Raw genomic sequence first — 57162 nt, 5'->3', positions numbered from 1 at the left:
CGTCCGCACCTGCTCCACCGGCGTCTTCAAGCGCGCCGCCCAGGTCGGCCGCCCCTGCCTGCTCGGCTACATCGGCAAGTGCGCCGCGCCCTGCGTGGGCCGGATCACTCCGGAGGACCACCGCGCGCTGGCCGAGGACTTCTGCGACTTCATGGCCGGGCGCACCGGCAACTACCTGCGCCGGCTGGAGGCCGAGATGCGGGAGGCCGCCGCCGACCTGGAGTACGAGAAGGCCGGCCGGCTGCGCGACGACATCGGCGCCCTCAAGCGGGCCATGGAGAAGAACGCCATCGTCCTCGCCGACGCCACCGACGCCGACCTGCTGGCCGTCGCCGAGGACGAACTCGAGGCGGCCGTCCAGATCTTCCACGTCCGCGGCGGCCGGGTCCGGGGCCAGCGCGGCTGGGTCACCGACAAGGTCGAGGACGTCGACACCGCCGGCCTGGTCGAGCACGCCCTCCAGCAGCTCTACGGCGGCGCCGGTGCCGACGACCGGGGCGAGGGCGTCCCGCGCGAGGTGCTCGTCCCCGCACTGCCCGACCCGGCCGAGCCGGTACGGGAGTGGCTGTGCGGACTGCGCGGAGCCCAGGTGGACCTGCGCATCCCGCAACGCGGCGACAAGAAGGACCTCATGGCCACCGTGCAGCGCAACGCCCAGCAGGCGCTGGCGCTGCACAAGACCAAGCGGGCCTCCGACCTCACCACCCGCAGCCGCGCCCTCCAGGAGATCACCGACGCGCTGGAGCTGGACAGCGTCCCGCTGCGGATCGAGTGCTTCGACATCTCCCACCTCCAGGGCGAGGACGTGGTCGCCTCCATGGTGGTCTTCGAGGACGGCCTGGCCCGCAAGAGCGAGTACCGCCGCTTCGAGATCAAGGGCTTCGAGGGCCAGGACGACGTCCGCTCGATGCACGAGGTGGTCAGCCGCAGGTTCCGCCGCTACCTCCAGGAGCGCGAGCGCACCGGCGAGTGGGCCGTCCCCGAGGAGGGCCCGGAGGACGCCGCCGACGCCGCCGCGGACGGCAGCGGCACCGGCGTGGACGGCACCGGCACCCGCGCCGAGGACGGCCGCCCCCGGCGCTTCGCCTACCCCCCACAGCTGCTGGTCGTCGACGGCGGGCAGCCGCAGGTCGCCGCCGCCCAGCGGGCCCTGGACGAGCTCGGCATCGACGACATCGCGCTGTGCGGCCTGGCCAAGCGCCTGGAGGAGGTCTGGCTGCCCGGCGAGGACGACCCGGTGGTGCTCCCGCGCAGCAGCGAGGGCCTCTACCTGCTCCAGCGGGTCCGCGACGAAGCCCACCGCTTCGCCATCGGCTACCAGCGCGGCAAGCGTTCCAAGCGACTCACCGCCGGAGAACTGGACTCCGTCCCCGGCCTCGGCGAGACTCGCCGTCAGGCGCTGCTCAAGCACTTCGGCTCGCTCAAGAAGCTCCGGGTGGCCACCGTCGACGAACTCTGCGCCGTCCCCGGCATCGGCCGGCGGACAGCGGAGACCGTTGCGGCGGCGTTGTCGTCCCGTACACCTCCCGCACCAGCCGTGAACACCGCCACGGGCGAGATCATCGAGGACGGCGCCGACGAGCCGGCGCCCGCGGCGCCCGAGACCGCACCGATCCAGGAGACGCCATGACGGCCGACGCCGCCCGTCAGCCGGCGTGCCCCGCGCCCACTCGTCCGAGTGGCGCCGGGAAGCATGCCCGTGCGACGCGCGTTCTCCACAGCAGAACCACCGAGAGCGGGGAACCGAAGTGACCGTGTCCGATTACGGGGGCACCGCCCGGCCGGAGGCCGGCGGCGAGAACACCCCGGAGCTGGTGATCATCTCCGGCATGTCCGGGGCGGGCCGCTCCACCGCCGCGAAGTGCCTGGAGGACCTGGGCTGGTTCGTGGTGGACAACCTGCCGCCGGCCCTCATCCCGACCATGGTCGACCTGGGGGCCCGCTCCCAGGGCAACGTCGCCCGGATCGGCGCCGTGGTGGACGTCCGCGGCCGGCAGTTCTTCGACGACCTGCTGACCTCGCTGGACGAGCTGGAGAAGCGCGGCGTGCGACTGCGCGTCGTCTTCCTCGACTCCTCCGACGACGCCCTGGTCCGCCGCTTCGAGAGCGTGCGCCGCCCGCACCCGCTCCAGGGCGACGGCCGGATCGTCGACGGCATTGCCCAGGAGCGCGAGCTGCTGCGCGAGCTCCGCGGCGAGGCCGACCTGGTGATCGACACCTCCAACCTCAACGTCCACCAGCTGCGGGCCAAGCTGGACGCCCAGTTCGCCGACCACGACGAGCCCGAGCTGCGCGCCACCGTGATGTCCTTCGGCTTCAAGTACGGCCTGCCGGTCGACGCCGACCTCGTGGTGGACTGTCGCTTCCTGCCGAACCCGCACTGGGTGCCCGAGCTGCGGGCCAGGACCGGCACCGACGCGGACGTCGCCGACTACGTGTTCCAGCAGCCCGGGGCCAACGAGTTCCTCAACGGCTACGCCGAGCTGCTGCGCATTGTCACCGAGGGCTATCGCCGCGAGGGGAAGCGTTACATGACCCTTGCCGTAGGCTGCACCGGTGGCAAGCACCGCAGCGTCGCGATGTCCGAGCGGCTGACGAAGCGTCTGATCTCGGACGGCGTGGAAACGGTGCTCGTCCACCGTGACATGGGACGGGAGTAGCCGCCGCACCCCCTGCCGGGCCGCCGGCGGAGGTCGGCGGCCCGGCAAGAGGAACGCGAGGTAGGTGTGACGGGATACGTGCCCGGCCGGCAGCTGCAGAACAAGACCGCCGACCGGAGCGTGAGCACGGCCAGGTCCATCGTGACCGGCCGGGCCCGCAACGGGGCGGCCCGCACCGGCCCGGCCCGTCCCCACCAGACGCCCAGGAGCAGTCAGGCCCCGCGGATCGCCGCCCTCGGCGGCGGCCAGGGCCTGTCGGCCTCGCTCTCCGCGCTGCGCCGGCTCACCACGGACCTCACCGCGGTGGTGACCGTCGCCGACGACGGCGGCTCCAGCGGCCGGCTCCGCGAGGAGCTCGGGGTCCTGCCCCCCGGCGACCTCCGCAAGGCGCTCGCCGCGCTCTGCGGCGACGACGACTGGGGCCGCACCTGGTCCGAGGTGATCCAGCAGCGTTTCACCGGCACCGGCGAACTGGGCGGCCACGCGGTCGGCAATCTGCTGATCGTCGCGCTCTGGGAGAAGCTCGGGGACCCGGTGGCGGCCCTGGACTGGGTCGGCCGGCTGCTCAACGTCCAGGGCCGGGTGCTGCCGATGTCGGCGGTGCCGCTGGACATCGAGGCGATAGTCAGGGGGCACGACCCGGCCTTCCCCACCGAGCTGGGCGCCGTCCGCGGCCAGGCCAGCGTGGCGGTCACTCCCGGCACCGTGCAGTCCGTCCGGCTCGTTCCGGACGAGCCGCCCGCCGTGCCGGAGGCGGTCACCGCGGTCCGGGAGGCGGACTGGGTCGTGCTGGGCCCCGGCTCGTGGTTCACCAGCGTGCTGCCGCACCTGCTGGTCCCCGAGCTGGTGAAGGCCCTGATCGAGACCCGCGCCCGCCGCCTGCTCACACTGAACCTCGCCCCGCAGCCGGGCGAGACCGAGGGCTTCACCCCGCAGCGTCATCTGGAGGTCATCGCCGACCACGCCCCCGCGCTCGCCGTGGATGCGATCCTGGTGGACGAGCGCGCCGTCACCGGCGGCGCCTTCGGCCAGGCCGACCTGGCCGGACTGGAGAAGGCCGCCGAGCGGATGGGCGCCGCCCTGGTGCTCGGCCGGGTCGCCCGTACCGACGGCACGCCGCGACACGACCCGGAGCTCTTGGCGGCAGCGTACGACCGGATTTTCCGGACACATGGAAGGATCGGGCCATGGCGATGACTCCAGCGGTGAAGGACGAGATCAGCCGGCTCCCGGTCACCCGGGCCTGCTGCCGCAAAGCGGAGGTGTCGGCGATCCTGCGTTTCGCGGGCGGGCTGCACATCGTGAGCGGCCGCATCGTGATCGAGGCGGAGCTCGACACCGGAGCCGCCGCCCGACGCCTGCGCAAGGACCTGCTGGAGATCTTCGGACACTCCTCGGACCTGGTCGTGATGGCCCCCGGCGGCCTGCGGCGCGGCAGCCGCTACGTGGTCCGGGTGGTCAAGGACGGCGAACTGCTCGCCCGCCAGACCGGGCTGGTGGACGGCCGCGGTCGCCCGATCCGCGGTCTGCCCCCGGCCGTCGTCTCCGGCGCCACCTGCGACGCCGAGGCGGCCTGGCGCGGCGCCTTCCTGGCCCACGGCTCGCTCACCGAGCCCGGCCGCTCGTCCTCGCTGGAGATCACCTGCCCCGGTTCGGAGGCCGCCCTCGCCCTGGTCGGCGCCGCCCGCCGGCTCGGCATCCCCGCCAAGGCCCGCGAGGTGCGCGGTGTGGACCGGGTGGTGATCCGCGACGGCGACGCGATCGGCGCGCTGCTCACCCGGCTCGGCGCGCACGAGTCGGTGCTGGCCTGGGAGGAGCGCCGGATGCGGCGCGAGGTGCGGGCCACCGCCAACCGGCTGGCCAACTTCGACGACGCCAACCTGCGCCGCTCGGCCCGGGCCGCGGTCGCGGCCGGCGCCCGGGTGGCCCGCGCGCTGGAGATCCTCGGCGAGGAGGTGCCCGAGCACCTGGCCGCCGCCGGCCAGCTGCGGATGCAGCACAAGCAGGCCTCGCTGGAGGAGCTGGGCGCGCTCGCCGACCCGCCGCTGACCAAGGACGCGGTGGCCGGCCGGATCCGCCGACTGCTGGCGATGGCCGACAAGCGCGCCTCCGAGCTGGGCCTGCCGAGCACCGAGGCCAACCTGACGGACGAGATGGCGCTCAACTGACTCCTGACGATCGCGTTCGGTGATGATCTCCCCGCCGGTGCCCGCTGTTTCGGGTACCGGCGGTGCCGTGTCCGGGGACCGGGACGGAGGGCCCCTGCCGGAGGGCTCGCGGCCCTAGGACCAACTGCCCGGGACGGCAAGGACGGAAGACCCGAGGACGGCTGAACAACGCGCCACGCCAGGGGTTGCCAAGCGGGCTGATGTGCTCTACCCGCTTCTGGAGGGGTAGGGTCATAGGCGGTCGGGGACATCCCAAATTCCACCCCGTCGGCATAGCGTCCGGCGTACCTAACGAGGAGATCGGTTCGTGACGATCCGGGTAGGCATCAACGGATTCGGCCGCATCGGCCGCAACTTCTTCCGTGCGGTTCGGGCGCAGGGCGCGGAGATCGAGATCGTCGGCGTCAATGACCTGACCGACACCAAGACCCTGGCGCACCTGCTCAAGTACGACTCGATCCTGGGCACCTTCCCGGGCGAGGTGTCCCACACCGCGGACAGCATCACCGTCGACGGCAAGACCTTCAAGGTCATCGCGGAGCGCGACCCGGCCAACCTCCCCTGGGGCGAGCTGGGCGTCGACATCGTCATCGAGTCGACCGGCATCTTCACCAAGGCCGAGGCGGCGAAGAAGCACGTCGCGGCCGGCGCGAAGAAGGTCATCATCTCGGCGCCCGCCACTGACGAGGACATCACCATCGTCATGGGCGTCAACGACGAGAAGTACGACGCCGCCAAGCACACCGTCATCTCCAACGCCTCCTGCACCACCAACTGCGTGGCGCCGCTGGCCAAGGTGCTGAACGAGAACTTCGGCATCGTCAAGGGTCTGATGACCACGGTGCACGCGTACACCAACGACCAGGTCACCCTGGACTTCCCGCACAAGGACCTGCGTCGCGCCCGCGCCGCGGCCCTCAACATCATCCCGACCTCGACGGGTGCCGCCAAGGCCACCGCCCTGGTCCTGCCCGAGCTCAAGGGCAAGCTGGACGGCACCTCGCTGCGCGTCCCGGTCCCGACCGGTTCGATCACTGACCTGGTCGTCACCCTGGAGCGCGACGTCACCGTCGCCGAGGTCAACGAGGCCTTCAAGAAGGCCTCGGAGACCACCCTCAAGGGCATCCTGCAGTACACCGAGGACCCGATCGTCTCCTCCGACATCGTGAACTCGCCGTTCTCCACGATCTTCGACTCGCTGATGACCATGGCCCAGGGCAACCAGGTCAAGATCTTCGGCTGGTACGACAACGAGTGGGGCTACTCGAACCGCCTCGTCAACCTGACCACCCTCGTGGGTGACCGGCTCTGACGCTGCGGGAGCTGACGTGAAGTAGGGGGGAGGGCCCGGAAGGCGTGTGCGTAGCCGCCGGGCCCTCCGTCTGCGCACCCTCAACTCCCCTTTGACGGCCCGCCGTTGTGCCGTCGCCTGCTCCACCATCTCGCCAGGAGACCGAAGACCGTGAAGACCATCGAAGACCTGGACGTCGCCGGCCGGCGCGTGTTCGTCCGCGCGGACCTGAACGTCCCGCTGTCCGGCGGCACGATCACCGACGACGGCCGGATCCGCGCCGTCGCCCCGACCATCGCCAAGCTCGTCGAGCGCGGTGCGAAGGTCGTCGTCGCCTCCCACCTCGGCCGCCCCAAGGGCGAGCCGGACCCGCAGTTCTCCCTCGCGCCGGTGGCCGTCCGCCTCGGCGAGATCCTCGGCCGGCCGGTCGCGTTCGCGACCGACACCGTGGGCGAGAGCGCGAAGGCCACCGTCGCCGCCCTGGCCGACGGCGAGGTCACGCTGCTCGAGAACCTGCGCTTCAACGCCGGTGAGACCAGCAAGGACGACGCCGAGCGCGGCGCCTTCGCCGACCGGCTGGCCGGCCTCGCCGACCTCTACGTCGGCGACGGCTTCGGTGCCGTGCACCGCAAGCACGCCTCGGTGTTCGACCTGCCGGCCCGCCTGCCGCACGCGGTCGGCGACCTGATCGCCACCGAGGTGGGCGTCCTCAAGCGCCTCACCGAGGAGGTCGAGCGCCCGTACGTGGTGGTGCTCGGCGGCTCCAAGGTGTCCGACAAGGTCGGCGTGATCGACAACCTGCTCGGCAAGGCCGACCGCATCCTGATCGGCGGCGGCATGGCGTACACCTTCCTCAAGGCCAAGGGCTACGAGGTCGGCAGCTCGCTGCTGCAGGAGGACCAGATCCCGACGGTGCTGGACTACCTCAAGCGCGGTGAGGAGAACGGCGTCGAGTTCGTGCTGCCGGTGGACGTCGCGATCTCCGGGACGTTCCCGGACCTCAGGACGCAGGCACCGGTCGGCGACTTCGCGGTGGTCGGCGCCGACGGCATCCCGGCGGGCACGCTGGGTCTGGACATCGGCCCCCGCTCCTGCGAGCTGTTCGCGGAGAAGCTGGCCGACGCGAAGACGGTGTTCTGGAACGGCCCGATGGGCGTCTTCGAGCACCCGGCCTTCGCCGACGGCACCCGGGCCGTCACCCAGGCCCTGATCGACAGCGACGGGTTCACCGTGGTCGGCGGCGGCGACTCCGCCGCGGCCGTCCGCACCCTGGGCTTCGACGAGACGAAGTTCGGGCACATCTCGACCGGCGGTGGCGCGAGCCTCGAGTACCTGGAGGGCAAGACCCTGCCCGGTCTCGCCGCACTGGAAGGCTGAAACACGTATGACTGAGCGTCTCCCGCTGATGGCGGGCAACTGGAAGATGAACCTCAACCACCTCGAGGCCATCCAGCACACCCAGAAGCTGGCGTTCGCGCTGGCCGACAAGGACTACGCGGCGGTCGAGGTGGCCGTCCTCGTGCCGTTCACCGACCTGCGTTCGGTGCAGACCCTGGTCGACGGCGACAAGCTGAAGATCAGGTTCGGCTCGCAGGACATCTCGCAGCACGACGGCGGTGCCTACACCGGCGAGATCTCCGGCCCGATGCTGGCCAAGCTGAAGTGCACCTACGCGGTGATCGGCCACTCCGAGCGCCGCGAGTACCACGACGAGACCGACGAGCTGGTCAACGCCAAGGTCAAGGCCGCCTACCGGAACGGGATCACCCCGATCCTGTGCATCGGCGAGCCGCTGGAGATCCGCAAGGCCGGCACCCACGTCGCGTACACCCTGGCCCAGCTCGACGGCGGCCTCAAGGACGTCCCGGCCGACCAGGCCGAGTCCGTCGTCGTCGCCTACGAGCCGGTCTGGGCGATCGGCACCGGCGAGGTGGCGACCCCCGAGGACGCCCAGGAGGTCTGCGCCGCCATCCGCGCCCGGATCGCCGAGCTGTACTCCGCCGAGCTCGCGGACAAGGTCCGGGTGCTGTACGGCGGTTCGGTCAAGTCGTCGAGCGCGGCCGGCCTGATGGCCAAGCCGGACATCGACGGCGGCCTGGTCGGCGGTGCCTCGCTGGACGCCGAGGAGTTCGTCAAGATCGTGCGGTACCGTGAGCAGGCAGTAGGCTAACGCCGCCGCAGCAACGTAGGCTTTGGGGCCGGACCACCTGGCGTGGTCCGGCCCCTTCGCCGAAGATACGAGAGAGTTGGTCCCGCCGTGGTTCTCGGGTTCTCGATTGCCCTGATCGTCTTCAGCCTGCTGATGATCCTCCTGGTGCTGCTGCACAAGGGAAAGGGCGGCGGCCTGTCGGACATGTTCGGTGGCGGCGCGATGTCCACCGGCGGTGGCTCCGCGGTCGCCGAGCGCAACCTGGACCGCATCACGATCGTGGTCGGCCTGGGCTGGTTCGCCTCGCTGTTCGTACTCAGCATGGTCCTGAAGTACAAGAGCTGACATACCTCTGACGCCCCGTCGCCCCGCGGCCTATCCTGGGAGGGTCCGGGGCGGAGCCGGTGGTGGCGCATCCTTAACTCCTGCTTACACTAGGACGACTTTCGCCACCGACGCGCATCGCGGCGCGTCGGCGCACCAGCACCAGGGAGTCAGACCGTGGCAAGTGGCAACGCCATCCGTGGCAGCAGGGTCGGAGCCGGCCCGATGGGTGAGGCGGAGCGCGGCGAATCCGCCCCCCGCAACCGGATCTCCTTCTGGTGTGCCAACAAGCACGAGACGCGGCCGAGCTTCGCGGCCGAGGCGGTCATCCCGGACACCTGGGACTGCCCGCGCTGCGGCTTCCCGGCCGGGCAGGACGAGCACAACCCGCCCGCGCCGTCCCGCAACGAGCCGTACAAGACCCACCTGGCCTACGTGCGCGAGCGGCGTACCGACGCCGACGGCGAGGCGATCCTCGCCGAGGCGCTGGCCAAGCTCCGCGGCGAGATCTGAGCAGGCGAACACCGAAGGGCGCCACCCGTCACGGGTGGCGCCCTTCGGTGTTCCCGAGCCTCAGGCCGAGGCCGGGGGGTACAGCTGGGGCGGCAGCCGGTCCGCGGCGGCACGGTCCAGCAGCCACAGGGTGCGACTGGTGCCGTGCGCGCCGGAGGCGGGCGCCTGGAGCTCACCGGGGCCGGACAGGGCCAGCGCGACCGCGTCCGCCTTGTCCTCGCCGGCCGCCAGCAGCCAGACCTCGCGGGCGGCCCGGATCGCCGGCAGGGTGAGCGAGATCCGGGTCGGCGGAGGCTTCGGCGCGCCGCGCACGCCGACCACCGTCAGCTCGGTCTCCCGCACCCCGGGGTGCTCCGGGAACAGCGAGGCGACATGGGTGTCCGGGCCGACGCCGAGCAGCAGCACGTCGAAGGCGGGCACCCGGAGCCGGTCGGCGGGCCCGGCGGCCTCGGCGAGCTCCGCCGCGTAGCGGGCCGCCGCGGCGTCCACGTCCGAGCCGTCGACACCGTCCGAGGCGGGCATCTCGTGCACCCGCGCCGGGTCGAGCGGGACGGCGTCCAGCAGCTCGGCGCGGGCCTGGACGGCGTTGCGCTCCGGGTCGCCGGAGGGCAGGAACCGCTCGTCGCCCCACCAGAGGTCCAGCCGCGCCCAGTCGATCGCGTCGCGCGCCGGGGAGGCGGCGATCGCGGCCAGCAGGGCGTTGCCGTTGCGTCCGCCGGTGAGCACCACCGAGGCGGCGCCGCGGGCGGCCTGGGCGTCCACGATCCGGGTGATCAGCCGGGCCGCGGCCGCCTGGGCCATCAGCTCCTTGTCCCGGTGGACGACCAGCTGCGGGGTGGCCGCGGTCATGCGCCCGCCTTCTTGGCGGCGCGCTTGGCGGCGCCCTTGCGGGCCCCGCCGTCCGGGGCGGTGGCGGCGGCCGTCTCCTCGGCCACGGCCTCCTCGACGGCCTCCTCGACGGTCGCGCCGGCGGTCGCGGCCGGCCCGGTGGTATCCGGCTCCTTGAGCCGCTCCACCGGGGTGCGCACGGCCGTCGCGTAGATGTCGTCCGGGTCGAGCCGGCGCAGTTCCTCGGCGATCAGCTCCGAGGTCTCGCGCCGCTTGAGCGCCACCTGGCGGTCCGGCGAGCCGGGCATGCAGAGCGTGCCCAGCAGGCCGTCCGGGCGGTCCAGGGTGATGTCCCCGTCCGTGGTGCGCAGGTGCACCGCGGTGATGCCCGGGCCGTTGGTGACGACCCGCTCGACCGGCACGTGCAGCCGGTTGTGCAGCCACAGGCCGAGCAGTTCCACGCTGGGGTTGTACGACTCGCCCTCGACCGCCGCGGAGGTGATCGCGGACGGCCGCTGGTCCAGCGCGGCGGCCAGCATCGAACGCCAGCCGGTGATCCGGGTCCAGGCCAGGTCGGTGTCGCCCGGGGTGTAGCTCTGGGCCCGCTGGGCGAGCTGGCCGACCGGGGACTCGGCGGTGACCGCGTCGGTGATCCGGCGCTGGGCGAGCGCGCCGAGCGGGTCCTGCGCCGGGTGCAGCGGCGCGTTCTCGGGCCACCAGACCACGACCGGGGCGTCCGGCAGCAGCAGCGGCAGGACGACCGACTGGGCGTGCGCGGCGAGTTCGCCGTGCATGCGCAGGACGACCGTCTCGCCGGAGCCGGCGTCGGAGCCGACCAGGATCTCGGCGTCCAGGCGGGTCTCGGCGCGGGCCCGGGGCGAGCGCCCGGCGCGCTTGATGACCGCCAGGGTGCGCGAGGGGTGCTCGCGGGAGGCGTCGTTGGCGGCCCTGAGGGCGTCGTACGCGCTGCCCTCGTCAGTCACGATCACCAGGGTGAGCACCATGCCGGCGGCCGTCGAGCCGCTGGCCCGGCGCGCCTCCATGAGCGCTGCGTTGATCTTGCTGGACGTGGTGTCCGTGAGGTCGGTCTTCATGGCCGGCGCCAGCTCCTGCCGTCTCGTGCGAGCATCTCGTCCGCCTCGGCCGGGCCCCAGGTGCCGGCCGCGTACTCGGCGGGCTTGCCGTGGGCGTCCCAGTACCTCTCGATCGGGTCGAGGATCTGCCAGGAGAGCTCGACCTCCTGGTGGCGCGGGAAGAGGTTGGCGTCGCCGAGCAGCACATCGAGGATGAGCCGCTCGTACGCCTCCGGGGAGGACTCGGTGAAGGACTCGCCGTAGGCGAAGTCCATCGTGACGTCCCGGACCTCGAAGGAGGTGCCCGGCACCTTGGAGCCGAACCGCACGGTGACGCCCTCGTCCGGCTGCACCCGGATGACCAGGGCGTTCTGCCCCAGCTCCTCGGTCGCGTAGGAGTCGAACGGCAGGTACGGGGCGCGCTGGAAGACCACCGCGATCTCGGTGACCCGGCGGCCCAGCCGCTTGCCGGTGCGCAGGTAGAACGGCACCCCGGCCCAGCGGCGGTTGTTGATCTCCAGCTTGATGGCCGCGTAGGTGTCGGTCTTGGAGTCCGGGTTGATGCCGTCCTCGTCGAGGTAGCCGCCGACCTCCTCGCCGCCCTGCCAGCCGGCCGTGTACTGGGCGCGCACGGTGTGCTCGCCCAGGTCGGCCGGGAGCTTGACGGCGCTGAGCACCTTGAGCTTCTCGGCCACCAGCGCCTTCGGGTGGAAGGACGCCGGCTCCTCGATGGCGGTGAGCGCCATCAGCTGGAGCAGGTGGTTCTGGATGACGTCACGGGCGGAGCCGATGCCGTCGTAGTAGCCGGCCCGGCCGCCGATGCCGATGTCCTCGGCCATCGTGATCTGCACGTGGTCGACGTACGACCGGTTCCAGATCGGCTCGAACATCTGGTTGGCGAACCGGAGGGCCAGGATGTTCTGGACGGTCTCCTTGCCCAGGTAGTGGTCGATCCGGAAGACCTCGTCCCGGGGGAAGACCTCGTGGACGATCCGGTTCAGCTCCTGGGCGGACTCCAGGTCGTGGCCGAAGGGCTTCTCGATGACGGCGCGGCGCCAGGAGCCCTTGGGGGGGTCGGCCAGCCCGTGCTTCTTGAGCTGCTGGACGACGGTCGGGAAGAACTTCGGCGGCACGGACAGGTAGAAGGCGAAGTTGCCGCCGGTGCCCTGCGCCTGGTCCAGCTCCTCGATGGTCTCGCGGAGCTTGTCGAAGGCATCGTCGTCGTCGAAGGTTCCGTGGACGAAGCGCATGCCCTTGGCGAGCTGCTGCCAGACCTCCTCGCGGAAGGGGGTGCGGGCGTGCTCCTTGACCGCGTCGTGGACCTCCTGGGCGAAGTCCTCGTCCTTCCACTCGCGGCGGGCGAAGCCGACGAGGGAGAAGCCCGGCGGCAGCAGGCCGCGGTTGGCCAGGTCGTAGATGGCCGGCATGAGCTTCTTGCGGGAGAGGTCGCCGGTGACCCCGAAGATGACCAGGCCGGACGGCCCCGCGATGCGCGGGAGCCGCCGGTCCGAGGGGTCGCGAAGCGGGTTGACGGGTGCCGGCGGGAGGTTGTCCGCGTCCTGCTCCGAAGTCAACTCAGGGAAATCAGTGCTCACTTGATGGGCTCCGCTTTCGTGCGCCGTTCGCAGGGGGTCACTTCTCGTCGGCGAAGGAGGCGAGCGAGGCGGTGACGGTGTCGAGCAGCTCGTTCCAGGACTGCTCGAACTTCTCGACGCCCTCGTCCTCGAGCACCTGGACGACGTCGTCGTAGTCGACGCCCGCGGCGGCGATGGCGTCCATCACGGCCTTGGCGTCGGCGTAGTTGGGGACGATGGTGCCGCCGGTGACCACGCCGTGGTCGTCGGTGGCGTCCAGGGTGGCCTCGGGCATGGTGTTGACGGTGCCGGGGGCGACCAGCTCGGTGACGTAGAGGGTGTCCGGCAGCGCCGGGTCCTTGACACCGGTGGAGGCCCAGAGCGGACGCTGCGGCTTGGCGCCCGCGGCCTCCAGGGCGACCCAGCGGGCGCTGCCGGCGTTCTTGCCGTCGACGCTGCCGAAGACCTCCTCGTACGCCTGGTAGGCGAGGCGGGCGTTGGCCAGCGCGGCCTTGGAGCGGAGGTCCTTGGCGTCGCCGCCGATCTTCTCCAGGCGCTTGTCGATCTCGGTGTCCACGCGGGACACGAAGAAGGAGGCGACCGACTCGATCTGGGAGAGGTCCAGGCCCTTGGCCTTGGCGGCCTCCAGGCCGGTCAGGTAGGCGTCCATGACGGCCTTGTAGCGCTCCAGCGAGAAGATCAGCGTGACGTTGACGCTGATGCCCTTGCCGATGACCTCGGCGATCGCGGGCAGGCCGGCCCTGGTGGCGGGGATCTTGATGAAGACGTTCGGGCGGTCGACCAGCCACCACAGCTGCTTGGCCTCGGCCACCGTGGCGGCGGTCCCGTGGGCCAGTCGCGGGTCGACCTCGATCGACACCCGGCCGTCGCGGCCGTTGGAGGCGTCGTAGACCGGGCGCAGCACGTCGGCCGCGTCGCGGACGTCCGAGGTGGTGATCATACGGACGGCCTCGTCCGTGGTGACCTTGCGGACGGCGAGGTCCTTCAGCTGGCCGTCGTAGGAGCTGTCGCCGCCGCCGATGGCCTTCTGGAAGATGGTCGGGTTGGTGGTCACGCCCACCACGTGCTTGTGCTGCACCAGCTCGGCGAGGTTGCCGCTGTTCAGCCGCTTGCGGCTGAGGTCGTCCAGCCAGATCGCCACGCCTTCGTCGCTGAGGCGCTTCAGTGCGTCGGTCATGGTGCTTCAGTCCTTCTTCTGCTGTGGGGTTTGTGGGGCGGGCCGGGGCGCCGGTGTGCGGCGGCGCCCCGGCCCGGGTGCCGCTAGCGGCTGACGGCCTCGAGCGAACGGAGGGCGTTGTGGGCCTCGGCGACGACGCGCTCGGCGGTGATGCCGAACTCCTCGAACAGCACCTGGTAGTCGGCGGAGGCGCCGAAGTGCTCCAGCGAGACGATCCGGCCGTGGTCGCCGACCAGCTCGCGCCAGCCCTGGGCGATGCCGGCCTCGACCGAGACGCGGGCCTTGACCGACGGCGGCAGCACGCTGTCGCGGTAGGCCTGGTCCTGCTCCTGGAACCACTCGAAGGACGGGACCGAGACGACGCGGGTGGCGACGCCCTCGGCCTCCAGGACCTCGCGGGCCTTGACGGCCAGCTGGACCTCGGAGCCGGTGCCGAGCAGGATCACCTGCGGGGTGCCGCTGGAGGCCTCGGCCAGGATGTAGCCGCCCTTCGCGGTGCCCTCGGCGGAGCCGTGCACCGTGCGGTCGAAGGTCGGGACGTTCTGGCGGGTGAGGGCCAGGCCGACCGGGCCGGGGTGGGTGGTCTGGCGCTCCAGCACGGTGCGCCAGGCGACGGCGGTCTCGTTGGCGTCGGCCGGGCGGACCATGGCCAGGCCCGGGATGGCGCGCAGCGAGGCCAGCTGCTCGACCGGCTGGTGGGTCGGGCCGTCCTCGCCGAGGCCGATGGAGTCGTGCGTCCACACGTAGGTGACCGGCAGCTTCATCAGGGCGGCCAGCCGGACGGCGGGGCGCATGTAGTCGGCGAAGACCAGGAAGGTGCCGCCGAAGACGCGGGTCTTCCCGTGCAGCGCGATGCCGTTCATGGTGGAGCCCATGGCGTGCTCGCGGATGCCGAAGTGGATGGTCCGGCCGTAGGGGCCGGCCGACTTCAGCGGGTTGCCCTCGGGGAGGAACGAGCTGTCCTCGTCGATGGTGGTGAGGTTGGACTCGGCGAGGTCGGCCGAGCCGCCCCACAGCTCCGGGATCACCGCGCCGAGGGCCTTGAGCGTCTCGCCGCTGGCCTTGCGGGTGGCGACGGCCTTGCCGGCCTCGAAGACCGGGACGGCCTTCTTCCAGCCCTCGGGCAGCTCGCCGGCCGTGATCCGGTCGAACTCGGCGGCACGGTGCGGGTTGGCGGCGCGCCAGGCGTCGAAGGACTTCTCCCACTCGCCGCGCAGGGCCTTGCCGCGCTTGACGACCAGTCGGGCGTGCTCGAGGACCTGGTCGCTGACCTCGAAGGCCTTCTCCGGGTCGAAGCCCAGGACCTTCTTGGTGGCGGCGATCTCGGCGGCGCCGAGTGCGGAGCCGTGGGCCTTGGCGGTGTTCTGGGCGTCCGGGGCCGGCCAGGCGATGATCGTGCGCATAGCGATCATCGACGGGCGGGAGGTCTCGGCCTTGGCGGCGGTCAGGGCCTCGGCGAGCGCCGCGACGTCGATGTCGCCGTTCGACTTCGGCGAGACGCGCTGGACGTGCCAGCCGTACGCCTCGTAGCGCTTGAGGACGTCCTCGGAGAAGGCGGTCTCGGTGTCGCCCTCGATCGAGATGTGGTTGTCGTCGTAGAGCGCGACCAGGTTGCCGAGCTTCTGGTGGCCGGCGAGCGAGGAGGCCTCGGCGGAGACGCCCTCCTCCAGGTCGCCGTCGGAGACGATGGCCCAGACGGTGTGGTCGAACGGCGACTCGCCGGCCGCGGCGTCCGGGTCGAACAGGCCGCGCTCGAAGCGGGCCGCCATCGCCATGCCCACGGCGTTGGCGATGCCCTGGCCGAGCGGGCCGGTGGTGGTCTCGACGCCGGCGGTGTGGCCGTGCTCGGGGTGACCCGGGGTGCGGCTGCCGGCGACCCGGAACGCCTTGAGGTCGTCGAGCTCCAGGCCGTAGCCGGAGAAGTAGAGCTGGGTGTAGAGGGTCAGACTGGTGTGCCCGGGGGAGAGGACGAACCGGTCACGGCCGGCCCAGGCCGGGTCGGTCGGGTCGTGGCGCAGGAAGCGCTGGAAGATCAGGTAGGCGGCGGGGGCCAGCGACATGGCCGTCCCCGGGTGTCCGTTGCCGACCTTCTGAACCGCGTCCATCGCCAGGACGCGGGCCGTGTCGACGGTCCGGTCGTCGAGGTCCGACCACTCGAATGTATTCGGCGTCGTGCTCACCCTGTCTCAGGGCTCCTTCCATTGTGAAGAGTGACCCCGTGAGGGACCGGGTCGGCCACGTCGCTGGGGCCGGACGCTGGGTGGTGCCGGTCACGGAGGGTAGATCCCGCTTCTGTGGGCGAGCCTACCGTCCGGCCCGGGGCTCACCCTCCGTGGTGGGACAACCCAGGCATGTCGGCAGTCATTCCCCGGACATTTCGTGGACGACCGTGCGGCCGGAGGCCCCGTCCATTTGTCCACCCTCGCCCGGATCCGTCCGGTTCGCCTCTCCGGGGCGCGGGACGGGGGACGGGTGCTCCCGGCGGGCCCGGGAGCGGCCTCGCGGACAACGTTCCTGGTCGGGACGGCGGGGTTCACCCGGGGGTGTGCGTTCCGCCCCGCCCGGGGCACCCCGGGGCCGGTGGGGAGATATGGAGCGTCTAAGGTGGCGTGGTACGCGCAGAGCGGACGATTCGGGAACAACGTTCCGGTGGCCGCCTGTGAGGATTCATCTTCAGTTGGGGTGTTAGTGACCGCCGTCGAATCCCGTCCCGCCGGGGTCACCGGGGCGACGCCTGCGCACCGGCCGTTCGGGGCCCGTGTCGGCGCCTTCGTCGCACTGACCAAACCGCGGATCATCGAGCTGCTGCTGATCACCACGGTGCCGGTGATGTTCCTGGCGGAGCGCGGGGTGCCCGACCTCCTGCTGGTGCTGAAGGTCGTCATCGGCGGGTACCTCTCGGCCGGTGGCGCCAACGCCCTCAACATGTACATCGACCGCGACATCGACGCGGTGATGACCCGCACCGAGCGCCGGCCGATCGTCACCGGCATGGTGTCGCCGCGCGAGGCGCTGGTGTTCGGCATCGCGCTCGGCGTCCTGTCGACGGTCTGGCTGGGCGTCCTGGTCAACTGGCTGTCCTCGGCGCTGGCGCTCGGCGCACTCCTCTTCTATGTGTTCGTCTACACGCTGGGGTTGAAGCGCCGCACCGCGCAGAACATCGTCTGGGGCGGCATCGCGGGATGCATGCCGGTCTTCGTCGGCTGGGCGGCGATCACCAACTCGCTCTCCTGGTCGGCGCTGGTGCTGTTCCTGGTGATCTTCTTCTGGACGCCGCCGCACTACTGGCCGCTGTCGATGAAGGTCCGCGAGGACTACGCCCGGGCCGGGGTGCCGATGCTTCCGGTGATCAAGGGCAACCTGGCGGTGGCCAAGCAGATCGTCGCCTACTCCTGGGTGATGGTGGCGGTCTCGCTGCTGCTGTGGCCGCTGGCCGACACCAGTTGGCTGTACCCGGCCGCCGCGGTGGTGCTGGGCGCGGCCTGGTTGAAGGAGGCGCACGCGCTGTACGGGCGGGCGAAGTCCGGCCTCGTCGGCGCCAAGCTCAAGGAGATGCGGCTGTTCCACTGGTCGATCACCTATCTGACGCTGCTCTTCGTGGTGATCGCGGTGGACCCGTTCGTGAAGTGACGCGATGACGCGGTGACGCGCGACGCGGACGTGAGGAAGGGCCCCGGTCGACTCGACCGGGGCCCTTCGCGTTTCGTGGTGGTGGTGGTGGTGGCGGCGGCGGTGGCGGCCGGGGGCTAGCGGTCGGGCAGCTCGGAGGGGCCGACGTGGCCGTCCAGCCAGTCCTTGAGCGGCTGCGAGGCGCGCAGGAACCCGGTGATCCGCTCGTACGCGGCGTGGGTGCCCAGCCAGGGTTCGGGGGCCCACTCCTGCCAGGCGATCAGTCCCTTGTGGCGGAGCAGTCCGATCCGCGGGTGGTCCTTGGGGTAGCCGCGCGGGGCGGACTTCAGGGAGTCCCGGCCGACCACCTCCGGCCCGGCCCGGCGGACCCGGTCGGCCACCCGCTCCAGCTCGGCGCCGGAGACGTCCTCGGCGACCGCGGTCCGGTAGCGGTCCAGCTGGTCGGGGGCGAGCCGGTAGAGCCCGTTGCCGCAGGCCAGGCCGTCGGCGGAGAGCTGGACGTAGCCGCCGGCCGCCAGGTGGGCGCCGATGTGCGTCTTGTACGGGGACTTGTCGGCGCTGAACCGCACATCGCGGTTGGGGCGGAAGATCCTGCCAGGCCCGAACTCGGGCTCGAGCTCGTCCAGCAGCCGTTCCATCGGCTCCCGTACGGCCTGCTCGTACTGGTCCTTGTGGGACTGCCAGAAGGTCTTGGAGTTGTCGGCCTCGAGGTGCTCGTAGAAGTCGAGCGCCTCGGCCGGCCAGCCGTCGAAGGTCACCCGACCAGTATGTGGCCCGGTGCACACGGCGCTCCCGTCGCCAGCTCTACTACCGCTCGGTAGCATGCGGGCATGAGCAGCGCAGAGACCGCCACCCCCGCCGCGCCGGACGCCCGTGCCGAGCGCCGCGCCAAGCGCATCGCCAAGAACCTGACCGCCTTCGCCGCGGCGCACGGCGGCAGCGCCGACGGCGTCGTCGAGTACGTCGGCTCGGTCGCCACCCGGATCGTCGTGGTCGGCGCCGACGGCGCCTGGGGCGACCAGGTCGCGCCCAGCTACGCGGTCGGCCGCCGGGCCGCCGAGCTGGCCGGGGTCACCCTGCACGAGAGCTTCGAGGGCGAACTCGGCCTGAAAGTGCGCACCGGCCCGTATGAGTGGAAGCGGATGGCCGGCATCCAGATCGGCGGCTGACCCCGCCCCGTCGCACGCGGTAGGGCCCCGGTCTCCGCGGAGATCGGGGCCCTACTGCGTGCGACGGGGTCAGGCGGTTGCCGGTTCGGGGGCGCGGGTGGGGGGTGCGGCCGGGGCCGGGGTGTGCTCGCGGGTGCGGAGGGCGAGCGGGATGCGCAGGGCGGCGATCCAGATCAGGGTGGCGCCCAGCATGTGCAGGCCGACCAGGAGCTCCGGGACGTCGGTGAAGTACTGGACGAAGCCGATCACGCCCTGGAGCAGCAGGCCGACCAGCAGCTCGCGGGCCCGGGCCCGGGCGGCCGGCGGGGCCTTGACGGCGGCGAACACGAAGACCACCGCGATCGAGAGGCCGATCGAGAGGAAGGCCAGGTCGGCGTGGGCCTGGGCGAGGCGGTCGTAGTCCAGCGGGATCCGCGGGACCATCTTGTTGTCCTTGGGCGTCCCGGGGTGGTGGCCGGCGCCGGTGACCAGGGTGCCGGCGGCCACCAGCAGGCCGATCACGCCGACGAGGGCGTAGGAGAGCCGCTTGATCGGCTCGGCCACCAGCGGGCGGGCCGGGCCGTCGCCCTCCCCGGACCGCTCCCACATCAGGGTCGCGACCCAGACCAGGGCCATCGCGGCGATCAGGTGCAGCGCCACCGTGTACGGGTTGAGGCCGGTCAGCACGGTGATGCCGCCGAGTACGGCGTTGCTCATCACCAGCCAGAACTGGGCCCAGCCGAGCTTGGTCAGGCCGCGCCGCCGGGGCCGGGCGCAGCGCGCGGCGATGATCGCCCAGCCGACCGCGGCGCTCAGGACGTAGGTGAGCATCCGGTTGGTGAACTCCACGACGCCGTGGAAGCCCATCTCGGCGGTCGGGGTGAGGCTCTCGTCGGTGCAGCGCGGCCAGGTGGTGCAGCCGAGGCCGGAGGCGGTGAGGCGGACGGCGCCGCCGGTGACGACGATCACCACGCTCATCACCAGCGCGGCGAACGCGGCGCGCTTGACCATGGCGGCGGAGGGCTGCCAGCGCTCGGCGAGCAGGGAGAAGGGGGTGGTGTTAGGCACGGCGTCCATGGTATGCGGCCTTACAGCCGATCTTGGGGCGGGGCGGGGCGGGGCGGGGCGGGGCGGGGCCGGGGCGGAGCCGGGGTGGGGGCGTGGCTCGGGTCGGGGGCGCCCGGGGGCGGCCGGTGTCGACTTGGCGGCAAATCAACCGAGGGCAGGACGGGGTAAAGCGGACTCTTCCGGCAATGCGGTCATTGGTCTTGACCAATTACCCATCTGGCCGAAAGAGTGCGGTTTGGTCCATACCTTTTTCGGGACCTCTCCCACCCCCGCACGCAAGCGGAGATCCTGCACATGCGCATATCCGTTCCCGCCGCAGCGCTCGCGCTCGGTGGATCACTCGTTCTGGCCGGGCTCGTCGCCCCGGCCGCCGCCCACGCCGCCCCGAGCCAGTGCCTGGGCCTCGGGGTCGCCAATCTCTACGGGGAGTTCGTCGAGGGCGACGACACCCACACGCCGGACGCCGAGGGTGCGGTGGCGGTGGGCGGCAACGCCGACTTCACCGGCGGCTTCTCGGTCGGCCAGGAGCTGACCCCCGAGCAGGTCAAGGCGCTGCCGGGCGGCAACGCCCTGGTCGTCGCCGGCAAGCTCACCGGCCACAACACCCAGGTGATGAAGGGCAACGGCGTCTACGGCTCGAAGGCCGAGGGCGCCGTGGTCCAGGCCCACCAGGGCACGGTCGCCCAGGGGAAGTCGCCGATCGACTTCACCGCCGAGTTCGCCCGGGTGCGCGCCGTGTCCACCACCCTGGCCGGTGCGCCGCAGACCGCCGGCGCCACCGTCGAGGTCAAGGGCAAGGGGCTCCACCTCACCAGCGGCGACGCCGCCTTCAACAGCTTCACCGTCTCCGCCGCCACCCTCCAGGGTGCCGCCGAGATCTTCGTCAAGGTGCCGGCCGGCTCGGTCACCGTGGTCACCGTGACCGGCGACTCGTACGACATGGCGGCAGCCAGGACCACGGGCTTCCACCTCTGGGACGAGGGTAAGAAGGCCTACGTCCTGGACGACAAGCTGCAGAGCGCGCACGGCGGGGCGGTCCGCTCCAAGCTGCTCTGGAACTTCCCGACCGCCACCAAGGTGGTCAAGAGCAGCCAGGCCGCCTGGTCCGGCACCGTGCTGGCGCCGAACGCGGCGTTCGACCTCGGTTCGGCGGCCCCGGTGAACGGCTCGGTCATCGTCAAGTCGCTGACCGGCAAGGGCGGTGCGGAGACGCACCACTACCCCTTCACCGGCTGCCTGCCGACCACGCCGCCCACCACGCCGCCGACGACGCCGCCGACCACCTCGCCCACCACGCCGCCGGTGGTGCCGCCGACCGGTACGCCGTCGGCGAGCGTCACCCCGAGCACGCCGGGCTCCACCGGGACCCCGAGCACGCCGCCGACCACCCCCGGCACGACCGGCACCCCGGCTCCCTCGGTGACCCCGAGCGCCTCGGGCAGTCCGTCCGGGCCGGCCACCGGCAGGCCGAGCGCGAGCGGGTCGGCGAGTCCGTCCGCGAGCGCCTCCGCCTCGGCGGCCGTGCCGGGCGCCTCGGCGAGCCCGTCGGCCGGGGCCGTCACCGAGGGCGGTCTCGCCCACACCGGTTCCGGTCCGGTGGTGCCGCTGACGATCGCCGGCGGCCTGGCCCTCGCCGCCGGTGGCGCGCTGGTCCTGGTCGCGCGTCGGCGCAAGGCGGCCGGCCGGGTCTGACCCGTCGCGGTCCGCGCGGTACTGGTCCCAGCCGTAGTGGTCCCAGCCGTACTGGTCCCGGCCGTACCGGTCCGCGCCGAACCGGTTGAAGGGGCGTGACCCGCTTTGCTCCTTAAGGCACCCCTGGTGATCGAAAGTGATCACCAGGGGTGCAGTCTTTCGGCCACCTTGACGGTGTCCGGACGGGTCGGCGGCAGTGGCGTTGCCCGAGCTGACGGGGCTGCGGGGCCGCCGAAGCACATCCGGACGTCACCGGAAAGTCGAAATCCGGACACGCAGCGGGGTGTGGAGCGGTAGGGGGCTGCCGGTAGAGTCCCCCGGACAGTCGTAGCGGGCCACCGCTGTTCCACTCAATGCGCCTGCTGCACAAGACCGTTCGGAGGGAACTACGAAATGGCGCGACAGCGGCGGCAGATAGGCATCGGCAGTGCGGCGATCGCGGGAACGGCCGTGGCCGCCGTCCTGCTGCCGGTGGCGCTGGCCACCAGTGCCTCGGCCCACGTCCCGACCTGGCAGGTCACCTGCGACAAGATAGTGATCGACCTCGCCAACTACAGCGACAAGACCGGCGTCAAGAACGCCGTCAGTCTGACCGTCGACGGCGAGAAGCTGCTGGACCAGAAGGAGTTCGGCAAGACCTTCAAGCAGACCTTCCCGGTGAAGGACCACAGCGCGCCGATCAAGGCCACGTTCGTGGTGACCACCACCGAGGACCCGAAGAACGCGGACTGGAACAAGACGGAGACGAAGACGATCGAGGTCTGCGTGACCCCGACGCCCACTCCGACTCCCACCCCGACCGTCACCCCGACGCCGACGCCGACCCCGACGCCGACGCCGACCCCGACGCCGACCCCCACTCCGACGCCGACCGTCACGCCGACGCCGACCCCGCCGCCGGTCACCCCGACCGTGACGCCGAGCCGGCCGCCCACGCCCACGTCCACCCCGTCGACCGCCGCGCCCGTCCCGCCCCGGACGTCCTCGCCGACCCCGGCCGGCCCGGCGCTGGCCGCGACCGGTAGCAGCGATGCCACCCCGGTCATCGCGGCCGTCGGCGGCGGTGTCGTGCTCCTCGGCGGCGCGCTCGTCCTGCTCGCCCGCCGCCGCCGCGGCGGCGACCAGGGCTGACCCACGCCGCACGGCCGGTAGCCGCGACAGCTCCCCGCTCACCCGAGCGGGGAGCTGTCGCGGTTCTGTCGCCTGTCAGGGCCCTGGAGCGCGGCGTGAGGGCTCCGGTCGACCGGGCGTCGAGCACCGCCTCGGACGTGGTCGCGCCGGGGCCGGAGCCGCGGTCCTTCCCGATCAACGCGGGCGTTCATCGTTTGTCTACCGGGTTAGTCCATGATCGATTGCACGGGGCGCCCGCACGTTCACGGGCACGAAGGCAGGAGAGAGGTACTCGGGGACATGAAGGCGGCGAAGGTGCTGCGGCACATGGGCATCGCGATGGCGACCGGCGCGCTGGCGCTGGCGGGGACGTTGGCGGGGGCGGGGAGCGCGCAGGCGGCGTACGACCCGGTGGACCACTCCATCTGGGACGACGAGCCGCTCTACCAGGGCTGGCACGTCGACTCGTGGACCACCCAGCTGGTCATGCAGACCGACGGCAACCTGGTCATCAACCAGAACGGCAAGGGCACGGTCTGGGCCTCGGGCACCTCCGGCTGCGGCTACAAGGCCGTCATGCAGTCGGACGGGAACCTCGTCGTCTACGACGTCAACAACCACCCCTGCTGGTCCACCGGCACGGTCGGGCACCCGCACGCCAGGCTGACGGTCACCGACGCCGGCGCCGTCGTCATCCACTGGGACGGCTCCACCGGTCCTCGCATCCCCCACTCGAACACGGGCGGCTCCGTGATCCTGTCGTCCGACCTGTACTGAGCGGGCCGGTACTCACCCGCGGGCGAGCCACTCGACCAGGTCGGCCACCGACCACTGCGGCCGTGCCGCGAGCCGGGTGGCCGCCGTCCGCAGCAGGACGGGCAGGTGGCCGCAGAGGCCCGCCACCTCGGCCACCGCGTCCGGCTCCCGGCGGATCCGGTCGGCGCCCGCGATCCGGGCCAGCAGCTCGTAGGCGTCGTGCGGCTCCAGCGGTCCCACCGCCAGCCGCACGGCGTCGACGGGCAGCGCCCCCGGCTCCGCCCCCGCCACCACCGCCGCGCAGCCCGGTGTCCCGGGCAGCAGCGGCGCGGGGTCGGCCACACCGTCGAGCACGACCAGCACCCGCCGCCCGGCGAGCGCGGCCCGGTAGCGCGCGCACAGTTCGTCCGGACCGGCACCCGGCGCCGGCCACTCCCCGAGCGCCCGCAGGAACCCCGCCGACGCCGGACCGGACCCGCCGCCGCTCGCGTACAACTGCCCGTCCGGGAAGGCGTCCTGGACGGCGTGCGCGACGTGCACCGCCAGCGCCGACGTCCCGCTGCCGGCGGGGCCCGACAGCCCCAGGACCGGCGCCCCGGGCCCCCGCAGCACCCGCTCCGCCTCCCGCACCGGCGCCGCCCGGCCGACCAGGTCCGGGATGTCCGGCGGCAGTTGGCACGGCCTCGGCAGCCGCCGCGGCGGCAGCGGCACCTCACCGCGCCGGATCAGGCCGGCCAGCTCCACCACCGCAGGCGCCGGTTCCAGCCCCAGCGTCCGGTCCAGCCGCTCGCACAGCGCCCGGTAGGCCGCCAGCGCCTCCGCCGTACGCCCGCAGCGGTACAGCGCCAGCAGGTGCAGCCGCTGCACCTCCTCGTCGTGCGGGTGCCCGGCCGCCAGCGCGTCCAACGCGGGCAGCGCCTCGGCGTGCCGCCCGAGTCCCAGGTCCAGGTCGTGCAGCGCCTTCACCGCCGCGAACCGCCCCGCCGCCAGCCGCCCCCGGGCGCGCTCGGCGAGGACGCCCGGGACGCCGTCCAGCGCGCACCGCCCCTCCCACGTCCCGAGCGCCTCCGTCAGCAGGGCGTACGCCCGCACCGGGTCCCGCTGACGCAACGCGGTCGCCTCCGCCACCCCGTCCTCGTAGCGGAAGAGGTCGACGGCGCCGCGCCGCACCCCCAACCGGTAGCCGCCCGCCGCCGCGACCAGCAGTCCGGGCTCGGCCAGGGCGCGGCGCAGCCGGTGCGCGTGGGTGCCGATCTGACCCACCGGATCCTTCGGCCAGCGGGCGTCGTCCTCGCCCCACAGGCCCTCGACCAGGACCGCGGTGGGCACCAACTGGCCCGGGGTGAGCAGCAGGGCGGCGAGCACGGCCTGCTGCTGCGGCCTGCCGAGGTCGATCTCACGACCGTCGCGCCGGACCCGCAGCGGCCCCAGCAACTGGAAATCGAGCCCCATGCCCCACCCCTCGAAGCCATGAGTCCCGGTGCACAATCTGTGCAGAGAGCATAGGTGACCGGGGTGCGGCGGCGTCACTGACCGTACGGACATGGCGGGATCCCGGCACCCGACGAGTCTCGGAGGACGGGAGATGGCTGACATGGGGGGTTCCGGCCTGCGGTTCGGGCTGCTGGGGCCGCTGCGCGCCTGGTACGGGGAGCGGGAACTGGAGCTGGGCCGGCCGCAGCAGCGGGCCGTGCTCGCCGTCCTGCTGGGCGCCGCCGGGCGGACGGTGGCGACCGCGGTCCTGGTCGAGGGCGTGTGGGGCGGCGCCGCGCCGGCCGACCCGCGCAAGGCCGTCCAGGTGGCCGTCTCCCGGCTGCGTGTCGCGTTCCGGCCGTACACCGGGGACGATCCACAGCGGATGCCGCTGGTGCGGGTCGGCGACGGGTACGCCCTGCGGGTCCCGGAGGCCGAGGTGGACGCGGCCGTGTGGGACGCGCTGCTGGCCGAGGCCGGCCGGCTGCGGGACGCGGACGCGCCGCCGCAGGAGGTACGGGAGGTGCTGCGAGGCGCCCGGCGACTGTGGGCCGGCGAGCCGCTGGCCGGCCTGCCCGGGCCGCACGCCGAGTCCGTGCGGGCCCGCCTGGCCGAGCAACGGATCTCGGCCAAGGAGACGCAGCTCGAACTGGACGCCGAACTCGGCGACCGCACCGACCTGACGGCGGAGGCCGCCGCGCTGGCCCTGGAGCACCCGGGGCGGGCCCGGCTCACGGCCGTCCTGATGCGCGCCCTCTACCAGGCGGGCCGCAAGACCGAGGCGCTCGCGGTGTACGAGGACGCCCGCGCCTCGCTCCCTCCCGGTGAGCACGGCCCGGCCGCGCTGCAACTGCGCATCCTGCGCGAGGACGCCACCCTGCTGCCCGCCGCCGCCGCGACCGCCGAGCCCGCCGCCGAGAGCTGGCAGGCGCCTGAGCAACTCCCTTCCGGACTACCCGACTTCACCGGACGCGCGGAGGAGGCCGAGGCCCTTCTCGACCGCCTCGCCACCGCCGGCGGGCGGGCCGTCGTGGTCTCCGCCCTGGACGGCATGGGCGGCGTCGGCAAGACCACCCTCGCCGTCCACGTGGCCCGGCGGATCCGCGGGCGCTTCCCCGACGGGCAGCTCTTCGCCGACCTGCGCGGCGCCGACCGCACCCCGCCCGACCCGGGCACCGTGCTCGCCGGGTTCCTGCGCGCCCTCGGCGTGGCACCCGCCGAGATCCCGCCGGACACCCGGGAGCGCAGCGCGCTCTACCGCTCGGCGCTGGCCGGGCGGCGCGTCCTGGTCGTCCTCGACAACGCCGCAACCCCCGGCCACGTCGAACCGCTGCTGCCCGGCTCGGCCGGCTGCGCCGTCCTCATCACCAGCCGCCACCGGCTGGCCGGGCTCTCCGGAGCCCACCAGCTGCGCCTGGACGTCCTGCCGCCCGAGCAGGCGCTGGAACTTCTCACCCGGATCGTCGGCGCCGAGCGCGCCGCCGCCGAACCCGGGGCCGCCGAGGAGATCGTCCGGGCCTGCGGGCTGCTGCCGCTCGCCGTCCGCATCGTCGCCTCCCGGCTCGCCGCCGACCCCTCGCTCACCCTGGCCGCCCTCGCCGAAGGGCTGCGCCAGGAGCACCGGCTGGCCGAACTCAGCGACGGCGAACGGACCGTGGAAGCCAGCTTCGCGCTCTCCTACCACCGCCTCGACGCCGAACTCGCCCGAGCCTTCCGGCTGCTCGCCCTGCCCGACGCGCCCGACATCCCGCTGCCCTGCGCCGCCGCCCTGCTCGACCGCCCCGAGGCCGGGACCGCCGAGCTGCTCGAAACCCTCGTCGACCTCAACCTGCTGCACTCCCCCCGGTTCGGCCGCTACGGCTTCCACGACCTCGTCCGCGCCTACGCCCGCGGCCGGCTCGCCGCCGAGGACGGCGCCGCCGAACGCACCGCAGCCGCCGACCGGCTCACCGACTTCTGCCTCGCCACCGCCCGCAACGCCGACCGCGCCGCCCGCAAGGCCGACCCGGTCGAGCTCAGCCTGCTCGGCGTGCCCGTCCACCGCCCGGGCCGGGCCTTCGCCGACGGCTCCGAGGCGGTGCGCTGGATGCGCGAGCAGGCCGAGGTGCACGCCGCCGCCATCGCCCTGAGCTGCGCCGATCCGGACCTGCCGCTGGACCGGGCCGCCGAACTCGCCGACCGGATGGGCGCGGTGCTCTCCGAGCGCACCCAGACCACCGTCATCGCCGACCTCGCCGAGCAGCTGGCCCGGGAGGCCGCCGAGCGCGGCGACCACGGCGCGCTCGCCCTCGCCCGGTACCTGCGCGGCGCCAATCTGTGGCACGTCAACCGCTACGCCGAGTCGGAGGCGGAGATCCGCCGGGCCGTCGAGCTCTGCTCGTCGGCGGCAGGTTCCCCGGTGCCGGGCTCGTCGGCGGCAGGTTCCCCGGTGCCCGGCTCGTCCGTGGCCGGTTCCGCGGCAGCCGGTTCCGGTGCCGCTCCTTCCGCCGCGCAGACCGAACGCGTGCTCGCCAAGGCCCTGCTCACCCTCGGCGGCAACGCCCGCATCCACGGCCGCTACGCCGAGGCCGCCGAACACGCCGGCCGGGCCGCGCAGCTGTTCCGGCGCCTCGGCGCCGAACGCTCCGAGGGCAGCGCGCTCGGCGAGTTCGCGTTCAGCTGCGCCCAGACCGGCCGGCTCACCGAGGCCCGGGCCGCCGCCGAGCGCGGCGCCCTGCTGATGAGCGGCTCCGGGCCGGTCTCCGCCGCGACCGGCCGCTACTACCTCGCGAGGGTGCTGCGGCTGTGCGGTGACCCGGAGACGGCGCTCGCCCACGCCGCCGGAGCCCGCGCGGAGTTCGCCACCCTCCAGGTCACCGTGTTCGAGGCCGCGGCCGGCGACCTCGCCGCCCGCATCCACGCCGAGGCCGGCCGCTGGCTGCTCGCCGTCGACGCCGCCGAGGCGGTCCTTCCCCTCGCCCGCCGCACCAGCGCCGCCCTGGAGGCCGCCCTGCTGCGCACCCTCGGCACCGCGCTCACCGGCCTGGGCCGCCCGCGCCAGGCCCGGGCCTGTCTGGCGGATGGGCTGGAGGTGTACGGGCGGCTGGGCCTCGACGAGGACGCGGCGCAGGTCAGGGAGCTGCTGGCGGCCCTGGAGTGAGGCGCGGGAGCAGCGCGCGGGGCTAGCGCGCGGGGTTAGCGGGGTCGGCGGGAGCAGGACGCGGCGCAGGCCGCGCTACGCGCGTTGACCGCCTGTCTACCGCCGTCCGGGACCGTCTTTCTCGTCAAGCCCCGGACCGCTGCGGTGCGGCCGGGGCGACACCACCGACGAGAGGCGCGACATGCCCACGCTCCCGCAGCACGGCCAGACCTGGACGCTCAAGTCCGCCAACGGAACGGTCGCCGACGTCCGCTCCGGCCAGACCGCCGCCGGCACCGCCGTCCAGTCCTGGGGCTCCAACGGCACCATCGCCCAGGGCTGGACCTTCTGGGCCAAGGAGGGCGGCAGCTGGCTCCTGGAGACCCAGCTGACCGTGGGCCGGCACGCCCCCGGCCAGGCCATGGTCATGGACTACAACTACTCCATCGGCCAGGCCTGGCTGTACCACGAGCACAACCGGCCCAACCAGCACTGGTGCGTGGAGGCCGTCGACAACGACTGGTTCCGGATCCGGACCACCCGCGCCGACGAGGGCGCGCTGTTCCTCACCGCGGCTGCCCCCGGCTCCCCGCTCACCCTGTCCAAGCAGGACGACGCCGACCCGGCGCAGCGCTGGCAGCTCACCGCGGCCGGGGGCGTCAGCGGCGGCGGCCAGCAACAGCAGCAGCAGCCCCAGCCCCAGCCTCAGCCCGGCGGTGACTTCCGGACCGAGATGCTGAACGCCGTCAACGCGGAGCGCGGCCGTGTCGGCGCCCAGCCGGTGCGCCTGGACGACCGCCTCAGCGCGGCCGCCCAGCGCCACGCCAACGACATGGCCTCGCACGACCTCACCCAGCATGACGGCACCGACGGCAGCTCCCCCTGGGACCGCATCCGCGACGCCGGCTTCACCTCGCGGGCCTCCGCCGAGAACGTCACCCCGGGCAACAGCGTGCCCGAGGCCATGCGGATGTGGATGAACAGCCCGCACCACCGGGACAACATCCTCAGCCCCGCCTACAACCACATCGGCATCGGCTACGCGCCCCGCCAGCGCGGCAACTGGGGCCGCTACGTGCAGACCTTCGGCCAGGCCTGAGCCCCCTCCACCAGGCCCCCGCTACCGGGAGTTCCGGAACCGGACGGCCGTCGGTTCTGCGAGGTAGCCGTTCAGGAGATCAAAGGTGCGGAGCTCCATCGGGAGCCGCTCGTACCAGGACAAGCCGAACGTGTTGCACGAGTTGCACACGATCCCGCGCACGCACCGTCCGCACGAGTCCGACGAGTTGGGGCAGCACGCGTGATCGTGATCGACATGCCAGACTCCCTTTCCACCAGGCTCCGCGCGCCCGCATATGGCACATCGGCCGCCCTGGAACTCCAGTAGGCCCGTGTACTCCTCCCACGAAAGCCCGTACCGCGTCCTGATGTGGAGTTGCCTGCGGTAGTCCCGAACACACTCGGTGCACCTGCAGAGCAGGCCATCAGGCGCATGGCCGCCGCCTGTCACGACCTCACAGCTCTCGCTCACAGGGCCTACCCGATTCACGCGCAGGGGCTTCAGCTGTCCCTCGCGATGCTGCTGGAGCTGATGCGGCTTGCACAGGGAGCCCGCTTCCGTGATCAGCTCGCAGCCGGGGTAGCCGCACGCGACGCGTGCGGTCTTGCGTCTCACCGGGCTCAATGGCACTCCCCGCTGCAGCTGCGCGTAATGGGCCGCACACAAGCTCCGGCGAGTCCCCGGCCGATCACACGCCGGACCGACGCACAACTTCTGAGCCAAAGAAATCCTCCCCCACTTCCGACCTCACGCCTCCGTGCCCCGAAACGTGGCCGACGTTACCCCGGGGGTACGGCACCTCAGTTCCGCTCCACACCACCCCACCAGGAGAACGCAGATGAGCACACCCACCCGTACCCGCCGTTTCCTCGCCGTGCTCGGCGCCGTCGCGGCCGTCGCGGGGGCGGCCGTGGTCACCGCCCCGACCGTCCACGCCGCCGGCTGCGAGCTGGCGCCCACCCTGCACACCCCCGAGAAGGTCTACAACGGCGCCGGCGGCGTCCTCGACCTGCCCTCCGACAACGAGGCCAACGGCCAGTGGATCGGCGTCTACACGCCCAACAACCAGTCCACCGCCCAGACCTGGTCGTTCTGGGGCTACTGCGACGGCACCACCGCCATCTCGCACGGCGGCGAGGGCAAGGTCGCCGACCTCGACACCCGCTCGGGCACCGTCCGGCTCTGGGACACCCCTGACGGCTGGGAAGGCCTCAACCACCCGGCCGGGGCGGGGATTCCGGCCAACCAGAAGTGGCTCCTGGCCGACGAGGACCGCGGCTGGTACCTGATCCGCGACCTGGCCACCTGGCAGTGCCTCACGTCCAAGGGCGTCGCGCAGCCCACCACGGTGACCTCCTGCGACCCCGCCGACCCGGCCCAGCGCTGGATGCTCCGCTGATCCACTGATCCACTGATCCACTGATCCACTGATCCACTGATCCACTGATCCGCTGATCCACCCGCCCCGCACACTCGGCCCGCCGCGCTCCCCTCGGGGGTGGAGCGCGGCGGGTCGCGTCGTGAGCTCGACGTACCGCCCCCGTGGCGCCGGAAGTCGGTGTGGCCGACTTCCGGCGCCGCACGGGCGGCCCCCGCCGAGTACGGCAACGGCCCCTCGGCTCGGGTGAACCGAGGGGCCGCCTTCGTGCGGAGGGACTACTCCCAGCGGAAGAAGCGGGCGGCGGCTGCCAGGCCGAGGACGGCCCAGGCGGTCAGGATGCCGAGGTCCGCCCACGGCACGCCGGCGCCGGTCTGCAGGACGGACCGCAGGCCGTCGGAGAGCGCGGCGATCGGCAACAGCTCCAGGACGGACTGCACCGCCGCGGGGAACTTCGACAGCGGCACGACCACCCCGCCCGCCAGCAGCAGCAGGATGAACACCAGGTTGGCCGCCGCGAGCGTGGCCTCCGCCTTGAGCGTGCCGGCCATCAGCAGGCCGAGGCCGGAGAAGGCGGCGGTCCCGAGGGCGAGCAGCGCCGCCACGGTGAGCGGGTCGCCCTGCGGGGACCAGCCGAGCGCGAGGGCGATCACCGACAGCAGGGCCACCTGCAGTGCCTCCGTCACCAGGACGCAGCCGGTCTTGGCGGTGAGCAGGGTCCAGCGCGGCAGCGGGCTGGCGCCGAGGCGCTTCAGCACCCCGTACCGGCGCTCGAACCCGGTGGCGATGGCCTGGCCGGTGAACGCCGTCGACATCACGGCGAGCGCCAGCAGGCCGGGCGCGAGGAAGTCGACCCGCTTGCCGGGCCCCTCGACGGCGACGATGTCCACCGCGGAGAAGAGCACCAGCAGCACCGTCGGGATGACCACGGTGAGCAGCAGCTGCTCACCGTTGCGCAGCAGCATCCGGGTCTCGAACGCCGTCTGGGCGAGCAGCATCCGGCCGACCGGTGCCGCTCCGGGGCGGGGGGAGTAGTCGGTCACGAGCGCGGGTCCCGTCCGGTCAGGTCGAGGAAGACGTCTTCGAGGCTGCGGCGCTGCACCGCGAGCCGCTCCGGGAGGATGCCGGAGGCCGCGCACCAGGCGGTGACGGCGGCGAGCAGTTGCGGGTCGACCGGCGCCTCGATGCGGTAGCTCCCGGGGGAGGGCTCGGCGGCGGTGGCGCCCTCGGGCAGTTCCTTGAGCAGGGTGGTGAGGTCGAGCCCGGGCGGGGCGTCGAAGCGCACGCTCGACTCGGCGCCGCCGCGGCACAGCTCCTCCGGGGTGCCCCCGGCGATCACCCGGCCCCGGTCGACGATCGCGACCCGGTCGGCGAGCTGTTCGGCCTCGTCCATGTGGTGGGTGGTGACGACCACGGTGACGCCGTCCCGGCGCAGGTCGCGGACCAGCTCCCAGGTGGCGCGGCGGGCCTGCGGGTCGAGGCCGGCGGTGGGCTCGTCCAGGAAGACCAGTTCGGGGCGGCCGACCACGGCCATCGCCAGGGCGAGCCGCTGCTGCTGGCCGCCGGAGAGCCGGCGGTAGGTGGTACGGCCGCAGGAGCCCAGGCCGAGCCGTTCGACCAGCGCGTCGACGTCCAGCGGGTGGGCGTGCAGCTTCGCGGTGTGCCGGAGCATCTCGACGGCGCGTGCGCCCGCGTACACGCCGCCGGACTGGAGCATCACGCCGATCCGGGGGCGCAGCTCGGCGTTCTGCCCGACCGGGTCGAGGCCGAGCACCCGGACGGTGCCGGCGTCGGGGCGGCGGTAGCCCTCGCACATCTCGACGGTGGTGGTCTTGCCGGCGCCGTTCGGGCCGAGCACGGCGGTGACGGTGCCCCGGTCGATGCGCAGGTCGAGACCGTCCACCGCGGTCTTCTCGCCGTAGCGCTTGACCAGCCCGGTGATCTGGACCGCGGGTTCGGATTGCATGCCTGTGAGTCTAAGAGGGGCCAACGGATGGCCCCGACACCGGGTTTGGTGATCATTCCCGCAGGTCAGGTAAGGCTAACCTGCGTGACAAATGCCACGGGTGAGGCCTGGATCACGGGTTGTCCTGTCGGAAGTAATTACGCAACACTGGTGTTGTGAAAAACATGCGCGAGCACTCCACGCCGCAGGAGGCCGAGTCGGCCCCCGGCTGCGCCGTGCCCGCGACGGCGACCGAGGTGCTGCTGGACGGCCACCGGGCCACCCGGGACCGGGTCGCCCGGTCGATCCTGGACCACGGCCCGTCCTCCGCCGCCGACCTGGCGAGCCGGCTCGGTCTCAGCACCGCGGCCGTCCGCCGTCACCTGGACGGCCTGACCGCCGCCGGCCTGGTCGAGTCCCGCGAGCAGCGGGTCTACGGCAGCCGCGGCCGGGGCCGTCCGGCCAAGGTCTTCGCCCTGACCGACGGCGGTCGCGACGCCTTCTACCAGGCGTACGACCAGCTCGCCGCCGACGCCCTGCGCTGGATCTCCGACGCGGTGGGCGGCGGCAAGGCCGGGGAGGAGGCGGTCGCCGCCTTCGCCCGGGCCCGGTTCGGCCGGCAGGCGGAGAAGTACGGGGAGGCGCTCAGCTCCGCCGGAGCCGGCGAGCGCACCGAGGCACTCGCCCAGGCGCTCAGTGCCGACGGGTACGCTGCCACGGTGCGTCGGGTCCCCTCCGCCGCGGCCCAGGCCCCGGCGGGCGCCCAGCTCTGCCAGCACCACTGCCCGGTCGCGCACATCGCCGAGCAGTTCCCGCAGCTCTGCGAGGCGGAGACCGAGGTCTTCTCCCGGTTGCTGGGTACCCATGTGCAACGGCTGGCCACCATCGCCCACGGCGACGGGGTCTGCACGACCTATGTGCCGGCATCCGGTGCCGCATCGTCGCCCGCCCCGCGCACCGCCGCGGGCCGGGACACCGATGCCGCGCCGACTGCCGGTACGTCCACCGAAGATTCAGCGTCCGCGCGTTAGGAAGCTCGCATGACTGACACCGTTTCGCACCCCGAGCTCGACGGCCTGGGCAACTACGAGTACGGCTGGGCCGACCCGGACGTCGCCGGCGCCGGAGCCAAGCGTGGGCTCAGCGAGGACGTCGTCCGCGACATCTCGGCGAAGAAGAACGAGTCCGAGTGGATGCTGAACCTGCGTCTCAAGGGCCTGAAGCTGTTCGGTAAGAAGCCCATGCCGACCTGGGGCTCCGACCTCTCCGGCATCGACTTCGACAACATCAAGTACTTCGTCCGCTCCACCGAGAAGCAGGCCGAGTCCTGGGAGGACCTGCCCGCGGACATCAAGGCCACCTACGACAAGCTGGGCATCCCGGAGGCGGAGAAGCAGCGCCTGGTCGCCGGTGTCGCCGCCCAGTATGAGTCCGAGGTCGTCTACCACCAGATCCGCGAGGACCTGGAGGAGCAGGGTGTCATCTTCCTGGACACCGACACCGCGCTGCGCGAGCACCCGGAGCTGTTCCGCGAGTACTTCGGCACCGTCATCCCGACCGGTGACAACAAGTTCGCCGCGCTGAACACGGCCGTGTGGTCCGGCGGCTCCTTCATCTACGTGCCGAAGGGTGTCCGCGTCGACATCCCGCTCCAGGCCTACTTCCGGATCAACACCGAGAACATGGGGCAGTTCGAGCGGACGCTGATCATCGTCGACGAGGACGCCTACGTCCACTACGTCGAGGGCTGCACCGCGCCGATCTACTCCTCGGACTCGCTGCACTCCGCGGTCGTGGAGATCATCGTCAAGAAGGGCGGCCGCTGCCGCTACACGACCATCCAGAACTGGTCGAACAACGTCTACAACCTGGTCACCAAGCGCGCCGTGGCGTACGAGGGCGCGACCATGGAGTGGGTGGACGGCAACATCGGTTCCAAGGTCACCATGAAGTACCCGGCCGTCTACCTGATGGGCGAGCACGCCAAGGGCGAGACCCTGTCGATCGCCTTCGCCGGTGAGGGCCAGCACCAGGACGCCGGCGCCAAGATGGTCCACATGGCGCCGAACACCTCCTCCAACATCGTCTCCAAGTCGGTGGCGCGCGGCGGCGGCCGGACCTCCTACCGGGGCCTGATCGAGATCGGCGAGGGCTCCAAGGGCGCCAAGTCCAACGTGCTCTGCGACGCCCTGCTGGTCGACACCATCTCCCGCTCGGACACCTACCCCTACGTGGACGTCCGCGAGGACGACGTGTCCATGGGCCACGAGGCCACCGTCTCCAAGGTCAGCGAGGACCAGCTCTTCTACCTGATGAGCCGCGGCATGACCGAGTTCGAGGCCATGGCGATGATCGTCCGCGGCTTCGTCGAGCCGATCGCGCGCGAGCTGCCGATGGAGTACGCGCTGGAGCTGAACCGGCTGATCGAGCTGCAGATGGAGGGCTCCGTCGGCTGACCCGCCGACCGCCCGCCGTCCGTCGACACTTTTTTGAGGAAGAGAGCACAACGAACAGCCATGGCTGACGTCCAGAACAACTCCGGCTCCACTACCGCCGGTTCGATCGAGGTCGGCACCGCCGGTGCCGGCGCCCAGCTCGCGGGTCCCGGCACCGGACGGGACAGTGTCCGCCAGCCGATCGACGCGCGCGTCGCGGTCGCGCCGTCCTTCGACGTCGCGGACTTCCCGGTGCCCACCGGTCGCGAGGAGGACTGGCGGTTCACCCCGCTGCACCGCCTCGGCGGCCTGCACGACGGCACCGCCGCCGCCGCCGAGAAGGGCGAGGACAAGGTCGAGCTGAGCCTGCCCGAGGGGGTCACCGCCGAGACCGTCGGCCGTGACGACGCCCGCCTCGGCAAGGCCGGCAAGCCGGTCGACCGGGTCGCCGCGCAGGCGTTCAGCGCCTTCGAGCAGGCGCTCGTGGTCACCGTCCCCAAGGAGACGGTGCTCACCGGACCGGTGCGGATCGACGTGCACGGCGAGGGCGGCACCCGCTTCGCGCACGTGGTCGTCGACGTCAAGCCGTTCGCCGAGGCCGTCGTGGTGATCAACCACACCGGCACCGGCACCCGCGCCGCCAACGTCGAGCTGCTGGTCGGCGACGGCGCCAAGCTGACCTTCGTCTCGGTCCAGGACTGGGAGCGCGACGCGGTGCACGTCGCCCAGCAGACCGCGCTGGTCGGCCGCGACGCCTCGCTGAAGTCCGTCGTCGTCACCTTCGGCGGCGACGTGGTCCGGATCCACCCGCGGGTCAACTACGCCGCCCCCGGTGGCGAGGCCGAGCTGCTCGGCCTCTACTTCGCCGACGCCGGCCAGCACCTCGAGCACCGTCTGGTCATCGACCACGACACCCCGCACTGCCGCTCCAACGTCGTCTACAAGGGCGCGCTGCAGGGCCAGGACGCGCACGCGGTGTGGATCGGCGACGTGCTGATCCGCGCCGCCGCCGAGGGCACCGACACCTACGAGCTCAACCGCAACCTGGTGCTCACCGACGGCGCCCGGGTCGACTCGGTGCCGAACCTGGAGATCGAGACCGGCGAGATCGTCGGGGCCGGCCACGCCTCCGCCACCGGCCGCTTCGACGACGAGCAGCTCTTCTACCTGCGCTCCCGCGGCATCCCGGCCGACGAGGCCCGCCGCCTGGTGGTGCTCGGCTTCTTCGCCGAGCTGGTCCAGCAGATCGGTGTCGCCGAGATCCAGGACCACCTCATGGAGAAGATCGAGGCCGAGCTGGAAGCGACGGTCTGACACCCATGAGCTTCCTTCGCGCCTGCGCGCTGAGCGAACTGGCTGAGGACGTGCCCAAGCGCGTCGACCTCAACGGCGTACCGGTCGCCGTGGTCCGCACCGACGAGGGGGTGTTCGCCGTCAACGACATCTGCTCGCACGCGAACGTCTCGCTGTCCGAGGGCGAGGTCGAGGACTGCATGATCGAGTGCTGGCTGCACGGCTCCAGCTTCGACCTGCGCACCGGCAAGCCCTCCGGCCTGCCCGCCACCCGGCCGGTCGCTGTCTACCCCGTAAAGATCGAAGGGGACGATGTGCTCGTCTCCGTCAACCAGGAGTCCTGAGTACACATGGCTACCCTTGAAATCCGCGACCTGCACGTCTCCGTCGAGACCGAGAACGGCCCCCGGGAGATCCTGAAGGGCGTCGACCTGACCGTGAAGCAGGGCGAGACCCACGCCATCATGGGTCCGAACGGCTCCGGCAAGTCCACCCTGGCCTACTCCCTGGCCGGACACCCCAAGTACACCGTCACCGGCGGCTCGGTGCTGCTGGACGGCGAGGACGTCCTGGAGATGTCCGTCGACGAGCGCGCCCGGGCCGGCGTCTTCCTGGCCATGCAGTACCCGGTCGAGGTCCCCGGCGTCTCGGTCTCCAACTTCCTGCGCACCGCCGCCACCGCCGTTCGCGGCGAGGCCCCCAAGCTGCGGTTGTGGGTGAAGGAGGTCAAGGAGGCGATGGCCGCCCTCCAGATGGACCCGGCCTTCGCCGAGCGCAACGTCAACGAGGGCTTCTCCGGCGGTGAGAAGAAGCGCCACGAGATCCTCCAGCTGGAGCTGCTCAAGCCGAAGGTCGCGATCCTCGACGAGACCGACTCCGGCCTGGACGTCGACGCGCTGCGGGTCGTCTCCGAGGGCATCAACCGCGTCCGCTCGACCGGGGAGGTGGGCACCCTGCTGGTCACCCACTACACCCGCATCCTGCGGTACATCAAGCCCGACTACGTCCACGTCTTCGCGGCCGGCCGCATCGTCGAGTCCGGCGGCGCCGAGCTGGCCGACAAGCTGGAGGCGGAGGGCTACGAGGCCTATGTGAAGGGTGGCGCGTCCGAGTGACCTCCACGCACGAGACGGCGGTCCTGCCGGGCCTGCTCGACACCGACGCGATCCGCAAGGACTTCCCGGTCCTGCAGCGCCTGCTGCACGACGGCAAGCCGCTGGTCTACCTGGACAACGCGGCCACCTCGCAGAAGCCCCGCCAGGTGCTCGACGCCCTGAACGCCTACTACGAGCGGCACAACGCCAACGTCCACCGCGGCGTGCACGTGCTCGCCGAGGAGGCCACGGCGCTGTACGAGGGCGCCCGGGACAAGGTCGCGGCGTTCGTCAACGCGCCGAGCCGCAACGAGGTGGTGTTCACCAAGAACGCCTCCGAGTCGCTCAACCTGGTCGCCAACATGCTGACCTGGGCGGACGAGCCCTACCGGGTGGACGCCGAGTCCGAGATCGTCATCACGGAGATGGAGCACCACTCCAACATCGTCCCGTGGCAGCTGCTCTCGCAGCGCACCGGCGCGAAGCTGAAGTGGTTCGGGCTGACCGACGAGGGCCGGCTCGACCTGTCCGACATCGACGAGCTGATCACCGAGAAGACCAAGGTGGTCTCCTTCACCCTGGTCTCCAACCTGCTGGGCACCGTCAACCCGGTCGAGGCGATCGTGCGCAAGGCGCAGTCGGTCGGCGCGCTGGTCGTGATCGACGCCTCGCAGGCCGCGCCGCACATGGTGCTGGACGTCCAGGCGCTGGAGGCCGACTTCGTCGCCTTCACCGGCCACAAGATGCTGGCGCCGACCGGCATCGGCGTGCTCTGGGGCCGCCAGGAGCTGCTGGAGGACCTCCCGCCGTTCCTCGGCGGCGGCGAGATGATCGAGACCGTCACCATGGGCTCGTCCACCTACGCCCCGGCGCCGCACAAGTTCGAGGCCGGCACCCCGCCGATCGCCCAGGCGGTCGGGCTGGGCGCGGCCGTCGACTACCTGACCGCCATCGGCATGGAGCGGATCGCCGCCCACGAGCACGCCATCACCGAGTACGCGATCGAGCGGCTGCTGGAGGTCCCTGACCTGCGGATCATCGGCCCGCGCACGGCCGTCGACCGCGGTGCGGCGATCTCGTTCACGCTGGGCGACATCCACCCGCACGACGTGGGCCAGGTGCTGGACGAGCAGGGCATCGCCGTGCGCGTCGGCCACCACTGCGCGCGGCCGGTCTGCCTGCGGTACGGAATTCCGGCGACCACGCGGGCGTCGTTCTACCTGTACTCGACGCCGGGCGAGGTCGACGCGCTCGTGGACGGCCTGCACCACGTCCGGAACTTCTTCGGCTGAGGACGGGGGCACGCGACCATGAAGCTCGACTCGATGTACCAGGACATCATCCTGGACCACTACCGCAACCCGCACGGCAAGGGGCTGCGGGACGGTGACGCCGAGGTGCACCACGTCAACCCGACGTGTGGCGACGAGATCACCCTGCGGGTGAAGCTCGACGGCTCCACCGTTGTCGACGTCTCCTACGAGTCCCAGGGCTGTTCGATCAGCCAGGCCAGCGCCTCGGTGCTGAACGACCTGGTGGTCGGCAAGTCCGTGGCCGAGGCCCAGGCGGTCCAGGAGGCCTTCCTGGAGCTGATGCAGAGCAAGGGCCAGGGCGAGGGCGACGAGGAGGTGCTGGAGGACGCGGTCGCGTTCGCCGGCGTCTCCAAGTACCCGGCCCGGGTCAAGTGCGCCCTGCTCAGCTGGATGGCCTGGAAGGACGCCACCGCCAAGGCCCTGGCCGAGCACCCCGCCACCGACTGACACCGCAGAGGAGGACACCCGCCATGACCGAAGAGACCACCACCTCCCCCGCGGAGGAGACCCCGACCGGCCCGGTCGGCACCAGCGCCGGCACCGTCTCCGTCGAGGACCTCACCGAGGCCCTGATGGACGTCGTCGACCCCGAACTGGGCATCGACGTCGTCAACCTGGGCCTGATCTACGGCGTCCACATCGACGACGCCGACGTGGCCACCATCGACATGACCCTCACCTCGGCGGCCTGCCCGCTGACCGACGTGATCGAGGACCAGGCCAGGACCGCCACCGACGGCCTGGTCAAGGACCTGCGGATCAACTGGGTCTGGATGCCGCCGTGGGGCCCCGACAAGATCACCGACGAGGGCCGCGACCAGCTCCGCGCCCTGGGCTTCAACGTCTGACCCGACCTGGGCCGATCGTCAACCGCTGCCGCGCGAACCGCAAGGTTCGCGCGGCAGCGGTTTTTCCGCGTGTCGGTCGGTGAGCACTCGCCGTGATCTGCTTCGTTGAACAGGTTCCCCGCCGTTCCCCACCGTCCACCCCCCACCCGCCTGTCGGCGGGTGCCCGCCCCGGGCCTGGCCGCGTGCCGCCCGGCCGGGCGGCACGCGGTGCTGATGGAGCGTGCCTCAGGCGGCGATGTGTGCGGGCCGTCCGCCGGTCATCGCGGAGCGCAGGGCGGTGCGGACTCGGGCAGCCCCTGCGATTGCCACCTCTGCCCCCTTGCCGGCTGTGAGGACGCCGCTCGTCAGACCGGCACACGGGCGGCAGATGCCCGGTCGGGGCACAGGGTCGTGGCACTTGGCGCATTCGGCGTACCGGGCCGCCGGCCGTGCGGCGGGTCGGGCGGGCGGCATCTTGTGCTCCAGCCGGTAGCGGAGCACGGCCGTCGCCGAGTGCATCGGCACGGGCAGGCCCGGCAGCAATGCGTGAGCGAGGTCGGTCCGGGTCGCGCCGCGCTCCAGCCACTGTGCGACGAGGGGCGCGAGTTCGTGGGCTTCGGCCTCGCCCAGGCACAGGCGCGGTTCGGACCGGATCACCCGGAACAGGGTGGCCACGGCTTCGCGGACCTCTTCGGCCTCGGAAGCCTCCTCCCGTTCTTCGGGCCTGCCGTCCTCGGTCGAACTCGCGGGGAGGGAGGGTTGTTTGTGCCGGTTCTTAACAGGAGGGCTGCCAGCACGCCCGGCGGCCGCTCCACCGGGCGCCGGACGGGTGGCATCCGGCGCGGACCACGGTGTGTCGTAGACGTGGGTCTCGGTGCGGATGGTGCCGTCCGGCATCCGGATCTTTTCGACGCGGTAGAACCCCGCGTCGGTCAGCTCCTTCAATGCCTTGCGGATCGCGCCTCGGCCCTGCGGGCTGCTGTCGGCCATGTGCCGGCCGTCCTCCCGCCAGCCGTCGGGGCGGGAGAGGAGGTCCGCGAGCAGGCCGCGGGCGGTGTAGGAGAGCCGCCGGTACTGCAACATGCAGTTGGGCAGCACGGTGAAGTTACGTACGTGTTCGGTACGATGGACGCGCATCGGGAGTTTCAGCTCCTGTTGCCGGACCCCGGGGTGTTGGTAGCACCGCCGGGGTCGCCTTTTTCTCTTTGGGTACGGAACGTATCACGGCATTTGACGCACCGTGAGGCGTTTCTGACACCCAGTGAGAGTCCGGTGCACGGCCTCAGCGATCGGCTTGCGGCTACCCGGCGGCGAGGAGATCGCCCCGTCCGACGGCCTCGCGGAGAACCACGGCGATCTCCTGGGGCAGGAGCTTGATCGCGCCGATGGCTTCGGTGGTGAGGGGGATCTCCTCCAGGAGGTACTCACCTCGGCCTTCCTCGCTGAACTCGGGCCCGGTGCGGTCCTCGAAGCGCCACTTCTCGATGGTGGCGAGGTAGAAGTCCTGGCGCTCGTCGCCGGTTTCGATGGTGTGGAAGAGGCTGACGATCTCCGCCTCGCCCGCGATCTCCTCGCGGACCTCGCGCCGCAGGGCCTCCTCGGGGCTGGCGTCGGTCGGCTCGATCTTGCCGCCGACGATCACCCAGTACGGGTCGATGCCGGGGCGGATGCGCTTGATCAGCAGCATGGTGTTGTTCGGGGTGAGGAGGACGGCGCGGACGCGATGCTGCATGGTGGCCTGCTTCCTGGTCGGTAGGACCGGCGGGTCAGTGGAGGATCCAGCCGCCGTCGACGTGCAACGACTGGCCGGTGATGAAGGACGCGCTGGGGCCGGCGAGGAAGGCGACGGCGGCGGCGACGTCCTCGGGGCGGCCCCGGCGTTGGACGCACTGGCGGCGGATCTGGTCCTCGGGTCGGGCGCGGTGATGGGCGGGCAGGTCGTTCTCCGCCTCGACCTGGATGGCCCCGGGTGCAACAGTGTTCACGCAGATCCCGGCCGGTCCAAGTTCCCTGGCCAGCGACCTGGTGAGGCCCAGGAGTCCGGCCTTGGCAGTGCTGTAGGCGGTGAGGCCGGCGCGTCCGGCACAGGCGTTGACACTGCCGATGTTGACAATCCGGCCCCATCGTCGCTCGGCCATGCTCGGGGTGATGGCACGGCACGTGCGGTAGTGGATGGTCAGGTTGGACCCGATGGCGCGCGCCCACTCGTCCTCGTCGAGCTGGTCCCACGGGATGCGGGGGTAGGCGCCCGCGTTGTTGACGAGGACGTCGACCGGCCCGAGTTCGGACTCGACCTGACTGACCAGCGCGGCCACGGCGTTCGGGTCGGTGAGGTCGGCGCTGACCTCGCTGCCGGTACGGCCGTCGCGGCGGACGTCGGCGAGCACGGTGCGGGCCTGGTGTATCTGCGCGAGGTGGTTGATGGCGACGGATGCGCCGGCGGTGGCGAGTGCTCGGCTGATTGCGGCGCCGATCCCAGTGGCGCCGCCGGTCACCAGCGCCACCCGGCCCTGGAGCGGCAGGGCGGCGATGGGCAGTTCAAGCGGCGTGGGTGTGGTCATCGTCCGTCCGATCGTCGAGGCCGGTTGTCGGCGCGGGCTGGGTGCGGGTGAACGTCTCGCAGACGGTCCCGGGCTGCTGGGTCTCGGCGAGCTTGGCCAGGAGCAGGAGGAGATCTTGGCCGGTGAGGCGTCCGGGCGGGATGACGCCGAGGATTCGTAGGGCGAGGAAGTGGCCGATCTGGGTGAGGAATCGGTCCGGATCCAGGCCGGCGGCGGGGGCGAGGTCGGCGCGAACACGCGTCAGTAGGCGGTCGATTGCGGCTTGGCGCCCGGCGCCGACCGCCCAGGTGTAGCGGACTTCCAGACGGCGGTGACGCTCGTCGTGGTCGACGTGTTCGAGGTGCGGGGTAGTGACCGGCGGCAGGTGCAGAGGCAGGGTGCGGGCGTACACGTCGGGCTGGTAGGTCGGTACGAGCCAGCCACCCATGCCCAGCAAGTACCAAAGGAGGATGGCGAGTTCCCCGGCGAGCGTGTTGCGTCCGGCGTACTCGAAGTCGAGCCAGCACAGCGGGTCGGCGATGTTAGGTTCGGTCGGGTCGCCCTGGGTGAGCGCAGTGACCCAGGCGCGGCTGGAGCCGAGCGCTTCGCGGGCTTCCCAGACGATGGTGGGCAGGTCGAGGCGCATCGGGATGCCGTTGACGACGAAGAGGTGGCCGGTGAGGGCGTGTACGGGCAGCGGCTGGTCGATGCGCGGGGCGGCGACGGCGAGGCGGCCGGACAGGTACCAGGTGTCGATCCGCCCGCCGGGGCGGATGCGGTCCAGGTAGAGGCCGGGCACGCAGTCCGAGAGCGGCGCGGTGCGAGCGCTGTCGGCGACTGCGGCGAGCAGGCTGTCGCAGACGGCGTCGATCAGCGCGGTGACCCGTGGCAGAGCGCTCGCGTGCCGGTCAGCGGTCGCGATGACGTCGCCGAGCAGCATGGTGCACCGGCCGGTGGCGAACACGTCCTCGTAAGCCACGATGTGCCTGTCGGCCGCCCGGTTGTGGCCCACCAGTCGGGGCACCGGCAGCGTGCGGGCGGTGGCCTGCCAGCCCTGGACCTCGGCCTCCGCTGCGCCGGGGGTGAGGATCTTGTGGAAGGCCGGGACCGAGGTGGTGGGGTCGTTCATGCGCGGCTCGTCGGTAGGGCGATGGTGGCGAGCCAGTGGCCCAGGACGATGTTGGCCAGCTTCGCCGCCTTCTCGCTGTCCCCGCGGGCCTGGCGGCGCAGGTCGGCGTCGGTGGCGGGCTCGCGGTCGAGGAAGACCCCCAGCGCGTCGTCGTCCGAGGCACGTTCGGTGCCCTCGAAACGAAGCATCACCTTGGCCAGCAGGGCGGTGACCTTGAACAGGGCGCGGAGGTCGGGGGCTCCCTTGAGGAGCTGGCGGCGAATTTCGATGGCGGCCTGCACCCCGGCCTCCACGCTGGCCGCCACGTCGTCAGCCGCGTCCGGGGTGGGCAGGGCCAGGCCAGGGCGGCACCAGAGCGGCACGAGGGAGCCGTAGCCGATCAGCATGAGAACGTGCAGCAGGCGGGAGGTGACCGCCCCGGTGCGGCACTCGTCCTGGGTCAGCACGGTCAGGCCGAGCTTGACGCCGCCGAGTTCGGCTTCGAGTTCGGCCAGGGCCTGTCGGAGCCTGGGGAGGCTTCCCTGCTCGGCGACGACGAAGACGTCCAGGTCCGACCATCCGTGTTGGTACTTGCCTCGGGCCCCGCTACCGGTCACGGCGAGGAGGTCGATGACGGGCGGCTGCTGGACGGTGGTGCGGTCCAGCAGTTCGGACAGGTAGGACTCCAGCTGAACGGGCAGACCCAGTGTGTTCACCGGCGTGGTGGCCGGCCTGCGCAGCGGCCAGCGGTGGGCCAGGGCGATCCCGTCGAGGCGGCGCTCCAGGTGCAGGCGGCTGTGGTTGTTGTCGATGACCTCCTGCGCGAGCGGGGCGATCCCGGCCGCACCTCGGCGGGCCTTCACGGCGTCCCGCTCGACCACGTCCTCGGGCCCGGCTGTGCCGCGTTCGGCGCGGACCTCCGGCGTCGCATCGACGTACACAACGGTCAGCTGCTCGCCGAGCATCCGTCGCAGTTCGGCGGTCGCGTCCTGGTCGTGCAGGGACTCGATGGTGATGTGGTCGAGGAAGTGGTGGGCCGCGCAGAACCGGTCGAGACCGTCGACCAGCAGCTCGGCCCGCACCACGGCCGGGATCTCGTACGGGTCGGCGATGTCGGCGCGCTGGGCGGCGTCCTCGATCAGGTAGCCGATCTTGAGGCGGGCGTACCCGTGCCTGACTCGCAGGTACTCGCCCGCCGTGCTCTTGCCGCTCTCCGACATGCCACCGAGCGCGACCACCCGCAGGCCGGGAAGGGCGCGCGGTGGCACGAGCGGGGCGATCGGGTGCAGGCGCCGGCGGATCTCGTCCTGGACGGCCACGACCCGACGCTCTCCGATCACGACGGTCTCCGCCCACCTGTCTTCGGCGACGAGCCGGTGCATCTGCAGGTGAAGGTGCCGCTGGTAGTCCGCGTAGGCCGGGGTGACGTGCCGCTCGTGGGAGAGGCTGCGGGAAGTGCCGATCACCAGGTCCTCGTCGTGAAGGAGCACGATGCCGTACTCGGCCGCCTCGGCGGCCTGGACGTCGGCGGCGTACGGATCGAGGAGCTTGCGCGCCCGGTCGGCGGCCCGGCCGGGGCTGAGACGCTCGCGCACCGCGACGGTGGCGGCCAGCGAGGCTTCCAGCATCGGGATGCCCCGGTCCATCAGGCGCACGGGCGCGGTGGCGCGCCTGCGGGAGCGCTCCAGGTAGGAGCCGGCGAGGACGTCGGCGACCTCCTCGACCGGGCCCAGCTCGAACCACCAGGCGCCCATACCCATGGCCTTGATGCCGTCCCAGCGCGGGTCGTAGTCGTCCAGCGGCCCGGTGGCGTGGCCGGCGGGACCTAGACGACGCGCCAGGATGCCGATCTGCTTTGTTTTGCCGACGTTGTCGGGACCGCTGAACGCGATCGTGACGGGCCGGGAAAGTGTGGTGCCGTGCTCAGGGGAGATGCACACGATGTCCTCCAGGGGCTGCACAACGTCTGTGGTGCTGGGGTGGCCCTCGGCCGGGCCCCGCGAGGGTGCCCGGCCGAGGGCCGGATCGGGCTAACGGCCCGGGTACGGCGGCTGCGGGATCGGCGGGGCCGGGGGCGGAGGCGGCGGGGGCGACGGAGGCTGGGGAGCCTCCGAGATCGGAGCGGCGGTTTGCGGCACGGCGAATCTCCCTTCGGTGTGACGGATTTCCGGCCTGGCGGGTCGCCGAGGCCGGCGAGTGTGGGCGGCTCCGGCTGCGGGGGTTCATCCGGAGCCGCCGGTCCCGCCTCGGGTCTTCGTGCGGCGGATGCCGAGGCGGGGTGGGGTATTGGGGTCAGGCGGACGGCGGCGCGTCCGGAACCGACGCGGAGGAACCAGCGCGGTCCACGGCGATGTCCGCCCACGTCGTCTTGCCGTGCGGCTCCTGGTCGACGCCCCAGGCAACGGCCAAGTGGTCGACCAGGGCCAAGCCGCGGCCGGACTCCGCGTCGTGGGCGGCGCCGATCAGGACCGGCAGAGCACAGGATCCGTCCCGCACGGAGATCCGCACGGCCTGGCCGGCGCGGTTGGTCACCGGGGCGAGCTCGACCCTCATGGCGGTCAGACAGCCGGTCTTGACCGCGTTGGAGACCAGTTCCGTGACGACCAACTCCGCATCGGCGGCCAGGTGACCCAGCCCCCACTCCGCGAGCGCGTCGCGGACCAGCCGACGCGCCGCAGAGGCGGACTGCGGCTCGTACGGCAGCTCGACCGTGGCAGGTCGTAGGGGTTCCGTTCTGGTCAGCACCTCAGTCGTCACGGTCCGCTCCTGGTCGCCAGAGCTGCCTGCTCCGAACAGCGGGGGCTGTCCGGGCAGCAGCGGTCGGAGTCAGCCGCCCGGGAATTTGCCCCGGAGCCGGTGTCAACTCGCGACCCCGAGCGGCTGACACCAAGTCAACCGGCGTTCCTTTGCCCAAGTACCTGCCTCGAAGGGCGGGTTGTCTTTACCGTGTTTACTGCCACCCGGCACCGAGGAAGGGAGTGGTCATGGCACAGCCCGTGACGAACCACCAGCTCGAAGCTGCCATTGTCGACGCCGACATGACCTTCGACGCCCTCGCCCGAGGCGTCGTGCGAGTGGCGGCCGAGGTAGGTGTCCACCTGCGGACGAACCCGTCCACGGTCCATAAGTGGCTGCGCGGCGCCGATCCGGAGGGCGACACCCCCGCTTTCATCTGTGAGGCGCTGTTCCGCAAGACGGGACGGCTCTACACCCCAGCCGAGCTCGGGCTACGGTCGGTGGCAGAATCCGATCCGGGCCTCGGGCTGTCCATCGGCCCCGACCCGGTGGGCGTCCTCGCACGGGTGTGGAGAGCTGATTTGGACCGACGAAAGTTCCTGGCCGCCTCGGCGTACTCCGTTGCCGCGATGCACCTGCCGCTGGACCACGTCCGCGAGACCGCCGAACGCACCGCAGCCGTCCGAGGCGGCGCCGTCGCCGGAGCCGCCGAGGTCGCTGCCGTCCGCGACATGATCAGCATGTTCACCGAGATCGACGAGCGCCACGGTGGCCAGCACGGCCGCTCTGCCCTGATCCAGTACCTGCGGTCCGACGTAGCCGCTCTCTGCCGGGGTACCTTCCGCACCCACGAGGACCGTCAGCAGATGCTCTCCGCCGCAGCGGTCGGCGTGCACCTTGCCGGTTGGAAGGCGTACGACGCCGGCGAGCAGGGCCTCGCCCAGCGGTACTACCACCAGTCCTACGCGCTCGCTGTCGAGTCCGGGATCGTCGGCCACGATGCCTTCGTCCTGCGTACCCTTGCCCAGCAAGGCATGAAGCTGCGCCATCCCTCCAAGACGTTCGCGCTGTCCGAGACTGCCCTGTCCCGTGTCGCCAGCCGCGTGGACGCCGCGACCGAGGCGCTGTTCACGATCACCCACGCCCACGGCCTGGCGGCCACCAACCAGCGCCGCCCCGCCGTCCAGGCTGTCCAGCGGGCTCGGGACCTGCTGGAGGCCGCAGGCGGCGACGCAATGCCGTACTGGGCTCTCTCCTGGGGGCCGGCGCGCGCCACGGTCAACTCTCGCAGTGCCAAGGTTTTCTCCCGGCTCGGCGACCGGAAAGGCGCCGCGGAGAACTTCGCTGCGGCGGCGGCCAACCGACCGGCTTCGACCTACACGCGAATCCTCGCGCTCGACCTGGTGAACCAGGCCAAGATGGAACTCGCAGACGGCGGCATCGAGCAGGCATGCGGAACCTGGAACCGCGCGCTCGACGCCATGGCTGGCGTGCAGTCCGTCCGCACCCGCCGGGCCGTCATGGAGATGCGGAAGAGCCTCGCCCAGTTCAAGAACCGCGGAGTCTCGGCAGCTCGGGAGGTCGACGAGCGCGCGGCCGTCCTCCTGGCCTGATCGGCTTGCGATGCTGTCTGCTTCGCGTCCAATCGGTGGGCTGTCGGCAACGGCTGAAATCGGGTTCTGGCACTTTCGGAAAGTGGTCCAGAACCTCGTTTCACCCCTTGCCGACACCGGGCGTCAAGGAAGCTCGCGATAGCATCCGCGCGCTACTGGCGAACTGACCCGAAGGGGGAGCGGCATGACCGTGATCGCGGTGACCGGGCACATGGACCTCAGCGAGGAGAGTGTCGTCCTGGTCCGTGGAGCGCTGGAAACGCTACTCGCTGGCCACGCCGAGCACGGCCTCACCGGTGTCTCGTGCATCGCCAAGGGCGCGGACTCGATCTTCGCCGACGCGGTGCTGTCGCTCGGCGGACGACTGGTCGCGGTGGTCCCGTCGGCTGACTACCGTCAGGTCAAGGTCAAGCCGGCGTACGCGGCCGAGTTCGACCGTCTTCACCAGGCTGCCGCGGAGGTTGTCGTCATGCCGTTCGCCGAGGCGAACCGCGAGGCGTACGAAGCCGCCAACAACGAGTTGCTGCGCCGTGCCGACCACTTGTTCGCCGTGTGGGACGGCAGGCCGGGCAATGGGCGTGGGGGAACCGCCGACACTGTCGCCGCGGCCCGCGCCGTCCAACTGCCGGTGACGGTCGTGTGGCCCGAAGGCGCCGTTCGGACAAGCTGACGAGCGCGTAGGCGTGGTGGAACGCCGTCGCCCCGGAACGGACCTCCGTTCCGGGGCGGCGGGGTTGCTACGACCGGCGCCCGCCCGAGTGCCTCGCCGCGCTGGGGCTCATGCTCCTTCGCGGGCCTCTCGTTCCCAGCAGGTATGTCGCCCTGCTTCATCGGCGCCCGCGCGCCGCTCGGCGGCGCGCGGGCGGGCCCGGGGCGGGCACCCGCCGGAAGGTGGGTGGGGGGTGGACGGTGGGGAACGGCGGTAGAAGTGCGCAACAAAGCAGATGATGCGCGGGTGTTCACCCGGCGTGCGGATGATGCGCCAAAACGCCGCTGCCCGGGACTTCGGAGGAAGTCCCGGGCAGCGGCGTTCGGTGGTCGAGGCCGTCAGGCCGTTCGGGGCTTGCGGGCGACGGCGACGGCCAGGGCCGCGCAGAGGGTGGCCGCGAGGAGGGCGAAGCCGCTGACGGCGGGGAGCAGGCCGTAGGCCTTGACGAGGGCGCCGACCGCGATGATGGGGGCGGAGCTGCCCAGGTAGACGATGATCCACAGGGAGCTCAGCTCGGAGCCGCGGCGTTCCGGGTTCATCGCCGCGACGGCGGTGGTGAAGAGCGAGCGGAAGGCCACGCCCTGGCAGATGCCGCCGAGGACGCTGCCGATGAAGAGCAGCGCCGGGGTGCCGGTGTACTGGGCGGTGACGACCAGGCCGAGGCCGGTGGCCAGGCCGGCCAGGCCGAGGGCGACGACCACGCGGTCGGCGGTCGGCGGGACGGTCAGCTGTGCGGTGGCCGAGGAGCCGAGCAGCAGGGCGGCCACGATCGCGCCGGTCAGGTGCGAGTCGGTGTGCAGCAGCTTGGTGGAGAAGGCCGGGGCGAGCGCCAGGTAGACGCCGAAGACGCCGTACGAGACGAAGCCGACGCCCGCGGCCAGCAGGAACTCGCGGCGGCCGGTGCGCGGCAGCCGCAGTCGCTGCGGGCGCAGGTGGGCCGGGGTGGTGATGCGCGGCGGGGAGGCCGGCGGGCGGTTGCGGCCGGGCATCCGGGGGTGGACGAGCGCCAGCGGCACGCAGAGCGCGAGCAGGGCGATCGCGTGCAGCAGGAAGGGCGTGAGCAGCGGGTCGGCGCCGTCGGCGAGCAGGGCGCCGACCACCGGGCCGAGCGCCACACCGCCCGCCGAGCAGGCGAGGGTGAGCTTGGCGGCCAGGGTGGGGCGGTCCGGCATCAGGTCGCCGAGGGCGGCCCCGGCGGCGCCGGTGGACAGGCCGACGGCGATGCCCTGGACGGCCCGGCCGGCGGCCAGCTGCCAGAAGCTGTCGGAGGTCGCGAACACCACGTCGCCCGCGGCCGCCAGGGCGACGGCGGGCAGGATCAGGGCGCGCCGGCCGAGGTGGTCGGACCAGTGGCCGACCACGGCCAGTACCGGGACCAGCGCGAACACGTAGATCGTGAAGAGGATCGTGGTGTCGAGCGGGCCGAGTCCGAGCCGTTGCTGGAGCATCGGGTAGATCGGCGTCGCCAGATTGGCGCCGATCAGCATGAGGAGCAGCGCGGCGGCGACGAGGCCGACGCGGACACCGCGCAGCGCGTTCCAGCGGCTGATCGAGGCGAGCCGGAGCTGGGCGCGGGGCGCGAGCTCCAGGGGAAGCAGGGCCTCCGACAGTCGGCGTCCGTCGAGCTGCGCGGTGCGCAGGCCGGAGCCGGCGGGGGAGAGGTCCGCCATGGCAGGGGTCTCCTGTGGCCGGGCACCACGCGGGTCGGCGGGGTGTGCCGGCGCGCCCGTCCCGGGCGCTGTGGTGGTGGCCTCGGTGCGGGCTCCCTGGTGGTGCAGGTGAGCGAGAGCGGGGCTACGTTGCCCATCGGTGCGCGCGGGGTTGTGCGCGGTACCGACTTCGAAGGATAAGGGGTGGGCGCGCGCTCGCGGCGCGCGCCCCTGGAGGCCGGGCATCGGGGGTGCCCGGCCTATACGCTGAGGTAGTGGGCCGGTACACGGAGCTGATCTCCGAGGTCCCGGCCCGGCCGACCGCTCGGTGCGGCTCGGCGCAGTAGTTCGGTGCAGTAGTTCGGTGCAGGTAGTAGCTCGGTGAAGCTCGGTGTAGGGAGAACGCGCAACGATGGCCGCACGACGTCGCAGGAACGCCGGCCCCTCGGCGGCGGGGACCCCGGGCGAGGGCGCGGTGCTGCCCGCCGACCTGGAGCTGCAGGATCTGTACGGCGCGTTCGCCGCGCACGGACTGGACGACGAGGATCTCGACGACGCGGCCGTGCTGGTGCCGCCGGTCCGGCTGCCGGCCGAACCGGAGCTGGCCGCGCTGGCGAAGGCCGTCCCGATGTTCGACTGGGCGCTGCGGCTGGCCCGCTGGGCGGCCCCGCACCGGGCGGTGGACGAGTTCGGCGACCTCACCGCCCCGGACCGGCTGCCGGCCGCCCGGCTGCTCGGCCTCGCCCCCGAGGAGGGGGACGCGCCCGAGGGGGACGCGCCGGAGGGGGAGGAGCAGGAGGAGGCGGTGGTCGAGGCGATGCGCGCCTGGTCGCTCGCCTGTGACCTGGACCTCGTCGAGATCGGCACCACGGCGGCCGGCGAGCACGTCGCGGTCCCCGGCCCGGACCTGGAGCCGGCCGAGGAGGGCGACCCCGAGACCGTCCTGGAGCTGTGGCTGACGGCCGCCGGCATCGTCCGTGAGCTCGCGGTGGAGGCGGACTCCCAGGAACTGGAGCCGGAGCGGGAGGACGGCGGGGACGCCGAGGCGGAGGAGGACGAGGAGGGCCTCGGCGAGGTCGAGGACGCCAGGGACGAGGCCGCCGAGCTTCTCGACGAGGCACTGCAGGTGCTGTACGAGACCACGGCCTTCGCCGAGCCGGGCAGCGAGACGGTGCCGCTGGGCGTGCTCGCGGCGCTGCTGATCGTCCCCGAGGGCGAGGAGCCGAGCGACGAGCTGTTGGGCGACATCACCGATGTGATGGTGGCCCTGGACCCGATGCTCGCCGACCTGTCCGAGCTGGGTCTGCTGGACTACCGGCCGATCGACCCCGAGCTCTTCGACGAGGAGGAGGGCGAGGACGAGGCGGGCGAGGCGGGCGAGGAGCCGGCCGCGAGCAGCCCGGACGGCGGGCCGGCGGAGCTGGACGAGGCGGAGTCGGCCCGGTTCGGGCTGGTCCGGCTCACCCCGCTGGGCCAGTACGGGATCCGCCAGTGGCTGCTGGAGGACGGCTACGACGCGCCGCTGGTCGGCGACCTGGCCGGGGGCGACGCCGCCGAGCTGCTCCGCGGCGTGAGCGAGGCCGCCAATGTGCTGCCCGATGAGGAGCTCAAGGTCTGGCTCGACGGGCGGGAGCCGGTGGCGGCGGCGCGCGAGCTGCTCGCGGCGGCGCGCGGGGACGACGCGTACGCCCCGATGCGGCGGATGCTCTGCCACTCGGCGCTGACCCTGATCGGCGCGCCCGCCGAACCGGCCGCGCGCGAGGTGCTGGGCGATCCGGAGCTGGGCGGCGGCGCGGCGGCCTGGCTGGTCGCGCTCGGCGCGGCGGACGTTCCCGCGCCGGACCGCGCGACGGCGCTGTGGACGGTCGTCGACGCCTTCGCGGCCCAGTTGCTGGACACCGGCGGCGATCCGGAGCAGCTGCGCGAGCTGGTGGCGGAGCTGCCCGTGACGGAGGAGCCGGCGGACTACCTCGGTGAGCTGTGGCGGGTCGAGCACCCGTACACGGCGGACGTGCTGGAGGCGGTCGGCGAGATGCACCCGGACCGGGCGGTGGCGAAGGAGGCCCGTAAGGCGGCGTTCAAGGCGCGCTCCAAGAGCTGAGGCCGTCAGGCCCCCGCCTGCCCTGCTGAGCCCCCGCCTGCCCCGGCTGCTCGGCTGAGCCCCCGCGGGAGCCCGCCCGGCCGGGCCGGGCGCCCGGTGCGGCAGGCGGGGGCTCAACGGGGCAGGTCGAGCGAGCCGTCCTCGGTGAACGGGAAGAACGGGTTGTGGGCCAGCTCCCAGAGGTGGCCGTCCGGGTCCTCGAAGTAGCAGGAGTAGCCGCCCCAGGTGGTCGGTGCCGGCGGCTTGACCACCCCGGCGCCGGCCTCCACGGCCGTCGCCAGCGCGGCGTCGACCAGGGCCGGGGACTCCAGGTTCACCGCGAGGGTGACGCCCCGGAAGGCCGGCTCGCCCGCGGACGGCACGCCCGCGTCGGCGGCCAGCTCCTCGTGCGGGAAGAGGCCGAGCACCGAGTCGGCGGTGCGGAACCAGACGATCTCCGGGCTGGAGGCGGCGGACCGGTGCCAGCCGAGCGCCTCGTAGAAGCGGGCGCTGCGGTCGAGGTCGCTCACGCCGAGGGTGACGATGCTGAGCCGGGCCGGGAAGTCCGTGGTTGCTGTCATGCCGCCAGCGTAGGGAGGGGGACCGACAGCGGCGCCCCGGGCGAGGCCGTCCGGCGGGACGGGACGGGACGTGAAGGGGCCGGACCGGGCCGGACCGGCGTCGGCGGCCGCCCGTCCGGCGACGGATCGGCCGGGTGTGCAAAGAGCCTGATGACCCGGCAGGTCGGGCCACGTATCGTTGCCGGGGTCTACGGCACGGCGGGAACGGCGAGGACAGGGGGTGCGGCGCGGGATGACGCGGGCGAGCGGAGGCGGTCGGAGCGGTCGGTACGGGGACGGTGCGGGCACGGTGGACCCGTGCGGCCGCCCGGGGGACTGTCCGCGCGAGTGCCGGGTCGGCGACCTGGAGGAGTTCCTCGGCGGTCAGGAGGACCTCGCCCGCCGGACGCTCGGCGCGGCCGACTTCCCGCTGTACGGCGTGGTGCCCGCGGCGGGCCCGGGCGGTCCCGTCGCGCTGGTCGCGTTCGGCGGCGGTGCGGATCCCGCTCCCGGCTGGGTCGAGGTCGGCACCGGCGACTGGACCTCGGCGGCCGGCCCCTACGTCACCGTGCGCACCCACCGGCCGGGCGCCGACCGGTACGAGCCGCTGCCCGAGCTGGAGGACGTGGTCGAGGACGAGCGCGACCGGGTCTACGAGCAGCTCGGGCTCGACGAGGGCGACACCCCGGGCCGGGTCAGGGCGCTGCGCGAGTGGATCACCGTCGACGGCCGGGCGCAGGCCGTCGAGGTGCACGAGGACCGGCGCGGTCTGTGGTCCGGCGCGCCGCTGCCGGGCTGCTGCCCGATGGGCGGCGCCGAGCCGGTCTGGGCCGGCCGGTTCCGGGTGGACGGGCTGACCGTGACGGTCTGCGGGCGCGGCGTGCCGCCGGGCGGCGTCGAGCTGGCCCGGATCCAGGACCCCGAGAGCTGTCTGCGCGGCCGCACCGCGCTGCTGCGCGAGCTGGCCGGCCGGCGCGGCCGGTGCCTGCCGGTGGAGCGCCGCGAGCTGGCCCCGGTCACCGGCCTGGAGGCGCACCGGGAGGTGATCGCCCACGGCATCAGCGAGGCCGCCGCGGTCGAGGCCCGGCTGCGCTCCGGGCGACCGCCCCGGCCGCTGCGGGGGGCGCGCGCGGAGGCGGGCGCGCTGCGGTGGGAGGCGGCGGTGCGGCAGCAGATGCGGCTCGCCTCGGAGACCAGGGCGGAGGCGGTGGAGGCGGTGGCCGCGATGGTCGAGCAGCTCCGGCGGCTCTCCCAGCTGACGCACTGGGTGGTGGGGACGCCGGAGGGCGACGCCGCGGTGGAGGAGTCGATCCGGTACTCGGTGTTCGCCAGCGAGGTGGCGAGCCTGCCGGCGCAGCGGGCCTGGCAGCGGGTGCGCAGCGGGGAGCGCGGGGAGCACCGGATGGGCGAGCAGCTGTGGCTGGCGGCCTGGGAGCAGTGGCGGGTGGCGCGGTTCGGGCGCTGAGCGGGCCGGGCACCGAGCGGGCGTGGCGCTGAGCGGGCCGGGCGCCGAGCGGGCGTGGCGCTGAGCGGGCCGGGCGCTGAGCGGGCGTGGCGCCGAGAGGACCGAAAGGTGGCCCTGGTTGAACAGCGGCCCTCCCGGGGGCCGAACGGAGGATGGCCGGAGCCCGCCCGGTGGTGTGACCTGTGGGGACATGGCAAAAGTTGAGTCATAAGTTCGGATACGGTCGGCAAATGGCCGCCCTGACGAGGTGTCCCCTTCACCGGGCGTTCACCCGGCAGGCGGAGTCTGCTCGGCGTCGACGACCGTTTCTCGACACCTCGCACGCCGCGCACCGGGTCCGCCCGGACGGCACCCCACCCTTCAGGAGTGACTGCCATGTCGCTGTCCCGCCGGGACTTCGTCAACCGTTCCACCCTCGTCGGGGCCGGCGTTCTGATCGCCGGCAGCGCGGAGGCCCTGGCCACCGCCCCGGGTGCGATCGCCGCTCCGGCCGGTGGCGAGGCGCCGGTCGCCGAGGCTGCCGCGGCCGAGCGCCTCGCCGTGGGCTACGGCCCGCTGGTCGCCGACGCGCAGGGCGGCCTGCTCGCCCTGCCCAAGGGCTTCAAGTACAAGGTCGTGAACCGCGCCGGCGTCACCAAGCTGCGCACCGGTGAGTTCACCCCGAGCAACCACGACGGCACCTCGGCGTTCGAGGACGAGCGCGGCGGCAACCTGCTGGTCGTCAACCACGAGCTGTCCGGCGCCCGCGCCAACTGGCCCAACCCGGTCCCGCTGACCGAGGGCCACGTCTACGACCCGGGCGCGGCCGGCGGCTGCACCATCGTGCACGCCAAGGCCAACGGCACGGTCGAGCAGTGGGTCGGCATCGCCGGCACCGCCACCAACTGCGCCGGCGGCGTCACCCCGTGGGGGACCTGGCTGTCCGGCGAGGAGACCGAGGACAAGGCCGGCAAGAACGGCTTCACCAAGGACCACGGCTACATCTTCGAGGTCGACCCGTTCGACGACGACTACAACCGTGACCCGCAGCCGGTGAAGGCCTTCGGCCGCTACGCCCACGAGGCCGTCGTCGTCGACCCGAAGCGCGGCCAGGTCTACCTGACCGAGGACGCCTCGAACCCCAACGGCCTGCTCTTCCGCTGGACCCCGCCGGCCGGCTTCAAGCACGGCCGCTACCAGCTGCGCAAGCTGGCCGCCGACGCCGGCACGCTGGAGGCCTTCAAGGTCTTCGACGCCCAGGGCAAGTTCATCGACGACCTGTCCCGCGCCACCGAGGTCGGCACCACCTACGGCGTGGACTGGGTCAAGGTCCAGGACCGCGACGCCAGGACCGTCTCGATCCGCAAGCAGTTCAAGGACGGCGAGGTCACCCGCGCCCGCAAGCTGGAGGGCATGTGGTGGGGTGACGGCGGCTTCTACTTCGTCTCCAGCTTCGCCCGCTCGGAGAGCCCGCTGCAGCACGACGGCCAGGTCTGGTTCTTCAACCCGGCCCGCCGCACCATCACCCTCAAGGTGCTGCTCGGCGTCAACAACGACGTCTGGGGCGACCACGACAACTTCGACGGCCCGGACAACATCACCGTCTCGCCCTACGGCGGCATCGTGATCGCCGAGGACGGCGAGGGTGTCTCGCACCTGTTCGGCGCCACCGAGGACGGCCTGACCTACCCGATCGCCCGCAACGAGCTGAACATCGGCACCGCCGAGAAGCCGGAGTTCAGCGAGTTCACCGGCGTCACCTTCTCGGACGACGGCAAGACCCTCTTCGCCAACATCCAGACCCCGGGCATCCAGCTGGCCATCACCGGCCCGTGGCACCGCCTGAACGAGCACAAGCGCGGCCAGGGCTACGGCCAGTGAGCTGACCGCGAGTGAGTGATCGGGGCCCGCTTCGGCGGGCCCCTTTCGCGTGCTCCGCTCGTGCGCCCCTTTCGCGTGCCCGGGGCGGGAGGGTCCTGGGACGTCCGGGCCCGGGCGCCCCCGTCAGGAGTCGGCCGGCAGCCGCAGCTGGAGCATCGCCAGCAGCCGCTGCTGCGGCTGGGCCAGGTCGATCCCGGTCAGCTGCTCGGCCCGGCGGACCCGGTACCGCAGGGTGTTCGGGTGGATGTGCAGGGCGTCCGCCGCGACCCGGACCTCGCCCAGCGCGTCCAGCCAGGCCAGCACCGACTCGGCGAGCCTGGTCCCGTGCCTGCGGTCGTAGGAGGCCAGCGCGGTGAGCCGCGGGTCGCGCAGCCCGCCGCGCTCCTGGAGCAGCGCCAGCACCTCGCTGACCAGCACCTCCGCCTGGACGTCGATCAGCGCCGCGACCTCCAGGTCGACCCCGCCGCGGCCCATCGCGTCCAGGATCCGGTCCGCCTGCGCGCGCGACTCGGGCACCTGGGCGAGGCCCTCCACCGTCGAACCGAGCGCCGCCCGCAGCCGGACGCCCAGATGGTCCCTGGCCGCCTCGACCACCTCCTGCGCCCAGCCGCGCACGGTGGCCATCGGCAGGTTGGCGGGCAGGTCGGGCAGCAGCACGTACACCCGGGACTCGATCGGCGCGAGCAGCGCGGCGCGGTGCCGGGCTGCCGTGTGCACCGAGATGAGGCCGGTCACCTCGGCCCGGGTGAGCTGCTCGGTGGTGCCCGCGCTGTACGCCAGCACGGTGGCCGGGCGCCGCACGTCGAGGCCGAGGTGGGTGGCCAGCGACTGCGCGCCGGTGGAGCCCTCCAGCAGGCCGGTGAGCAGGGTCCGGGTGAGCCGGACGTCCGCGGACAGCTCCCGGCGGCGGCGCACCAGCTGGGCCGCGGCGACCCGGGCCGCGCCGACCAGCGCCTGGTCGGCCAGCGGTGCGAGCGGCCGGGCGCCCTCCTGCACCCAGATGGTGCCGAGCGGCTGCGCGCCGGTCCTGATGCCGATCGCGAGCCGGCGGCGCAGGCCGAGCTCCGGGTGCGGGTCCACCGCGATCACGGTGTCCGAGGTGCGCAGGTGCTGGAAGACGCCCCACTCGCGGAGCTTGGAGAGGTACGGCTCGGGGCCCTGCCAGCCGAGGATGGAGAGCCGGCGCAGGTCGTCGACCTCGTCGGAGTCGGAGGAGCGCGAGTAGGCGAGCACCCGGCTGGAGGTGTCCTCGATCGAGACGATGCCGTTGGTGAGCACCGCGACGGTCTGGGCGAGCGAGAACAGGTCGCCGGCGTTGTGCTCGGGGGAGCCGGGCGCGTCCGGGGTGTCGGGGCCGGCGATGATCGCCCGGGCCAGTGAGTCGAGGTGCTCCCAGCGGGTCTCCCGGCGCACCGAGAGCAGTGCGACGCCGGCCTCGGTGGCCGCCTCGCGCAGCGCGTCGGCCTGGCCCGGGGCGTCCAGCTTGACGGCGACGGCGGCGGCTCCGGCCCGGCCGGCCGCGCGCAGCGCCGGGAGGGCGGCCCGGCCGCGGGCGCCGATGGCGAGCACGAGTTCGCCCGGGGCGGCGGTGGGCGGGTCCTCGGGGTCGAGGATGGCCACGTCGCGGACCGGGACGTCGAGCCCGTGCGGGGCGGTCTGGAGCTCGACCAGCGGCTCGCCCAGGGACATCAGCAGTTGCCGGAGCGGGAGGCCGGGGGTGGTC

General features: G+C 72.5%; 50 protein-coding genes (2 of these 50 running past the window's edge). 30 read left to right on the top strand and 20 right to left on the bottom strand.

Features of this window, described 5'->3' with window-relative positions:
- The 9 genes from uvrC to SM793_RS10500 all read left to right on the top strand — a co-directional run.
- A protein-coding gene (uvrC, locus tag SM793_RS10540) for an excinuclease ABC subunit UvrC (RefSeq protein ID WP_320437821.1) crosses the window boundary here: on the top strand, positions 1-1630 show its 3' portion. Its footprint begins 455 nt before the window's first position; 1630 of the gene's 2085 nt are visible here — the last part of the coding sequence; its start codon lies off the left edge, out of view; it ends in the stop codon at positions 1628-1630.
- 118 nt (positions 1631-1748) lie between these two features.
- Positions 1749-2660, top strand: a complete 912-nt coding sequence (gene rapZ, locus SM793_RS10535) for an RNase adapter RapZ (RefSeq protein ID WP_266274180.1) — start codon at positions 1749-1751, stop codon at positions 2658-2660.
- A 78-nt stretch (positions 2661-2738) separates the two neighbouring features.
- On the top strand, positions 2739-3857 hold the full coding sequence (locus SM793_RS10530) for a gluconeogenesis factor YvcK family protein (RefSeq protein ID WP_413815918.1): 1119 nt from the start codon (positions 2739-2741) through the stop codon (positions 3855-3857).
- Entirely contained in the window at positions 3848-4828 is a 981-nt protein-coding gene (whiA, locus tag SM793_RS10525; RefSeq protein ID WP_045940151.1) for a DNA-binding protein WhiA, read from the top strand. Before SM793_RS10530 ends, whiA begins: the two co-directional genes overlap by 10 nt.
- A gap of 307 nt (positions 4829-5135) precedes the next feature.
- The gene (gene gap, locus SM793_RS10520; RefSeq protein WP_320437820.1) at positions 5136-6140 is read left to right on the top strand and encodes a type I glyceraldehyde-3-phosphate dehydrogenase; all 1005 of its coding nucleotides are present in this window, start codon (positions 5136-5138) and stop codon (positions 6138-6140) included.
- A 150-nt stretch (positions 6141-6290) separates the two neighbouring features.
- On the top strand, positions 6291-7496 hold the full coding sequence (locus SM793_RS10515) for a phosphoglycerate kinase (protein WP_320437819.1): 1206 nt from the start codon (positions 6291-6293) through the stop codon (positions 7494-7496).
- A 7-nt stretch (positions 7497-7503) separates the two neighbouring features.
- Positions 7504-8289 (top strand): triose-phosphate isomerase, encoded by a 786-nt coding sequence (gene tpiA, locus SM793_RS10510; protein ID WP_320437818.1) that lies wholly within the window; start codon positions 7504-7506, stop codon positions 8287-8289.
- A gap of 87 nt (positions 8290-8376) precedes the next feature.
- Positions 8377-8613, top strand: coding sequence for a preprotein translocase subunit SecG (gene secG / locus SM793_RS10505; protein WP_030394965.1), 237 nt, complete (start codon positions 8377-8379; stop codon positions 8611-8613).
- Positions 8614-8769: 156 nt separating this feature from the next.
- A complete protein-coding gene (locus SM793_RS10500) occupies positions 8770-9105 on the top strand; it encodes an RNA polymerase-binding protein RbpA (RefSeq protein ID WP_035841977.1) in 336 nt (111 codons plus the stop codon).
- A gap of 60 nt (positions 9106-9165) precedes the next feature.
- Here the strand turns inward: SM793_RS10500 and pgl are convergent, their stop codons facing one another.
- From pgl to tkt, 5 genes are all read right to left on the bottom strand, one after another.
- Positions 9166-9954: a 6-phosphogluconolactonase gene (pgl, locus tag SM793_RS10495; protein WP_320437817.1), complete on the bottom strand. Its 789-nt coding sequence runs from the start codon at positions 9952-9954 to the stop codon at positions 9166-9168.
- On the bottom strand, positions 9951-11027 hold the full coding sequence (gene opcA, locus SM793_RS10490; protein WP_320437816.1) for a glucose-6-phosphate dehydrogenase assembly protein OpcA: 1077 nt from the start codon (positions 11025-11027) through the stop codon (positions 9951-9953). Before opcA ends, pgl begins: the two co-directional genes overlap by 4 nt.
- Positions 11024-12580 (bottom strand): glucose-6-phosphate dehydrogenase, encoded by a 1557-nt coding sequence (gene zwf / locus SM793_RS10485; RefSeq protein WP_320437834.1) that lies wholly within the window; start codon positions 12578-12580, stop codon positions 11024-11026. Before zwf ends, opcA begins: the two co-directional genes overlap by 4 nt.
- A gap of 58 nt (positions 12581-12638) precedes the next feature.
- On the bottom strand, positions 12639-13778 hold the full coding sequence (tal, locus tag SM793_RS10480) for a transaldolase (protein WP_320437815.1): 1140 nt from the start codon (positions 13776-13778) through the stop codon (positions 12639-12641).
- Positions 13779-13861: 83 nt separating this feature from the next.
- Positions 13862-15958 (bottom strand): transketolase, encoded by a 2097-nt coding sequence (gene tkt, locus SM793_RS10475; RefSeq protein ID WP_320437814.1) that lies wholly within the window; start codon positions 15956-15958, stop codon positions 13862-13864.
- A gap of 508 nt (positions 15959-16466) precedes the next feature.
- Here tkt and SM793_RS10470 point away from each other — a divergent pair.
- Entirely contained in the window at positions 16467-17408 is a 942-nt protein-coding gene (locus tag SM793_RS10470) for a heme o synthase (protein WP_320437813.1), read from the top strand.
- Between the two features lie 116 nt (positions 17409-17524).
- Here the strand turns inward: SM793_RS10470 and SM793_RS10465 are convergent, their stop codons facing one another.
- Positions 17525-18166: a DUF2461 domain-containing protein gene (locus SM793_RS10465; protein ID WP_320437812.1), complete on the bottom strand. Its 642-nt coding sequence runs from the start codon at positions 18164-18166 to the stop codon at positions 17525-17527.
- 72 nt (positions 18167-18238) lie between these two features.
- Here SM793_RS10465 and SM793_RS10460 point away from each other — a divergent pair, with 72 nt between their 5' ends.
- Entirely contained in the window at positions 18239-18577 is a 339-nt protein-coding gene (locus SM793_RS10460) for a hypothetical protein (RefSeq protein WP_320437811.1), read from the top strand.
- Positions 18578-18646: 69 nt separating this feature from the next.
- Here SM793_RS10460 and SM793_RS10455 read toward each other — a convergent pair whose 3' ends face one another.
- On the bottom strand, positions 18647-19633 hold the full coding sequence (locus SM793_RS10455) for a COX15/CtaA family protein (RefSeq protein WP_320437810.1): 987 nt from the start codon (positions 19631-19633) through the stop codon (positions 18647-18649).
- 285 nt (positions 19634-19918) lie between these two features.
- Here SM793_RS10455 and SM793_RS10450 point away from each other — a divergent pair, with 285 nt between their 5' ends.
- From SM793_RS10450 to SM793_RS10440, 3 genes are all read left to right on the top strand, one after another.
- Positions 19919-21316 carry a choice-of-anchor A family protein gene (locus tag SM793_RS10450; RefSeq protein ID WP_320437809.1) on the top strand — a complete coding sequence of 466 codons (1398 nt, stop codon included), beginning with the start codon at positions 19919-19921 and terminating at the stop codon, positions 21314-21316.
- A 393-nt stretch (positions 21317-21709) separates the two neighbouring features.
- Positions 21710-22447 carry an LAETG motif-containing sortase-dependent surface protein gene (locus SM793_RS10445; protein ID WP_320437808.1) on the top strand — a complete coding sequence of 246 codons (738 nt, stop codon included), beginning with the start codon at positions 21710-21712 and terminating at the stop codon, positions 22445-22447.
- Between the two features lie 279 nt (positions 22448-22726).
- Entirely contained in the window at positions 22727-23203 is a 477-nt protein-coding gene (locus SM793_RS10440; protein ID WP_320437807.1) for a hypothetical protein, read from the top strand.
- Positions 23204-23215: 12 nt separating this feature from the next.
- Here SM793_RS10440 and SM793_RS10435 read toward each other — a convergent pair whose 3' ends face one another.
- Positions 23216-24634, bottom strand: a complete 1419-nt coding sequence (locus SM793_RS10435) for a BTAD domain-containing putative transcriptional regulator (RefSeq protein WP_320437806.1) — start codon at positions 24632-24634, stop codon at positions 23216-23218.
- A 133-nt stretch (positions 24635-24767) separates the two neighbouring features.
- On the opposite strand from SM793_RS10435, the gene SM793_RS10430 reads away from it, so the two are divergent.
- A complete protein-coding gene (locus SM793_RS10430; RefSeq protein ID WP_320437805.1) occupies positions 24768-27794 on the top strand; it encodes an AfsR/SARP family transcriptional regulator in 3027 nt (1008 codons plus the stop codon).
- A gap of 181 nt (positions 27795-27975) precedes the next feature.
- Entirely contained in the window at positions 27976-28872 is an 897-nt protein-coding gene (locus tag SM793_RS10425) for a CAP domain-containing protein (protein ID WP_320437804.1), read from the top strand.
- A 21-nt stretch (positions 28873-28893) separates the two neighbouring features.
- On the opposite strand, the gene SM793_RS36370 is transcribed toward SM793_RS10425, so the two are convergent.
- Complete coding sequence (locus SM793_RS36370) at positions 28894-29283, bottom strand: endonuclease domain-containing protein (RefSeq protein ID WP_413815917.1); 390 nt, start codon at positions 29281-29283, stop codon at positions 28894-28896.
- Positions 29284-29671: 388 nt separating this feature from the next.
- On the opposite strand from SM793_RS36370, the gene SM793_RS10420 reads away from it, so the two are divergent.
- The gene (locus tag SM793_RS10420; protein WP_320437803.1) at positions 29672-30232 is read left to right on the top strand and encodes a hypothetical protein; all 561 of its coding nucleotides are present in this window, start codon (positions 29672-29674) and stop codon (positions 30230-30232) included.
- Between the two features lie 257 nt (positions 30233-30489).
- Here SM793_RS10420 and SM793_RS10415 read toward each other — a convergent pair whose 3' ends face one another.
- On the bottom strand, positions 30490-31209 hold the full coding sequence (locus SM793_RS10415) for an ABC transporter permease (RefSeq protein ID WP_320437833.1): 720 nt from the start codon (positions 31207-31209) through the stop codon (positions 30490-30492).
- Between the two features lie 41 nt (positions 31210-31250).
- Positions 31251-32177 carry an ABC transporter ATP-binding protein gene (locus tag SM793_RS10410; protein ID WP_320437802.1) on the bottom strand — a complete coding sequence of 309 codons (927 nt, stop codon included), beginning with the start codon at positions 32175-32177 and terminating at the stop codon, positions 31251-31253.
- Positions 32178-32341: 164 nt separating this feature from the next.
- Here SM793_RS10410 and SM793_RS10405 point away from each other — a divergent pair, with 164 nt between their 5' ends.
- The 8 genes from SM793_RS10405 to SM793_RS10370 are packed head-to-tail and all read left to right on the top strand — an operon-like array spanning position 32342 to position 39139.
- Positions 32342-33187 (top strand): helix-turn-helix transcriptional regulator, encoded by an 846-nt coding sequence (locus tag SM793_RS10405; RefSeq protein ID WP_320437801.1) that lies wholly within the window; start codon positions 32342-32344, stop codon positions 33185-33187.
- Between the two features lie 9 nt (positions 33188-33196).
- Positions 33197-34612, top strand: coding sequence for a Fe-S cluster assembly protein SufB (gene sufB / locus SM793_RS10400; protein WP_320437800.1), 1416 nt, complete (start codon positions 33197-33199; stop codon positions 34610-34612).
- 60 nt (positions 34613-34672) lie between these two features.
- Positions 34673-35905, top strand: coding sequence for a Fe-S cluster assembly protein SufD (gene sufD, locus SM793_RS10395; protein WP_320437799.1), 1233 nt, complete (start codon positions 34673-34675; stop codon positions 35903-35905).
- 5 nt (positions 35906-35910) lie between these two features.
- Positions 35911-36228 carry a bifunctional 3-phenylpropionate/cinnamic acid dioxygenase ferredoxin subunit gene (locus tag SM793_RS10390; protein WP_030394948.1) on the top strand — a complete coding sequence of 106 codons (318 nt, stop codon included), beginning with the start codon at positions 35911-35913 and terminating at the stop codon, positions 36226-36228.
- Positions 36229-36234: 6 nt separating this feature from the next.
- Positions 36235-36999 (top strand): Fe-S cluster assembly ATPase SufC, encoded by a 765-nt coding sequence (sufC, locus tag SM793_RS10385; protein ID WP_320437798.1) that lies wholly within the window; start codon positions 36235-36237, stop codon positions 36997-36999.
- Between the two features lie 23 nt (positions 37000-37022).
- Positions 37023-38270, top strand: a complete 1248-nt coding sequence (locus tag SM793_RS10380; RefSeq protein ID WP_320437832.1) for a cysteine desulfurase — start codon at positions 37023-37025, stop codon at positions 38268-38270.
- An 18-nt stretch (positions 38271-38288) separates the two neighbouring features.
- Positions 38289-38738, top strand: coding sequence for a Fe-S cluster assembly sulfur transfer protein SufU (gene sufU / locus SM793_RS10375; RefSeq protein ID WP_320437797.1), 450 nt, complete (start codon positions 38289-38291; stop codon positions 38736-38738).
- A gap of 23 nt (positions 38739-38761) precedes the next feature.
- Positions 38762-39139, top strand: coding sequence for a metal-sulfur cluster assembly factor (locus SM793_RS10370; protein ID WP_320437796.1), 378 nt, complete (start codon positions 38762-38764; stop codon positions 39137-39139).
- 226 nt (positions 39140-39365) lie between these two features.
- Here the strand turns inward: SM793_RS10370 and SM793_RS10365 are convergent, their stop codons facing one another.
- The 6 genes from SM793_RS10365 to SM793_RS10340 form a co-directional block, all read right to left on the bottom strand.
- Positions 39366-40256: a hypothetical protein gene (locus tag SM793_RS10365; protein ID WP_320437795.1), complete on the bottom strand. Its 891-nt coding sequence runs from the start codon at positions 40254-40256 to the stop codon at positions 39366-39368.
- A 163-nt stretch (positions 40257-40419) separates the two neighbouring features.
- Positions 40420-40851, bottom strand: a complete 432-nt coding sequence (locus SM793_RS10360; RefSeq protein WP_320437794.1) for an NUDIX hydrolase — start codon at positions 40849-40851, stop codon at positions 40420-40422.
- Between the two features lie 34 nt (positions 40852-40885).
- Positions 40886-41680, bottom strand: coding sequence for a 3-oxoacyl-ACP reductase family protein (locus tag SM793_RS10355; protein ID WP_320437793.1), 795 nt, complete (start codon positions 41678-41680; stop codon positions 40886-40888).
- On the bottom strand, positions 41658-42788 hold the full coding sequence (locus SM793_RS10350; protein WP_320437792.1) for a hypothetical protein: 1131 nt from the start codon (positions 42786-42788) through the stop codon (positions 41658-41660). The genes SM793_RS10355 and SM793_RS10350 overlap by 23 nt, the downstream gene beginning before the upstream one ends.
- Positions 42785-44707 (bottom strand): nucleotidyltransferase domain-containing protein, encoded by a 1923-nt coding sequence (locus tag SM793_RS10345; RefSeq protein ID WP_320437791.1) that lies wholly within the window; start codon positions 44705-44707, stop codon positions 42785-42787. Before SM793_RS10345 ends, SM793_RS10350 begins: the two co-directional genes overlap by 4 nt.
- Positions 44708-45059: 352 nt before the next feature.
- Entirely contained in the window at positions 45060-45524 is a 465-nt protein-coding gene (locus tag SM793_RS10340) for an ATP-binding protein (RefSeq protein ID WP_320437790.1), read from the bottom strand.
- 227 nt (positions 45525-45751) lie between these two features.
- Here SM793_RS10340 and SM793_RS10335 point away from each other — a divergent pair, with 227 nt between their 5' ends.
- Positions 45752-47116 carry a hypothetical protein gene (locus tag SM793_RS10335; protein ID WP_320437789.1) on the top strand — a complete coding sequence of 455 codons (1365 nt, stop codon included), beginning with the start codon at positions 45752-45754 and terminating at the stop codon, positions 47114-47116.
- A 184-nt stretch (positions 47117-47300) separates the two neighbouring features.
- Complete coding sequence (locus SM793_RS10330; RefSeq protein WP_320437788.1) at positions 47301-47786, top strand: hypothetical protein; 486 nt, start codon at positions 47301-47303, stop codon at positions 47784-47786.
- 377 nt (positions 47787-48163) lie between these two features.
- Here the strand turns inward: SM793_RS10330 and SM793_RS10325 are convergent, their stop codons facing one another.
- Complete coding sequence (locus SM793_RS10325) at positions 48164-49495, bottom strand: MFS transporter (protein WP_320437787.1); 1332 nt, start codon at positions 49493-49495, stop codon at positions 48164-48166.
- Positions 49496-49886: 391 nt separating this feature from the next.
- Here SM793_RS10325 and SM793_RS10320 point away from each other — a divergent pair, with 391 nt between their 5' ends.
- The gene (locus SM793_RS10320) at positions 49887-51575 is read left to right on the top strand and encodes a hypothetical protein (RefSeq protein WP_320437786.1); all 1689 of its coding nucleotides are present in this window, start codon (positions 49887-49889) and stop codon (positions 51573-51575) included.
- A gap of 113 nt (positions 51576-51688) precedes the next feature.
- Here SM793_RS10320 and SM793_RS10315 read toward each other — a convergent pair whose 3' ends face one another.
- Complete coding sequence (locus tag SM793_RS10315; protein WP_320437785.1) at positions 51689-52135, bottom strand: VOC family protein; 447 nt, start codon at positions 52133-52135, stop codon at positions 51689-51691.
- A 289-nt stretch (positions 52136-52424) separates the two neighbouring features.
- Between SM793_RS10315 and SM793_RS10310 the strand changes: the two genes are divergently transcribed.
- Both SM793_RS10310 and SM793_RS10305 read left to right on the top strand, forming a co-directional pair.
- A complete protein-coding gene (locus SM793_RS10310) occupies positions 52425-53579 on the top strand; it encodes a hypothetical protein (RefSeq protein WP_320437784.1) in 1155 nt (384 codons plus the stop codon).
- Between the two features lie 375 nt (positions 53580-53954).
- Complete coding sequence (locus SM793_RS10305) at positions 53955-55439, top strand: alkaline phosphatase PhoX (protein WP_320437783.1); 1485 nt, start codon at positions 53955-53957, stop codon at positions 55437-55439.
- A gap of 123 nt (positions 55440-55562) precedes the next feature.
- Here SM793_RS10305 and SM793_RS10300 read toward each other — a convergent pair whose 3' ends face one another.
- Positions 55563-57162, bottom strand: the 3' portion of a protein-coding gene (locus SM793_RS10300; protein WP_320437782.1) for a PucR family transcriptional regulator. The gene runs 2 nt beyond the window's last position; only the last 1600 of its 1602 coding nucleotides appear in the window; only part of the start codon is in view: it crosses the right edge, with 1 base visible at position 57162; its stop codon occupies positions 55563-55565.

The organism is Kitasatospora purpeofusca, from assembly GCF_034043715.1.
In the GTDB taxonomy this organism is placed as follows: Bacteria; Actinomycetota; Actinomycetes; order Streptomycetales; family Streptomycetaceae; genus Kitasatospora; species Kitasatospora purpeofusca_A.
Note: the sequence above shows the minus strand (reverse complement) of the source record. Positions and strands in the feature narration are given on the sequence as shown.

Bases quoted from the DNA above. Each gene is read 5' to 3' on its own strand.
- SM793_RS10390 (WP_030394948.1), top strand. From the start codon at position 35,911: ATGAGCTTCCTTCGCGCCTGCGCGCTGAGCGAACTGGCTGAGGACGTG.
- sufB (WP_320437800.1), top strand. From the start codon at position 33,197: ATGACTGACACCGTTTCGCACCCCGAGCTCGACGGCCTGGGCAACTAC.
- SM793_RS10415 (WP_320437833.1), bottom strand. From the start codon at position 31,209: ATGCTGCTCGCCCAGACGGCGTTCGAGACCCGGATGCTGCTGCGCAAC.
- SM793_RS10335 (WP_320437789.1), top strand. From the start codon at position 45,752: ATGGCACAGCCCGTGACGAACCACCAGCTCGAAGCTGCCATTGTCGAC.
- whiA (WP_045940151.1), top strand. From the start codon at position 3,848: ATGGCGATGACTCCAGCGGTGAAGGACGAGATCAGCCGGCTCCCGGTC.
- SM793_RS10440 (WP_320437807.1), top strand. From the start codon at position 22,727: ATGAAGGCGGCGAAGGTGCTGCGGCACATGGGCATCGCGATGGCGACC.
- SM793_RS10435 (WP_320437806.1), bottom strand. From the start codon at position 24,634: ATGGGGCTCGATTTCCAGTTGCTGGGGCCGCTGCGGGTCCGGCGCGAC.
- SM793_RS10325 (WP_320437787.1), bottom strand. From the start codon at position 49,495: ATGGCGGACCTCTCCCCCGCCGGCTCCGGCCTGCGCACCGCGCAGCTC.
- SM793_RS10460 (WP_320437811.1), top strand. From the start codon at position 18,239: ATGAGCAGCGCAGAGACCGCCACCCCCGCCGCGCCGGACGCCCGTGCC.
- SM793_RS10445 (WP_320437808.1), top strand. From the start codon at position 21,710: ATGGCGCGACAGCGGCGGCAGATAGGCATCGGCAGTGCGGCGATCGCG.
- SM793_RS10405 (WP_320437801.1), top strand. From the start codon at position 32,342: ATGCGCGAGCACTCCACGCCGCAGGAGGCCGAGTCGGCCCCCGGCTGC.
- SM793_RS10425 (WP_320437804.1), top strand. From the start codon at position 27,976: ATGCCCACGCTCCCGCAGCACGGCCAGACCTGGACGCTCAAGTCCGCC.
- SM793_RS10410 (WP_320437802.1), bottom strand. From the start codon at position 32,177: ATGCAATCCGAACCCGCGGTCCAGATCACCGGGCTGGTCAAGCGCTAC.
- tal (WP_320437815.1), bottom strand. From the start codon at position 13,778: ATGACCGACGCACTGAAGCGCCTCAGCGACGAAGGCGTGGCGATCTGG.
- SM793_RS10370 (WP_320437796.1), top strand. From the start codon at position 38,762: ATGACCGAAGAGACCACCACCTCCCCCGCGGAGGAGACCCCGACCGGC.
- opcA (WP_320437816.1), bottom strand. From the start codon at position 11,027: ATGAAGACCGACCTCACGGACACCACGTCCAGCAAGATCAACGCAGCG.
- SM793_RS10365 (WP_320437795.1), bottom strand. From the start codon at position 40,256: ATGCGCGTCCATCGTACCGAACACGTACGTAACTTCACCGTGCTGCCC.
- SM793_RS10430 (WP_320437805.1), top strand. From the start codon at position 24,768: ATGGCTGACATGGGGGGTTCCGGCCTGCGGTTCGGGCTGCTGGGGCCG.
- SM793_RS10420 (WP_320437803.1), top strand. From the start codon at position 29,672: ATGAGCACACCCACCCGTACCCGCCGTTTCCTCGCCGTGCTCGGCGCC.
- SM793_RS10360 (WP_320437794.1), bottom strand. From the start codon at position 40,851: ATGCAGCATCGCGTCCGCGCCGTCCTCCTCACCCCGAACAACACCATG.
- SM793_RS10455 (WP_320437810.1), bottom strand. From the start codon at position 19,633: ATGGACGCCGTGCCTAACACCACCCCCTTCTCCCTGCTCGCCGAGCGC.
- pgl (WP_320437817.1), bottom strand. From the start codon at position 9,954: ATGACCGCGGCCACCCCGCAGCTGGTCGTCCACCGGGACAAGGAGCTG.
- SM793_RS10355 (WP_320437793.1), bottom strand. From the start codon at position 41,680: ATGACCACACCCACGCCGCTTGAACTGCCCATCGCCGCCCTGCCGCTC.
- sufC (WP_320437798.1), top strand. From the start codon at position 36,235: ATGGCTACCCTTGAAATCCGCGACCTGCACGTCTCCGTCGAGACCGAG.
- SM793_RS10320 (WP_320437786.1), top strand. From the start codon at position 49,887: ATGGCCGCACGACGTCGCAGGAACGCCGGCCCCTCGGCGGCGGGGACC.
- tpiA (WP_320437818.1), top strand. From the start codon at position 7,504: ATGACTGAGCGTCTCCCGCTGATGGCGGGCAACTGGAAGATGAACCTC.
- SM793_RS10330 (WP_320437788.1), top strand. From the start codon at position 47,301: ATGACCGTGATCGCGGTGACCGGGCACATGGACCTCAGCGAGGAGAGT.
- SM793_RS10315 (WP_320437785.1), bottom strand. From the start codon at position 52,135: ATGACAGCAACCACGGACTTCCCGGCCCGGCTCAGCATCGTCACCCTC.
- SM793_RS10350 (WP_320437792.1), bottom strand. From the start codon at position 42,788: ATGAACGACCCCACCACCTCGGTCCCGGCCTTCCACAAGATCCTCACC.
- sufU (WP_320437797.1), top strand. From the start codon at position 38,289: ATGAAGCTCGACTCGATGTACCAGGACATCATCCTGGACCACTACCGC.
- SM793_RS10305 (WP_320437783.1), top strand. From the start codon at position 53,955: ATGTCGCTGTCCCGCCGGGACTTCGTCAACCGTTCCACCCTCGTCGGG.
- SM793_RS10450 (WP_320437809.1), top strand. From the start codon at position 19,919: ATGCGCATATCCGTTCCCGCCGCAGCGCTCGCGCTCGGTGGATCACTC.
- sufD (WP_320437799.1), top strand. From the start codon at position 34,673: ATGGCTGACGTCCAGAACAACTCCGGCTCCACTACCGCCGGTTCGATC.